Below are 55,952 nucleotides of genomic sequence, written 5' to 3'. Positions count from 1 at the left end.
GCTCCCGTGGCACCGCCCCAGCCGGTCACCCCGCCCCCGCCGGCACCCACGCCCACGATGCAGCCCCCGGTCACCCCGCCGGCCCCGCCCCTGTCCACCCCGGCGGCGCCTCCGGCCCCCGCCCCGGGCGCCGGAAAGATCAACCTCGACAAGGGCCGGGTCAGCCTCCAGAAGAACCAGACCGTGTCCCTGATGAAGGGCGGCCGCCCCCTGCTCTCCCAGGTCCAGATGGGCCTCGGCTGGGAGCCGGCGTACCGCGGCAAGGACATCGACCTGGACGCCTCGGTCATCGCGTACGGCCCGCAGCGCAACCACATCGACAGCTGCTACTTCGGCAAGCTCCAGATCGTGAACGGCGCGATCCGCCACTCCGGCGACAACCTCACCGGCGAGGGCGGCGGAGACGACGAGGTGATCACCGTGGACCTCGGCCGTCTCCCGCAGGAGGTCACCGGCCTGGTCTTCACCGTGAACTCCTTCTCCGGCCAGAAGTTCACCGAGGTCGCCAAGGCCTACTGCCGCCTCCTGGACGCCTCGACCGGCGAGGAGCTGGTCCGCTTCGACCTCACCAGCGCCGAACCGCAGACGGGCGTGATCATGGCCAAGCTCATCCGCCAGTTCTCCGGTGAGTGGGAGATGACGGCGATGGGCGACTTCGTGAAGTCCCGCACGGTGCGGGGCATGGTGAAGCCCGCGGCCCAGTCGCTGTAGCGGCCGGTCGATACGAACGCCGGGGCGCCCCGACCGTGAGGGCGGCCCGGCTTGCGGTTGTCTAGAACAGCGCGCTGTACGCGTTCAGCGCGGGCTGCCCGCCGAGATGGGCGTAGAGCACGGTGGCGTCCCGGCCGAGCTCGCCCCGCGAGACGAGGTCGATCATCCCGGCCATCGACTTCCCCTCATACACGGGGTCGGTGACCATCCCCTCGGTCCGGGCGGCGAGCCGCATCGCCGCGAGCGTCGCCTCGTCGGGAATTCCGTACGTGCCCGCGTGGTAGCGCTCGTCCAGCTCGACGTCGGCTTCCGTCAACTCCTTCTGTACGCCGATGAGTTGCCCGGTGTTCTGCGCGATACGCGCGATCTGCTCCCGGGTGCGGACGGGCTCGGCGGACGCGTCGATACCGATCACGCGCCGCGGGCGCCCGCCCGCCTCCTCCAGCGCACGGAATCCGGCGACCATGCCGGCCTGCGTCGACCCGGTGACCGAGCAGACGATCACGGTGTCGAAGAAGACGCCCGACTCCCGTTCCTGATCGGCGACTTCGTAGGCCCACGCGGCGAAGCCGAGGCCGCCGAGCGGATGGTCGGAGGCGCCGGCGGGGATGGCGTACGGTGTGCCGCCCGCCTCCTCCACCTCGCGCAGGGCCTGTTCCCAGCTCTCCTTGAAGCCGATCCCGAACCCCGCGCGCACGAGTCGTACGTCCGCGCCGGCGAGACGGCTGATGAGGATGTTGCCGACCTTGTCGTACACCGAGTCGGGCCACTCCACCCAGCTCTCCTGCACCAGCACGCACTTGAGCCCGGCGCGGGCGGCACAGGCGGCGACCTGACGCGTGTGGTTGGACTGCACCCCGCCGATGGAGACGAGCGTGTCGCAGCCCTGCGCGAGCGCGTCGGCGACCAGGTACTCCAGCTTGCGGGTCTTGTTGCCGCCGTAGGCGACCCCGGAGTTGCAGTCCTCGCGCTTGGCCCAGAGGGACGCGCCGCCGAGGTGTTCGGTGAGGCGCTCCAGCCGGTGCACCGGTGAGGGGCCGAAGAGCAGGGGGTAACGCTCGTACGAGGAGAGGGACATGGAGCCTCCTTGGCTCAGTCGGGGTCGGCCAGGTCCACGAGGGTGCGCCAGATCTCGGCCGTGACGCGGACCGCCTCGTCCACGTCCTTGTCCCCGCAGGCCGCGATCAGCCGTTCGTGCAGCCCCGGCGAACGGCAGGTGCCGCCCTCGCCGAAGCGGCGTCGCTCCAGCCGGCGGATGAGGGGGGTGTAGCGGGCGACGGTGGCCGCGGCGGCACGGTTGCCGCTGACCCGGACGAGGACGTCGTGCAGTTCGTCGTCGGCGCGCAGGGCGGTGTCGACATCGCCCGCGCGGACGGCGGCGGCGAACCGCTCGTTGGCGGCACGCATCTTCTCGATGTCCGCGGCGAACAGCCGGGGCACGGCGACCCGGGTGGCCAGCTCGTGCATGGCTCCGACAACGGCCGCCGCGTCCCGCACGTCGGCCGCGACGACCGGCGTCACCCGCGTATAGCTCTGCGGCTTGCTCTCCAACAGCCCCTCGTCCACGAGCCGCGAGAACGCCTCCCGCACCGGCGCCCGCGACAGCCCGAGCCGCTGGGCGAACTCGGCGTCCCGCACGACCGCACCGGGCTCGATCTCACCGGCGACGATGGCGTCCCGGATCGCCTCGTAGGCACGGTCGCGGAGCAGGGTGCGCGGTATGGCTTCCACAAACTGAAATGTTAGATGTCAATCACGAGGGCAGGCAAGGGTGTGCCCCGCACCGAAGTGCGGGGCACACCCTGCCTACGCGGCCCAGGGCCAGTCGGCGTCCCGAGCGCTCTCCAGAAGCGGCACCATCCGGAACGCCGCGTCCGAGAGGCCGCCGAAGGTGTGGCGGTTGCCCTTGCCCGACGGGCCGTGGCCCGCCCGGTACCCGGCGAGATTCCAGGTGTAGACCGGCACGTCGGCGGGGACCTGCTCGGTCGGGTCGCCGTGGTAGCTGTACGCGGCCTGCTCATCGGTGACGATCAGGACGCGGTCGTGCTTCTTGTAGTGGCGCCGTACCGCTTCGGTGGTGTTGGTACCGCCGAGGTCACCGAAGCGATCGAGCACCCTCAGCACGGACTCGCCCTTGCGGAACCGGATCCGCTTGCTGCTCGTACCGAACTCCACCAGATCCGCGTCCGCCGCCCGCAGAGCGAGCGCCGTGCCGAAGATCGCCGCGGCGTCCGCCCGGTTCAACTCCGAGCGGTCGGACAGCCGCGAGTAGAACATCGAACCCGAGCGGTCGACGAGCACCAGCGTGCGGCCCGGCAGCGCGGGCACGTTGGCCAGCGAGTGGCCGAGTGCCTGCTCCAGCGGGTACGACCAGCGCAGCGACGGCGCGTGCTGATACGCGGCGAGGTAGCGGAACGGGAACTGCCGCGAGCGCGCCACCTCCGCCGGGTCGCTGATCTTCGCGGCGACCTGGGCCGCCACCTCGTCGGAGACCCCGGCCTCGTCGAAGTTCCGCAGATTGCGGACCAGCGCCATGGCGCCCATGGACGGGATCACGGCTTCCCAGGCCGCCTTGTCCATCGGGCCCTGCAGCCAGCCGGCCAGCGCCTCCCAGGTGATGCCCGCGTCCGCGAGACGCCGCGCGCCGCCCGAACCGGTCACGACCTTGCGCCGCTTGGCGGGCCGCAGTGCCATCAGGTCACGGTGGGCCGCCAGCACCGGCAGCGACTTGGGCACCACTGCCGTGTCCGGGTGGTGCCGGCGGTCGAGGGCGTACTGGAACAGGTCGCCCTGCCACGGCTTCTGCGGGTCCGGCGCGGCGTGCACCAGGTTCAGGATGTCGCCGAAGCGGTAGCCCTTGGACGCCGTGTCGTACTTCAGGAGCGACTTGGCGCTGTAGAGGCGGCGTACGGCATCGGCGACGCCACGCTTCACGGGCTTCGGGATGGCTCGGCCGTACCGCGAAGTCCAGTACGCGAGCAGCTCGCCGGGCTCGTCGGGGCGGCGCAGCACGGAGTCGATGACCTGCCGGTTGGACGGGCCGTCCGTCGCACCGGCGTCGAGGCGCGCCTTCACGTACTCGGCGGCGCCCACGATCGAGGCCGTACGCAGGTTGCCCTCGCCGCGCAGCCAGTCGAGCAGGCCCGCGGTCCACTCCGGGTCCTCGACGGCGAGCCGGCGTACGAGCTCGGCGAACCGGTCGTCGCGCGCCTCACCGCTCTCGTAAAAGGTCTGCTGTGCGACGAAGTTGGCGATCGAGAGGAGAAAGAGCTCGGAGCGTGCGTCACGCTCCTGGCCCCGGCCGCCCTGGTGGGTACGCAGAACGCGGCCGGTCGACGTCACTCGAGAAGTGGGCTGTGCCCTGGTGTTCTTGGTGTTGAAACGCGCCATGGTGAATTCCCCCCGAATTCGTTGGTGTTCATTCGTGTTTCGGAGGGAGGCGCAGCAAATGGAATGTGCCCGAGGTCGAGGTCGGCTGCGGCGCTTATCACCAGGCGCGTCTGCCAGTTCCGCCACATCGACCCGAAGTCGATGACGGGATTCGAACCCGCACGGTTTCCCACCAGGTCCCGAAGTATCCGCGGCCTGCGCACCGGGCACACACCATCTGCTGCGCCTCCCGAGATCAAGTCGGCGGCGGCGTGGTTTCTTTGAGAGAGAAGTAGCCGCAGCCTGCGCACCGGGAGGTGCATGAAATTATGGTGTCCAGAGTTCAAGGCCGGCGGAACCGACGTAGGTGCTCTAACCCCTGAGCTACACCGGCGCGTTGTACCGGTGGCGGGACTCGAACCCGCGGCCGCCCCATTATCAGTGGAAGTAGGTCCTGCCTTCGCACCTGGACGTACATCACTTTAGGAGGCGTACCGCGGGCCGGGCCAATGAATTAATTCAGCCGCGCTTCTGGCGCTTCCAAGGACCGGTGATCGCCAGCAGAATGCCCGGGTCCTGGATGTTGGCGTACAGAGTGCGGCCGTCGGGCGAGAAGGTGACGCCGGCGAACTCGCTGTACTCCGGCTCCTCTTCGGTGCCGACGTTCAGGTCGTTGCGGGCGATGGGGTACGTACGGCCACTGTCGGTCGCGCCGAAGAGGTGCGAGATTCCCTCGCCGTCCTCGGCGAGGACGATGCCGCCGTACGGGGAGACGGTGATGTTGTCGGGGCCGTCGAAGGCGCCGTCGACGGACGGGGCGGGGTTCACGCCGAGGAGGACCTTCAGGGTCAGGGTGCGGCGCTTGGGGTCGTAGAACCAGACCTGGCCGTCGTGCGGCTGGCCGGGGCTCTCCTGACGGGCGTAGGAGGAGACGATGTACGCGCCGCCGTCACCCCACCACATGCCCTCCAGCTTGCGGCAGCGGGTGACCTGGCCGGTGGTGAACTGCTTGCGCACGGACGTCGTCCTGGCGTCGCGGTCGGGGACGTCGATCCAGTCGACGCCGTAGACCGTGCCGATCTTCGTGGCGCGGGAGAGGTCGTCGACGAACTTGCCGCCGGAGTCGAAGCACTTGAAGGCCTCGAACGTGCCCGCGTCGTCGGCGAGGGTGCGCAGCTTGCCGCGGCCGTGGCGGAAGCCCTCGGGCGGGGTCCAGCGGTACAGCAGGCCGTTGGGGTTGGACGCGTCCTCGGTCAGGTAGGCGTGGCCGCGCTTGGGGTCGATGACGACGGCCTCGTGGGCGTAGCGGCCCAGCGCCTTGATGGGCTTGGGGTTCTTGTTGGCGCGCCGGTCGCAGGGGTCGACCTCGAAGACGTAGCCGTGGTCCTTGGTCATGCCTCGGGAGCCGGCCTTGTCCTCGGTCTCCTCGCAGGTGAGCCAGGTGTCCCAAGGGGTGCTGCCGCCGGCGCAGTTGGTGGCGGTGCCGGCGATGCCGACCCACTCGGCGACCTGGCCACCGGGGCGCACCTCGACGACCGTGCAGCCGCCGGCCGCGGCCGGGTCGTAGACGAGGCCCTCGATGAGCGGGACCGGCGCGTCCGCGTCGGCGTACGGGCCGCCGATCTCGTGGTTGTTGACCAGCAGCGTGGTGCCGCGCGGGCCGTCGAAGGCGGCGGTGCCGTCGTGGTTGGAGGGGGTGGTCTCGCCCGACTCCAGCTTGGTCTTGCCGCTGTAGGTGAGGACGCGGTACTTGAAGCCGGCGGGCAGCGCGAGGATGCCGTCGGGGTCGGGGATCAGCGGCCCGTACCCGACCCGGCCGTGCGCGGCGTCCGTTCCCTCAGTCTCGCCCTCGACGTCGGTGGAGGCGAGCGCGTTCGGTGCGGTGGCGAGGGCGCCGACACTGCCCGCGAGCGCGACACCGGCACCGGTGATCGCGGAGTTTCTGGCGAAGTCCCTGCGGGTGAGCGACATGCGTACTCCTGTAACGGTGGGTATGCCGTGGAGGGTGGCGGACCTCGGTATTCGGCCGCCACGCTCCCGCTCACGTGTGAACGGCGGTTGAACTACGCCCCAAGGGGCGCGGGGAACTGCGCGACCAGCCACATTCCACCCGCGCTCGCCAACCGGGATCAACCACCCTGTTGCGACCGCGCCTTGAACGCCGCCTTCCGCGCCTCCTTGGCAACCCGCTTGTCCGGATGCAACCGCCCCATCGCCTCCAGCACATCCGCGGTCGCCGGATGCTCCACCCGCCAAGCCGCCGCGAAGAACCCCCCGTGCTGCTGCGCGAGCCCCTCCACCAGCCCCCGCAGCTCCTCGGAGTTCCCCTCGGCCGCGAGCTGCGCGGCAACCGTGTCGATGGTCAGCCAGAACACCATCGCCTCGGACGGCGCGGGCACGTCCGGTGCCCCGTGCTCGGTGAGCCAGACCCGCGCCAGCCCGCCCAGTTCCGCGTCGTCGAGCACCTCCCGCAGCGCGGGCTCGGCCTCCGCGCCGACGAGTGACAGTGCCTGCTGGCAGCGCAGCCTCCGCAGGGGGGCGCCTTCGTCGGACCCGCGCGCCGCGGCCAGCAACTCCCGTGCCGCGGCAAGGGGTTCACGGCGGGCCAGCCACTGTTCGGTCTCGGCCTGTGCGGCGGCCGGCGGGAAGACGGAGGTTCCGTCGAGCAGCGCGTCGGCGCCCTTGTCCGCGAGGTCGCCGACGGCCGGCGCCTCGATCCCGGCCTCCAGCAGCCGCGCCCGCAGCCCGTAGAGCCCGAGCGGGGTCAGCCCGACCATGCCGTAGCGGGAGACGTCCGTGTCGTCGACCGGTGCCGCGGGCTCCTCGTCGGCGTCGGCCATCAGCGCCTCGTCGACCGGCTGGAACTCGACGAGCCCGACCGGCGCCAGCATCCGGAACTGGTCGTCGAGGCGCATCATCGCGTCGGAGACCTGCTCCAGGACGTCGTTGGTGGGCTCCCCCATGTCACTGGGCACGATCATGGACGCGGCGAGCGCGGGCAGCGGCACCGGACCGCCGCCCGGGCCGTCCTCGCTGACCGTCAGCAGATACAGGTTGGCCAGCACTCCGTCGAGGAACTGCGCCTCCGCTTCCGGGTCCCAGTCGAGGGAGGAGAAGTCGATGCCGCCGCCCTCGTCGACCGCCTCGACCAGGTCGTCGAGGTCCGGGACGCTGGCGTCGGCGAGCACCGTCTCCAGCGCCCCGAGCCACACCGCGAGCACGTCGTGGGGCGAGCCGCCGGTGAGCAGTGCGAGGTCGTCGCCGGTCACGACCGTGCCCTCTTCCTCGTCGACGATCTCGACGAGCCCGGTGTCGACGGCGATCCGCCAGGCCTCGCCGGCGCAGGCGGCGGCGTCGTCGCCGGTCAGTCCGAGGGCCTCGGCGGCGGCGGGCAACTGCTCCTCGACGAGTCCGCCGCCGGCGTCGACGCGGGTCTCGGGTCCGGCCCAGCGGGCGAGCCGTGCCGCCCGGGACAGCAACGGCGTGGACAGCGCATCCCGCGCCAGCTCCGCTTCGGGGTGCAGCCGCACCGGCGGCAAGGGGGAGCTGTCTGACATGGACTGGTTCTCCTCGGGCGCGTTCTACCACTTAGACGCTCAGCCTAGACGGATTTCCACCCATGCCGCCCGGTTCATCTCCCGGTCAGGCCCCGTACATGGCTGAAACCTTGACAACTGGCGTGACCAGGCAGGAGATTGACGCGCGTAGAAAACAGGGGGACAACTGTTCACTCTTTCCTGGGCTGTTCACTCTTTTCTACGCGCGTCATACGGGCCTCATGCGCCACCCTTGCACCACCTCGCACCACTCTCGTCCCGGCGCCCACGTACATCCCCGGAGGGATCCCTTGCCGAGCAGGAGTTCCGCGCGCCTCGCCGCGCTCACCGTCGCCGCCGTCTGTTCCGCGGCGTCCACCATCGCCCTGACCTCTCCCGCGCACGCGGACGCCGTGCGCATTCATGACATTCAGGGCAGCACCCGAATATCCCCGTACGCCGGAAAGACGGTCACGGACGTGGCCGGAATCGTCACCGGCGTACGCACCTACGGCTCGTCCAAGGGCTTCTGGATCCAGGATCAGAGCGCGGACGACAATCCGGCCACGAGTGAGGGCGTCTTCGTCTTCACCAGCTCCGCCCCGAAGGTCGCCGTCGGCGACTCGGTCACGGTCTCGGGCACCATCGCCGAGTACGTCCCGGGCGGCGCGTCCTCCGGCAACCAGTCGCTGACGGAGATCACCCGCCCGACGATCACCGTCGTCTCCAGCGGCAACGCGCTCCCGGCCGCGACGAAGATCGACGCGAAGTCGGTGCCCGCGGCCTACGCCCCGGCCGGCGACACCGCCGCGAGCGGTTCGGTCAACAGCCTGCCGCTGCAGCCGTCGGCGTACGCCCTGGACCGCTACGAGTCCCTGGAGGGCATGAACGTCCAGGTCTCCGACACCCGCGTGGTCGGCGCCACCGACCCGTTCACCGAGCTGTGGGTGACGGTGAAGCCGTGGGAGAACCGCAACCGCCGCGGCGGCACGGTCTACGGCACGTACACCTCGCAGAACACCGGCCGACTGCAGATCCAGTCGCTCGGCAAGGTCGCCGACTTCCCGACCGCGAACGTGGGCGACACGCTCGCCGGGGCCACCTCCGGCCCGCTGGACTACAACCAGTTCGGGGGCTACACGCTCGTCGCCAATGAGATCGGCACGCTGAAGAGTGGCGGCCTGGAGCGGGAGACGACCCGCAGGCAGTCCCGGAGCGAGCTGGCGGTGGCGACGTACAACGTCGAGAACCTCGACCCGTCCGACTCCTCCTTCGAGGAGCACGCGGCTGCGATCGTGAACAACCTCCAGTCGCCCGACATCGTGTCCCTGGAGGAGATCCAGGACAACAACGGCGCGACCAACGACGGTACGGTGGCCGCCGATCAGACGATGCGGAAGCTGATCGACGCGATCGCCGCCGCGGGCGGGCCGACGTACGACTGGCGCTCCATCGACCCGACCAACAACACGGACGGCGGCGAGCCCGGCGGCAACATCCGCCAGGTGTTCCTGTTCAACCCGGAGCGGGTCTCCTTCACCGACCGTGCGGGCGGCGACGCGACGACCGCCGTCGGCGTCACCAAGGTGCACGGCAGGGCCCAGCTGACGGCCTCCCCCGGCCGTATCGACCCGGCCGACACGGCCTGGGCGAACAGCCGTAAGCCCCTGGTCGGCGAGTTCACCTTCCGTGGGAAGACGGTCTTCCTGATCGCCAACCACTTCAACTCCAAGGGTGGCGACCAGGGTCTGACCTCGCAGTACCAGCCGCCGGTCCGCAGCTCGGAGACCCAGCGGCACGCCCAGGCGACGGCGGTGAACGCCTTCGTCAAGGACATCCTGGCCAAGCAGCGGAACGCGGATGTGATCACGCTCGGCGACATCAACGACTTCGAGTTCTCCGACACCACGAAGATCCTCGAGTCCGACGGCGCCCTGTGGTCGGCGATCAAGTCGCTGCCGAAGAGTGAGCGTTACACCTACGACTACCAGGGCAACAGCCAGGTCCTGGACCAGATCCTGATCTCCCCGTCGATCCGCTACAGCTGCGACTTCGCGTACGACAGCGTGCACATCAACGCGGAGTTCAACGACCAGATCAGCGACCACGACCCGCAGGTGCTGCGGTTCCGCCCGTAACACCGTGTGCTCAGGGCTGGCTGAACACCCCGTTCAGCCAGCCCTTCCACATGTCCTCGTCCGTCTTGGCGTCGGCGCCCGGGGCGAAGTCGTGGACGGACATGCCGACCATGTAGCCCCAGTGGTTGCGGCCGAAGAAGCGGATCAGCGCGTCGTCCGTGCGCAGGCCGAGGAAGTACGGGTTGCGGAAGTCGACCACGGCATCGATGACTTGGCCCTCGGGACCCCGCACCCGCACGCGCTCGCCCTCCGCCGTGTCGTCGGCGAGCCCGAGCGCGCGGCCCACGGTGACGAACGCGTCGGAGGTCTTGGACGCCTCGGGCCCGTCGAAGGTGGCGAAGGCGGTCAGCGAGCGGCCCCGGAAGCGGGTGAGGTACTCGCGCAGGGTGTGCATGTAGAAGTCGGTGTGCCGGTTGGCGCCGTCGTACTGGTTGTCCCAGTCGTCGACGAAGATGCCGCTGTGCACATACCGCACCCAGGCGCGCCGGCCCTCGTCGCGCGGCTCGATGGTGTAGTCGAGCTGGTTGGCGGTCTGCTCGGAGATCCCGTCGACGTCCTCGACGCGGTTGGTGTAGCGGTGCGGCGGATCCCAGGCGGTGATCGTGGATCCGAAGGGGCCCTTGCCGCCCTCACGCGGCTCGGGCGCCTCCATCGGCCACAGCCAGCCCCCCGTTCCGGCGGTGACGGCCTCCCACACCTCCTCGGGCGTGGCGTCGACCTCAAACTCGCGGGCGATCTCGAATTCCTTGGACATGGTGCGCTCCTGGTCACTGACTTTCGTGGGTGGTCTCGGGCTTGACCGTGGGGTGGAAGGCCACGACGATCCGGTGGTCGCGTCCGCCCTCGGCGTCCGGGGCGTCGTACTTGCGGATCAGCCCGCTCACGCCGGCCGTGAGCTCCTCGATGAAGGCGGCCCGGTCGGCGGCCGACGCGAACCGCACCTCACCGTCCAGCGCGAAGGTGGCGAGGCGCTTACGGGCCTTCGCCGCGCCGGTGATCAGCGAACCGACGTCCCGGACGAGCCGGGCGCCGACCGCCAGCAGCCAGCGCGCGGACAGCTGGTCCCGGAAACGGTCCGGGTCGGGCTGCACGGAGGCGAGCGCGAGCGGCGAGATGACGTACGACGCCGCGGTGGCCTGCATCAGCCGCTCGGTGACATTGCCCTTGCGGCGCTCTCCGGCCAGTTCGACCAGGCCGTGCCGCTCCAGCGCCTTGAGGTGGTAGTTCACCTTCTGCCGGGGCAGCCCCACTTTGCCGGCCAGCATGGCGGCCGACGCGGGTCCGGCCGCCAGCTCGGCGAGCAGCCGGGCCCTGATGGGGTCCAGCGATACGGCTGCGGCCTCGGGGTCCTCGATCACGGTCACGTCCAGCATGGATCCACGGTCTCACCGAAAACTTTTTTTGTCCAGGAGGGTGAAGTGTTCGGTGGGGTCAGTCGGGGATGAGGCCGAGGGCGTGGTCGTATCGGCTGACCGTGCTGCCCTTCAGGCCCGGCCAACTCTGTACGCGCTCCCACTGGGCCGTGGCCGAGCCGATCCCGTCGCCCGGCGCGGCGAGCGCGTCGATATGCGCCTGGGCGCTCTCCCACTCGGCGTAGTTGAGGACCCTGGTGCCATCGGTGCTCACGTGGAAGTGGGCGGACATCCCGCCGGGATGCGGGTGGGCCTCGCTCTCCAACGCGTCGAAGACCGCGTCCACCCAGGCACGCTGCCGGTCGGGGTCGGGCCCCTCGAATTCGACGTCAACGATCACAATGCACCCGGGGATACGCGTGTCGCCGTCGCGGACGCCACTGCGGTAGCGCCGGTACCGGCCGAGGTGCAGCCGCTCGATGCCCGGCACCGCGGTGTCGATCTCGTCGTTGCGCTCCTGCCGATGCGTCTTCCGGAAAGCCTCGTAGGCCTGCTCGCTCGCCCACTGCGAGTAGTGCATCAGGGTTGTGCCGTCGTGGCCGGTGTAGATGTGGTACCCGAGCAGGTCAGGGGCGGGCCACGGACGGCTTTCCCAGGTGGCCGCGATCGCCTCGACGGTCTGCTTCTGCCGCTCGGGCGTTCCCACCCGCCACGTACTGAAGAAGGGCGCACCGACCTCCAGGCGCGTGAGGTCGGGGTGGGTGTCGGTACGGCGGGTCATGTCGGCCTCCTGATCGCTGGGCGATGCCTGTACCGACCACCCTCCGACCTCAACCAAGCTTCAGGTCAAGCCCGTTCCGCCCGCGCACTACCGTCTCCCCCATGAATACGCGAAGCGCATCCGCGGGCATGACCGGCCGACTGATGACCATGACCGCGCACCCGGGCAGGGGCGAGGAGCTCGCCGCCCTCCTGCTGAGGGTCGCGGAGGGACTGCACGGCTTCCCGGGCTGTGAGATCTATCTGATCAGCCGGGACTCGGCCGATCCGGACACGGTGCATGTCACCGAGGTCTGGCGGAGCGAGGCCGACGCGCAGGCGGCACTCGCCGCGCCGCCGACCGCCGGTGCCCCGGCCCCCGCGGACGTCCTCGCGCTGCTGTCGTCCCCGCCCCGCCGCACGGATCTCACCGTCCTCGGCGGAGTAGGACTTCCCGCGGCGGACGACCGGAGCTGACGCGACGCGGCTCAGTGGTGGCCGTTGTGGCGCCGCCGCAGCAGGCCCGCCGCGACCACCGCGCCCGCGGCGGCCCCGGCGACGACGACCGGCCGGGGGTGCCGCCGGCCGGCCTGGACGACGTTCGCGACGGGACGCGGGACGTTGTGCTCCACGGTGTGGCCGGCCTTGGTGGCGGTGCTGCGCAGCTGCACGGTCATCGCGCCGGCCTTGTCCTTGAGGTCGGCGGCGCGGGTCTTGAGGTGGGCCTTGTCGGCCAACTCCTCGACGGTACGGCCGAGTCGGCCCCTGGCGTGTTCGAGCTGCTGCCGCAGTTCCTCGGGCCCCTTGGCCCCGCCGCCCGTGACCTCCGGTGCTGTCCTGTCCGTCATCGGTGTGCCCTTCCCGGATGGTGCCCCTGCTTTTCGGAACACCCGGGTACCCGCACCTGCCCCCGCTACCCCTTTCCGCCACCGCCCGTCCCGCGCTCGCCGAGCCGGGCCAGCTGAGTCTGGAACCAGTCGAGGCGGGCCTGCAACAGGGCGGCCTCCGCGACGAGTTCGGGCACACCGAGGCCGGCCGCCGAGATCCCCGTACCGCCGCTCCCCGCGATCACCCGGAGCCCCTCCCCCGCCAGCCGCGCGAACCCGGCGAGCGACACGGACGTACGACCGCGCACGCAGCCCGCGCAGGAGGGGGCCAGCGCGTACCAGCCGGGCCTGCCCCAGCCGGCGTCTGCGAGGGCCGCCGCGACGGCACCGCACGCGCAGGGTCCGACGGTCGCGGTGCGCACCCGCTGCCGGGCGTACCGGAAGCCGCGCTCGAACCGGATGTAGGCGCCCAGGACGGAGACTTCGAGCAGCACGGCCGCGCGGTGCTCGGCCGTGGTGAGGAGCGCTTCGGCCGCCGTACGGTCGTGCACGCAGTGGAAACCGCAGTCGCAGCGGCGGTGCGGCGCGCGGTGCCGCAGTCCGTAGACGCACCGGGCCTCGTCGCGGACTCCGTACGGCAGCGCGCCGCCCAGCGACACACCGGTGAACCCGGCCCGACTGCCGTCCTGGGACAGCATCGGGTGGGCGATCTTGTATCCGGTCGGCGGCTCCGTCGGGCGTTCCTCCGGAAGCCGCAGCCTCATCGGGCGGCCGGCACCTCTTCGGGCGCGGACGCCTCGACTTCCGTGATCTCTTCGGGGAGTTCGAGTTCTTCCTCGTGGTTGAGCGGCCGCTCTTCCGCGACTCCGGTGGCGAGTGCCTTGCCGAGCTTCATGACGCCTCCCATGACCTGCCGTCGGTTGACCGTCTGGGCCATGGTGACCCATGAGGGGCCGGATTGGACATAGGGCCTTGGAACGATCGTGCGCCGGCCGTCCGCCTGATGTCGCAGCAACCCTTACTCACACCTCGTAGCAGAATTAAGTGGAGCTAAGCGATCGCCCTGCCGAGACTACTGCCATGACGACTTCCGGCTCCCCCTTCGGCCGTGCCCTCTGCGCCATGATCACGCCCTTCACCGAGGAGGGCGCGCTCGACCTCGACGGCGCGCAGCGGCTCGCCGGGCGGCTGGTGTCGGAGGGCTGCGACGGACTGGTGCTCTCCGGTACGACGGGCGAGTCACCGACCACCACGGACGCCGAGAAGTCGGCGCTCGTCGCGGCGGTCCGGGAGGCGGTGGGCGAGCGCGCGTCGATCGTGGCGGGCGTCGGCACCTTCGACACCCGCCACACGGTCGAACTCGCGCTGCAGGCCGAAAAGGCGGGCGCGGACGGCCTGTTGGTCGTCGCCCCGTACTACAGCAAGCCCCCGCAGGACGCCGTCGAGGCCCACTTCCGCGAGATCGCGGACGCCGCCGGACTGCCGGTCGTGCTGTACGACATCCCCGGCCGCACCGGCACCCGCATCGAGCCGGACACCGTGATCCGCCTCGCCGAGCACCCCCGAGTCGTGGCCGTCAAGGACTGCTCGTACGACTTCCTCGGCACCCAAAGGGTCCTCGCCCGCACCGACTTGGCGTACTACGCGGGCTGCGACGAACACAACCTCGCCCTGTACGCGGTGGGCGCGACGGGCTACATCAGCACGGTCGCGAACGTGGTCCCACGCCAACTCCGCTCCGTCCTCGACGCGTTCGACACCGGGGACACGGCGGAGGCGGCCCGCCTCCAGCAGCGGGCCACCCCACTCATCGAGTCGATGATGTCGGCCGGCCTGCCCGGCACGGTCACGACGAAGGCCCTGCTCAATGAACTGGGCCTACCCGCGGGCCCGGTCCGCGCCCCGCTGCGGCCCGCCGGCCGGGAGGCGGTCGACGGACTGCTGGGGGTGTACGAGGAGTTCATGGCCGCCGGCTGAAGTGAAAGGCTCAGCCCCAGCGGTAGTCGTCGCCGAACAGCAGGAAGTGCTCCAGTACGTCCTCCATCGGGTCGTCCACCTGGCCGACGTTGATCAGGCCGACCCGGGGGCCGTTGTGCGAGGCCGTATTGGTCTCGTCGGCGTGTGCGGCACCCGCCGGGAGCCAGCACACCATCACCGCGGTGACCGCCCCGGTCAGCAGCCGTGCCACGGTCCTCGCCCGCTCGTTCGTCATCGCTCAGTCCCTTGTTACGCGGTTCGGCAGTTGATCGGACGCTGCGTCCACCCGTTCATCTGCCTAGACCTTGATCAGGTCACGTGGAGTAACCCGATCGTGCGCTGCGGGGGCGTGGGGTGTACCCGTACGGGTGGGTTCTCGTCCGGGGCCCGGAGAACGCGATCCGGGACCGGTCCCGCGCCTGTGCCGATACCTTCCGTCAGGTGTCCGTAGCTGAGAAAAAGAGACCACCCGCACCGGTCATCGCAGCGGTTGTGCTCTGGGCCCTGCCAGCCGTCTTCTTTCTCCTGCTGAGTGTGGTCGGAGCCCTGGCAAAGGGCGACCCGGCCATACTCTTGTTTGTCCTTCTGGGGTTCCTACCTGGCATGACAGCCCTAGGCCTGTGGCAAGGCAACCGTGGCGCCAGGGTCGTGGCAATCGTGCAGGGATTCGTGGTCTATGGCGGGATCACGATGATCCTTTTGCTCTCGGTGCCTCGATCGTCCCGTGACTGGTTCACCCCGGACTTCCTGAAAGACCCCACCGAAGACTTTCTGGAACGTTGATGAGACGTCTGGCCGACCGCACCTACGGGTGCGTGTCCGTGATCGCGATGACCTTGTCGAGGTGGTCCAGGGTGGCCTGCAGGTCGTCGATCTTGGCCTGGATGCGCTCGCGCTCGGCTCGCAGCATGGCTCGTTGCTCGGCGTCGGTGTGCCCGGCGTCCCAGCACGGCATGAGTTCGGTGATCCTTCGGCTGGTGAGGCCGGCGGCGAACATCTGCTGGAAGAAGCGGACCCGGGCGATGGCGTCCTGCCGGTACAGGCGCTGGCCGGACGGGCTGCGCTCCGCGATGAGCAGCCCTTGCTGCTCGTAGTAGCGCACGGCGCGCACCGAGACGCCGGCGCCTCGTGCCACCTCGCCGATGCGGATCAACCGCTCGGCTGCGCCCACTGTGACAGTCATGGTGATTCCTCTCACCCCTGGCCCTGACGACCGGCACTTGCCTCTGACGTTAGCGTCAGGTTTTAGCGTACCGGCCATGGATATCAACAACTCCGTCGCCCTTGTCACCGGAGCCAACCGCGGCCTGGGCCGCGCCTTCGCCCAGCGCCTGCTCGAACGGGGCGCCCGCAAGGTCTACGCGACGGCCCGCCGACCGGAGACCGTGGACTTGCCCGGGGTCGAGGTGCTGCCCCTCGACATCACCGATCCCGCATCCGTGAGGGCCGCCGCCGAGGCCGCCCCGGACGTCTCGCTCCTCATCAACAACGCGGGAATCAGTACGGGGACCGACCTGGTGACGGGTTCGCTGGACGCGGTGCGGCACGAGCTGGAGACCAACATGTTCGGCCACCTGGGAATGATCCGGGAGTTCGCGCCGGCGCTCGCCAGGAACGGCGGGGGCGCGATCGTCAACGTCCTCTCCGCCATGTCGTGGTTCGGGGGCAAGGGCGCCAATGCCTACCACCTGACCAAGGCCGCCGCCTGGGCCATGACCAACGGCGTCCGCCTGGAGCTCGCCGAGCAGGGCACGCTCGTCACAGCGGTACATCTCGGCCTGGCCGACACCGACATGGCGGCGGGCTGGCCCGTGGACAAGATCGCTCCGTCGGACCTGGCCGACGCGGCGCTCGACGGTGTCGAGGCGGGCTCCGCCGAGGTCCTCGCCGACCAATGGAGTCGGGACGTCAAGTCCCGTCTCCCGCTGACGCCAGAAGAGTTCAACGCCGCGATGGACCGCGCCCTGGCGGCGCTGATGGCGGCCTGAGGGGCCCTCGGGGCCGCACGGACTTCGGTCGGCTGCTTCTCCATCAGCCCCACGGCCTCGCAGCTTCCCAAGCTGACTCACTGTCGAGCGCGCTCAGCGCGCCAAAGACGTCGAGGGGTTGGCTGCTGCACGCATGATGCGGAGTGGCGGGATCTGTGCTCACGAAAGAGCGCCCTCCCGGGCCGTCACGGGGCCGTGGAAGGGCGCTCAACGAGGACCAACGCCGACAACTACCGGCAGTTCAGCAGCAGGTCAGGACGCCGATCGTTCAGGCGGCCGCAAGTCACCGCCGCCCACCATCAGTTGTGGCTGTGCAGGATCTCGTTCAGACCGCCCCAGACCGCGTTGTTCGGGCGGGCCTCGACCGTGCCGGTGACCGAGTTGCGGCGGAAGAGGATGTTGGAGGCGCCGGAGAGTTCGCGGGCCTTGATGATCTGGCCGTCGGGCATGGTGACGCGGGTGCCGGCGGTGACGTAGAGGCCCGCCTCGACCACGCACTCGTCGCCGAGCGGGATGCCGACGCCCGCCTCGGCGCCGATCAGGCAGCGCTCGCCGATGGAGATGATCACGTTGCCGCCACCGGACAGGGTGCCCATCGTGGACGCGCCGCCGCCGATGTCCGAGCCGTCGCCGACGACGACGCCCGCGGAGATACGGCCCTCGACCATCGACGTGCCGAGCGTGCCCGCGTTGAAGTTGACGAAGCCCTCGTGCATGACCGTCGTGCCCTCGGCGAGGTGCGCGCCCAGGCGGACCCGGTCGGCGTCGGCGATGCGCACGCCCTTGGGTGCCACGTAGTCCGTCATGCGCGGGAACTTGTCGACGGACGTCACCTGGAGGTGCAGGCCCTCGGCGCGGGCGTTCAGGCGCGCCTTCTCGATGTCGTCGACGGCGACCGGGCCGAGCGAGGTCCAGGCGACGTTGGCGAGGAAGCCGAACATGCCGTCCAGGCTCTGGCCGTGCGGCTTGACCAGGCGGTGGGAGAGGAGGTGCAGGCGGAGGTAGACGTCGTGCGCGTCGGTCGGCTTCGCGCCGAGCGAGGCGATGACCGTGCGGACTGCTACCACCTCTACGCCACGGCGGGCGTCCGGGCCGATCGCCTTCGCGGCGCCCTCGCCGAGCAGTTCCACGGCCCGCTCGGTGGACAGCCGCTCGGTGCCGGACGGGCCCGGCTCGGCGGAAAGCTCCGGCGCGGGGAACCAGGTGTCGAGGACGGTGCCGTCTGCGGCGATCGTGGCGAGGCCGGCGGCAACGGCTCCGCCGGTGGTGGTGCTGGGTGCAGTCGTGTCGGTCATGAGGGCAACCTAACCGGCGGGGGGCGGGGTGGGCCAACCGGTGGGGGTGGCGTCTCAGGTTGCGGGCCCGTGGGGGGTTGCTGCGGGTACCGAGAGACGGAGGGAGCGGCTGAGGTTTGCGTTGCTGTCGGTCTCCGCGCCGACCTGGTCGCGACGTTGCCGTTGCCGACGTCTTGAGCGGACCGGGCCGGTCAGCTGAAGCGCTCACTCCGGTCAGGCGACGCCCGCCCTCGTCAAGGGGCTTGGCGCGGGCCAGAGGGAATGATCCGCGCCAGTGCCTCGCGGGCGTACTCCTCATCGTACGTCCCATCGGTGAGAAGTACCTGAAGGCAGATGCCGTCCACCAGCGCGACCAGGGCGTGTGCGGTGACCGGGTCCGTGCGCGGGGTGAGGCGGTCGGCCAGGTCCTGGGCCCATTCGGCGGCGACGGGACGGAGGGCGGGGCGGCGCAGGGCGGCGAGGTAGAGCTCGCACTCCAGCTCCACGCCGGTGCGGTCGCCCGCGAGCCATTCGCCTATCCCGGCGGCGAGTTCAGAGGCCAGGTCGGTGTCCGGGTTCTCCAGAGCGCCGCGTGAGGCGACCACCTTGGCGAAGCCCTCGTTGGCCTGGCGCAGGGCCGCGACCATCAGGTCGTCCAGGGTCTTGAAGTGGTACGTGGTGGAGCCCAGTGGCACGTCCGCCTCCGCCGCGACCGTGCGGTGGGTCAGCCCGGCGAGCCCCTTGCGTCCTACGACTCGGATCGCGGCGTCGATGATCCGCTGGCGGCGTTCGGGGTCGTAGCGCCTGGCCATCAGTGCGCTCCCCCGAGGTTCAGCACCACCACGCCGCCCACGATGAGCAGGATTCCGGCGACCTTGGTGAAGGTCAGCTTCTCGTCGAACAGCCAGAGCCCGAGGACGGCGATCGTCGCGGTGCCCACGCCGGCCCAGATCGCGTAGGCCGTGCCTATGCCGACGGTCTTGAGGGTCTGGGCGAGCAGGGTGAAGGAGACGACATAACCGAGGAACGTCAGAAGGGACGGCCAGAGCTTGCTGAAGCCGTCGCTGTACTTCATGGCGGTCGTCGCCGCCACCTCGGCCGCGATGGCGCCGACAAGCGTCAGATATCCCATGTGTACGAGCGTACATAACCGGCGGGGCGACCGTGACCCCGAATGTGGAAACCGCTCTCTCCGAAAGGGCTGCTCCCGACCCCTCGCGTCTACTACTGTTTCACCGTTCACATACCGGGTCTTCGCAGCCGCGGCCCGCCCTGTCGTTCATGGGCGCCGCTGAAGGACAGCGCATGCCAGACACCACGCCCCGCCCGCCGCGGAACCAACCCTGGGAGAACGGCTGGGTACCTGACACCTCCCGGATACCGGGAACGCGACGCCTCTGGCTGGCCGGCACCCTCGCGGTGGCCACCGTCGCCGCGTGTGTCACGGCGATCGTCATGACGGACAGGGGAGTTGACGAAGCGTCAGACACTTCGGAGACCCCCGTCAACGCGACCCTGCCCGGCCTGATCTCCTTCGGCTCGCCGTCACCGAGTACGACGGCTCCCCCCAAGGGCAAGGGCGGCCTGTCCTCCCCTGAGCCCACGACGAAGGCGCCGCCCCGGCACAGCTCCACGCCCACGCCCTCCGCCAAGCCGTCCAAGCCGACGGCACCGGAGGAGAGTTCACCGGCCCCTGTCTCCCGCTTGAAGTCGGTCCGCGCGGTCAACTACCCCGACCGCTACTGGCGCGCCACCGACGACCACGTGGCCCTCGACCCGATCACCTCCGCCTCGGCCGCCGAGGACGCCACCTTCAAGGTGGTCAACGGCCTTGCGAAGTCGTCCTGTTACTCCTTCGCCACCGCCGACGGCGGCTACCTGCGCCACCGCAATTTCGTCCTGCGCTCCGAACGCGACGACGGCTCCCCCCTCTTCGAACAGGACGCCACCTTCTGCCCCCGCCCCGCGTCCTTCTCCGGCGCGGTCATGCTGGAGTCCGTGAACTACCCCGGCCGCTTCCTCCGCCACCGGAACTTCGTGGTCCGACTGGAGTCGTACGACCACAACGACCTGTACCGCCGGGACTCGGCGTTCCGGGTGGTGGCGGGCCTCAACGACTGAGGCCCCCGGATTCGGCGAATTCCAGGGGCCTCACGACGAAAGGGTGGCTGCTCAGACGTTGAATCCCAGCGCCCGCAGCTGCTCGCGTCCGTCGTCCGTGATCTTGTCCGGGCCCCACGGTGGCATCCAGACCCAGTTGATGCGGAGTTCGTTGACGAGGCCGTCCGTGGCGGACTTGGCCTGGTCCTCGATGACGTCCGTCAGCGGACAGGCCGCGGAGGTCAGGGTCATGTCGATCGTCGCGATGTTCGCGTCGTCGATGTGAATGCCGTAGATCAGGCCGAGGTTGACGACGTCGATGCCCAACTCGGGGTCGACGACGTCGTACAGCGCCTCGCGGAGTTCTTCCTCCGAGGCCGGCTTCATCTCTACCGTGTCGCTCATGCCGTCTTCCTTTCAGCGGCGTCGGAGCCCAGCGCCTGGGCCGTCGCGTCCTTCCACGCCATCCAGCTCAGCAGCGCGCACTTCACCCGGGCCGGGTACTTGGAGACACCGGCGAACGCGACCGCGTCCTCCAGCACCTCCTCCATCGCGTCGTCGGGCTCGATCTTCCCCTTGGACTGCATCAGCTCCAGGAAGGTCTCCTGGATCTTCTGCGCGTCGGAGAGGTCCTTGCCGACGAGGAGTTCGTTCAGTACGGACGCGCTCGCCTGGCTGATGGAGCAGCCCTGGCCCTCGTACGAGACGTCTTTGATCGTCGTGCCGTCGTATTTCACTCGGAGCGTGATCTCGTCGCCGCACGTCGGGTTCACATGGTGCACCTCGGCGTCGCCATCCCTCAGACCACGCCCGTGCGGGTGCTTGTAGTGGTCCAGGATGACTTCCTGGTACATCGAATCCAGCTTCATGCGATCGCCAGTCCTGTCCCGTCAGCCGAAGAAGTTCCGTACGTGCTCCAGGCCGTCCACCAGAGCGTCGATCTCGGCCGGCGTGGAGTACAGATAGAACGACGCTCGCGTGGTCGCAGGAATTCCGTACCTCAGGCAGACCGGCCGTGCGCAGTGGTGGCCGACGCGGACCGCGATGCCCTGCTCGTCGAGGACCTGGCCCACGTCGTGCGGGTGGATGTCGCCGAGCGTGAAGGAGATCGCGGCGCCCCGGTCCTCGGCCGTCGTCGGGCCGATGATCCGCAGGTCAGGGACCTCCGCGAGGCGCTTGACCGCGTACTCGGTGAGCGCGTGCTCATGGGCGAGGATCTTGTCCATGCCGATCGCGGACAGGTAGTCGATCGCCGCACCCAGGCCGACCGCCTGCGCGATCGGAGGCGTGCCCGCCTCGAACTTGTGCGGGGCCGGAGCGTAGGTCGACGAGTGCATCGACACCGTCTCGATCATCTCGCCGCCGCCGAGGAACGGGGGGAGATCCTCGAGCAGTTCCTGGCGGCCCCACAGCACGCCTATGCCGGTCGGGCCGCACATCTTGTGGCCGGTGAAGGCGACGAAGTCGGCCTGGAGGGCCTGCACGTCCAGCGGCATGTGGGGCGCCGCCTGGGAGGCGTCGATGCAGACGAGAGCACCGACCTCCTGTGCGCGGCGGATGATCGTCTCGACCGGGTTGACCGTCCCGAGGATGTTCGACACCAGGACGAAGGAGACGATCTTCGTCTTCTCCGTGATGATCTCGTCGATGTTGGAGAGGTCGAGGCGGCCGTCGTCGGTAAGGCCGAACCACTTCAGCTTCGCGCCCGTGCGCTGCGCCAGCAGCTGCCACGGCACGATGTTGGAGTGGTGCTCCATCTCCGTGATGACGATCTCGGTCTCGTGGTCCACGCGGTAGGGCTCGTCGGCCCAGCCGAGCATGTTCGCCACGAGGTTGAGCGACTCGGAGGCGTTCTTGGTGAAGATCACCTCGTTGCGGCTCGGCGCGTTGATGAACGCGGCGACCTTGTCGCGCGCGCCCTCGTACAGCGCCGTGGCCTCCTCGGCGAGCACATGCACACCGCGGTGGACGTTGGCGTTGTAGCGCTCGTAGTACTCACCGAGGGCGTCCAGCACCTGGCGCGGCTTCTGCGAGGTCGCCGCGTTGTCCAGGTACACGAGCTTCTGACCGTCGTGGACCTGTCGGTCCAGGATGGGGAAGTCCTTGCGGATCGCCTCGGTGTCGAGGAGGCCCGGCAGCTGTGTCACTCGGATGCGCCACCCTTCGCGTAAGCCTCGTAGCCCTCGTTCTCCAGCTTGTCGGCGAGTTCGGCGCCGCCGGACTCCACGATGCGGCCGGCCGAGAAGACGTGGACGTAGTCGGGCTTGATGTAGCGCAGGATGCGCGTGTAGTGCGTGATCAGCAGGGTGCCGACCTCGCCGGTCTCACGGACGCGGTTGACGCCCTCGGAGACGACGCGCAGGGCGTCGACGTCCAGGCCGGAGTCGGTCTCGTCGAGGATCGCGACCTTCGGCTTGAGCAGCTCCAGCTGAAGGATCTCGTGGCGCTTCTTCTCACCGCCGGAGAAGCCCTCGTTGACGTTGCGCTCGGCGAAGGCCGGGTCCATGTTGAGACGCTCCATGGTCTCCTTGACCTCCTTCACCCACGTCCGCAGCTTGGGGGCCTCACCGCGGATGGCGGTGGCGGACGTGCGGAGGAAGTTGGAGACCGAGACGCCGGGGACCTCGACCGGGTACTGCATCGCCAGGAACAGGCCCGCGCGGGCGCGCTCGTCGACGGACATCTCCAGGACGTCCTCGCCGTCGAGAGTGACGGTGCCGCCGGTGATGGTGTACTTCGGGTGACCCGCGAGCGAGTAGGCGAGGGTCGACTTGCCGGAGCCGTTGGGGCCCATGATGGCGTGCGTCTCGCCCTGCTTCACGGTGAGGTCGACGCCCTTGAGGATCTCCTTCGTGGCGTTGTCGGCCTCGACGGTGACGTGCAGGTCTCGGATTTCAAGCGTTGCCATGGGTGCCTCAGGACTCCTGGGTGAGGGAGACGAGTACGTCGTCCCCTTCGATCTTTACGGGGTATACGGGGACGGGGCGCGTCGCGGGGAGGCCGGACGGCTTGCCGGTACGGAGGTCGAAGCTGGAGCCGTGCAGCCAGCACTCGATCTGGCAGTCCTCCACCTCGCCCTCGGAGAGGGAGACGTTCGCGTGGGAGCAGATGTCGTGGATCGCGAACACCTCGCCCTCGGTCTGCACGACCGAGACCGGCGTGCCGTCGAGTTCCACCCGCTTCGGGGTGTCCTCCTCCAGCTCGCTCAGCCCACAGGCGCGTACGAACGTCATCAGACGGTCGCCTCCAGCTCCTCGTCGATCTTCACGAGAAGGCGCTCTTCGATGTCGTCGACGCCGATCTGCTGGACCAGCTCGGCGAAGAAGCCGCGGACCACCAGGCGGCGGGCCTCGTCGGCCGGGATGCCGCGGGCCATCAGGTAGAAGAGCTGCTCGTCGTCGAAGCGGCCGGTCGCCGAGGCGTGGCCCGCGCCGACGATCTCGCCGGTCTCGATCTCGAGGTTCGGCACGGAGTCGACCCTGGCGCCGTCCGTCAGGACGAGGTTGCGGTTCATCTCGTACGTGTCCGTGCCCTCGGCCTTGGCCTCGATGAGCACGTCACCGATCCACACCGCGTGCGCGTCGTCGCCCTGGAGCGCGCCCTTGTAGGCGACGTTGGACTTGCAGTGCGGGGTGTTGTGGTCGACCAGGAGACGGTGCTCCTGGTGCTGGCCGGCGTCGGTGAAGTACAGGCCGAAGAGCTCGGCCTCACCACCGGTGCCGGCGTAGGCGACGCGCGGGTGCAGACGTACGAGATCGCCGCCGAAGGTGACCACGAACGACTTGAAGCCGGCGTCCCGGCCGATGAGCGCGTTGTGCTGGCCCACGTGGACGGCCTTGTCGTCCCAGTCCTGGACGGAGACGACGGTCAGCTTGGCGCCGTCGCCCAGGACGTAGTCGACGTTGGCGGCGAGCACGGCGTCACCGGTGTGGTCGATGACGACGACAGCCTCGGCGAAGGCGCCCAGCTCGATGACCTGGTGGCCATAGGCGACCCCGCCCTCGCCGTGCACGGCGATCCGAATGGGCTCGGTGAGCACCGTCTCCTTGGGGACGGTGACCACGCCGGCCTTCTCGAACGCCGAGTACGCCTGCGCGGCGACGCGGTCCACCGGAGTGCCGGCCTTGCCGATCCGGGCGTCGTCACGGCCGACGGTCTCGACGATGACGCCCTCGGGGGCGTCGATGTCGACCTTCACGCCGTCACCGGTGGCGACCGCGGTGCCGTCGTGCAGCCCGCGCAGGCGCTCCAGCGGGGTGAACCGCCACTCCTCCTCGCGGCCGTGCGGGACCGGGAAGTCCGCCACGTCGAAGGACGGGGGCGCGCTCATGCGCGTGGCGACGGTCGACTCGGCGGCCACCGCGATCTGGCCCGCGGTGGTGGACCCCACGGGGATGTTCTGAGCCTCAGCCATGGCTGTCGGTCTGCTCTCTTCCTACGTCAAGAAATCTGGCGACTGCTTCGGATGACGGGTCTTAACCGACCGCGCCTTCCATCTGCAGCTCGATCAGCCGGTTGAGCTCGAGGGCGTACTCCATGGGCAGCTCCTTCGCGATCGGCTCGACGAAGCCGCGCACGATCATCGCCATCGCCTCGAACTCGCTCAGACCGCGGCTCATCAGGTAGAAGAGCTGGTCCTCGGAGACCTTGGAGACGGTCGCCTCGTGGCCCATGGAGACGTCGTCCTCACGGACGTCGACGTACGGGTACGTGTCGGAGCGGGAGATGGTGTCGACGAGCAGCGCGTCGCACAGCACGTTCGACTTGGAGCCGTGGGCGCCCTCGCCGATCTCCACCAGACCACGGTAGGAGGTACGGCCGCCACCGCGGGCCACGGACTTCGACACGATGTTGGACGACGTGTTCGGCGCCATGTGGACCATCTTGGAGCCGGCGTCCTGGTGCTGGCCCTCGCCGGCGAAGGCGATGGACAGGGTCTCGCCCTTGGCGTGCTCGCCCATCAGGTAGACGGCCGGGTACTTCATCGTCACCTTGGAGCCGATGTTGCCGTCGATCCACTCCATGGTCGCGCCCTCGTAGGCGACGGCGCGCTTGGTGACCAGGTTGTAGACGTTGTTCGACCAGTTCTGGATGGTCGTGTAGCGGCAGCGGGCGTTCTTCTTGACGATGATCTCGACGACCGCGGAGTGCAGCGAGTCCGACTTGTAGATCGGGGCGGTGCAGCCCTCGACGTAGTGCACGTAGGCACCCTCGTCGACGATGATCAGGGTCCGCTCGAACTGGCCCATGTTCTCCGTGTTGATACGGAAGTAGGCCTGGAGCGGGATCTCGACCTGCACGCCCTTCGGCACGTAGATGAACGAGCCGCCGGACCACACTGCGCTGTTCAGCGACGCGAACTTGTTGTCACCGACCGGGATGACGGTGCCGAAGTACTCCTTGAAGAGCTCCGGGTGCTCCTTCAGCGCGGTGTCGGTGTCCAGGAAGATGACGCCCTGCTCCTCCAGGTCCTCGCGGATCTGGTGGTAGACGACCTCCGACTCGTACTGGGCGGCGACACCGGCCACGAGGCGCTGCTTCTCCGCCTCCGGGATGCCGAGCTTGTCGTACGTGTTCTTGATGTCCTCGGGCAGGTCCTCCCAGGACTCCGCCTGCTTCTCCGTGGAGCGCACGAAGTACTTGATGTTGTCGAAGTCGATGCCCGAGAGGTCGGAGCCCCAGTTCGGCATGGGCTTCTTGTCGAAGAGGCGCAGACCCTTGAGGCGGAGCTTGGTCATCCACTCCGGCTCGTTCTTCTTGGCGGAGATGTCCCGGACGACGTCCTCGTTGATGCCGCGCTTCGCAGAGGCGCCGGCGGCGTCGGAGTCGGCCCAGCCGTATTCGTACGTGCCCAGGCCCTCGAGCTCGGGGTGAGCAGTCTCCGTGGGCAGAGTCATGCGGGGTTCCTCCCGGCCGTGCTTGCAGATGCGTTATGGGTGTTCTTGGAAATCTTTGGGATGAATGTCGTACAGACGCCGTCACCGTGGGCGATGGTTGCAAGTCGCTGGACATGCGTGCCGAGCAGCTGCGAGAAGATCTCTGTCTCGACCTCGCACAGCTGCGGGAACTTCTCCGCGACATGGACCACCGGGCAGTGGTGCTGGCAGAGCTGCTCGCCGACCGGTGCGCTACGCGCCGTAGCAGCGTACCCGTCCGCGCTCAGGGCCTTGGCCAGGGCTTCGGTCCGCTCCTCGGGGGCCGCTGCCTCGATCGCCTTGCGGTACACGGCGGCCTGCTCAGCGATCCTCGCGCGGGCGAAGGCCACGACCGCCTCGTCACCGCCGAACCGCTCCTGGATGTAGCGCAGGGCGTCCGCGGCGAGCTTGTCGTACGACTGGTCGAAGGCGTCGCGTCCGCAGTCCGTCAGGGCGAACACCTTGGCGGGCCGGCCGCGCGTCCGCGCGCCGTACACCCGCTGCTCGCGTGCCTCGACGACGTCGTCCGCGACCAGCGCGTCCAGATGCCGCCGCACGGCGGCCGGGGTGAGGCCCAGCCGGCCTGCCAGCTCGGTGACGGTCGAGGGCCCGTGGTCCAGGATGGACCGCGCGACTCGGTTGCGGGTGGACCGCTCCCCGGTCGCGAGCTCCTCCTGGGGGGTACCCGTGCGGGTCTCCCGAGCCTCGCCGACGTTTTTCACAACGCCATTGTTGCGTAATTCCTCAGGACCGGGCAAGCGGCGTCCTACTCCGTGGACGGTGCCCTGCGTCACTTAGGTATACCTAATCTGACCTGGGGAAACGATCTTTGATCGATCAATTCGGTGGCACATCCGCAGCCCTTCCAGCACACTCCCCAACCATGCCCACACCCCCTCCGACCGGCCCACTTGTCACACGCGGGCCTCCGGCGGCCGACCGGCGGGGGGCGCATACGATGCGGCACGTACAGGGCTGACCCCATGTACCTACGAGGGCTGCGCCGCCCGGCGCCGCGCTGCTCTTTCAGCCCATCCGGCGTTTGAGGACGAGGCCCGTTCAGGGCCCGAAGCGGGGGTCTGGGGGCGCAGCCCTCAGCGGGGGCCCGGGGCAGTGCCCCGGGATGGGACGGGTAGGGGCGGCGGGGGCGAAACAGCCCGGCGCCCTGCGCAGTGCGCATCCGCAGACATCTAGCCCGCTGGCCAGGCTGGAGGCGCTCCACGCGCGCGTGCTGTTGCTCGGCGCCGGCTACGACGCGTGCACGAGCTTCCATCTGGCCGAGTACCGCATACCCGCACCGCTGGTTCAGGTGGGCCGCCCCGGACCGGCCGGCTGGGAGGTGGTGACCGAGGTGTCGATCACTTCGGAGCGGTTCGACGAGCTGGGGCACGACTTCGAACGGGACCGTCCCGTCGTACGCGGGACGCTGGGCGCCGCCGACGTACGGCTCTTCCCGGTGGCGGACGCCGTGGCCTACGCGGAGCGGTGGCTGGCCACGCACCGGCCCCGCGAGGAGGGGATCCTGAACCCGCCCGTCTGAGACGGCGAGCGCGTACCTAGACTCTGGCCCATGCGAAGTGAGCCCGTGGTCCAGGTCCAGGCCCTGGTGAAGCGGTACGGCACGAAGACCGCGGTGGACGGCCTCGACCTGGTGGCCGAAGCGGGTGTGACCGCCGTACTCGGACCCAATGGCGCGGGCAAGACGACGACCGTCGAGACCTGCGAGGGATACCGGAAACCGGACTCCGGCACGGTGCGCGTCCTGGGTCTCGACCCGGTGCGGCAGTCGGCCGCGCTGCGCCCCCGTATCGGCGTGATGCTGCAGTCCGGCGGTGTCTACTCCGGTGCGCGGGCCGACGAGATGCTGCGGCACGTGGCGAAGCTGCACGCCCATCCACTGGACGTGGACGGGCTGATCGAGCGGCTCGGGCTCGGCAGCTGCGGACGGACGACGTACCGCCGGCTGTCCGGCGGCCAGCAGCAGCGCCTGGCGCTGGCGATGGCCGTCGTGGGCCGCCCTGAACTGGTGTTCCTGGACGAGCCGACGGCGGGGCTCGACCCGCAGGCCCGCCGCGCGACCTGGGACCTGGTGCGCGACCTGCGCACGGACGGCGTCTCGGTCATCCTCACCACCCACTACATGGACGAGGCCGAGCAGCTCGCCGACGACGTCGCGATCGTGGACGCGGGCCGGGTCATCGCCCAGGGCACGCCCGAGGAGCTGTGCCGCGGCGGCGCCGAGAACACACTGCGGTTCACCGGCCGCCCCGGTCTGGACGTGGGCTCCCTGCTCAAGGCCCTGCCCGTCGACTGCACCGCCGCCGAGCTGACCCCGGGCTCCTACCGGGTCGCCGGCAAGGTGAACCCCCAACTGCTCGCGACGGTCACGTCCTGGTGCGCCCAGCACGGCGTGATGCCGGACCGGATCTCGGTGGAGCGGCACACGCTCGAGGACGTGTTCCTGGAGATGACCGGCAAGGAGCTGCGTTCATGACGACGACCGTGGGCGCGTACGCGCCGAAGCCCGGTGCCGCGCCTCTCCCCCGCATGATCGCGGCGCAGGCGGTGCTGGAGACCAAGATGCTGCTGCGCAACGGCGAGCAGCTGCTGCTGACGGTCGTCATCCCGACGCTGCTGCTGGTCCTGTTCAGCACGGTGGACATCGTCGACACCGGCGCGGGCGAGGCCGTCGACTTCCTCGCGCCCGGAGTCCTCGCGCTGGCCGTGATGTCGACGGCGTTCACGGGGCAGGCGATCGCGACGGGCTTCGAGCGGCGGTACGGCGTCCTCAAGCGCCTCGCCTCCTCCCCGCTCCCCCGCTGGGGCCTGATGACGGCGAAAACGGCGTCGGTGCTGGTCACCGAGGTCCTGCAGATCGCCCTGCTGACGGTGATCGCTTTCTCCCTCGGCTGGTCCCCGCACGGCAACCCCCTCGCCGTACTCCTCCTCCTGCTCCTCGGCACGGCCGCGTTCTCGGGGCTGGGCCTGCTGATGGCGGGCACGCTGAAGGCGGAGGCGACGCTGGCCGCGGCGAATCTGGTGTTCCTGCTGCTGCTCATGGGAGGCGGGGTCATCGTCCCGCTGGACAAGTTCCCGTCCGGCGCCCAGGACGTGCTCGGGCTGCTGCCCATCTCCGCGCTGTCGGACGGACTGCGGGACGTGCTCCAGCACGGGGCCGGGATGCCGTGGGGTGACCTGGGGATTCTGGCGGTGTGGGCGGTTGTGGGGCTGGCGGCGGCGGGGCGGTTCTTCCGCTGGGAGTAAGCCGGCGGCAACGGAGCGTGAATGAGGGGCGTACCCGTGGGGAAGACCTCCTCGTGTTCGAATCGGCGGACTCCCTGGCACCGCGGGCACTTCAGCCGCTCCTGCACGACGTGGTCATGTGCGTGGCAGCGCCCGCGTTCGCGGCCTCGGCGCGGGACGGACAGCTCCGCGGCGACCGTGCCGAGGGTTTCTACGATCATGACCGCCGACTGCTGCACACGCTGTGCCTGTTCCTGGACGACCGCGAGCCGGAGCCGATAGGCGTCCAGCCGCTCGGCCCGCACCAGGTCAGGTTCACCGCGGTGCACCGCTACCACCGTGACCGCACGGACGACCCGACGCTGATCATCGAACGCGTCCGCACCGCCGGCGAGGGCGAGACCCTCACCCTGCGCAATGTCGGCACGGTCGAGCGGACGCTGCGCATCGAACTGGCCGCCGCGACCGACCTGGCCGGCATAGCCGACGTGAAGCGGGGCCAGCACCGGCCGCCCCTGGCGTGCACGGGCCACCCGCCGGAGGGCGAGCAGGCGTTACCGGCCGCCCTCACCTGGACCGGCCCGACCGGGCACGCCCGGCTCACGGTCACCTCGGGACCGGTGCCCGAGGTCTCCGGCGGCCCCGAGGGAGGCACCCTCACCTGGCCGCACCTGGTCCTGCCCCCGCACGAGTCCTGGCAGGTGCGGCTCGCCGTCACCGGCCGCGCGGTACCGGAGCCGTCCGGTCACCCGGTGGCGCCGCACGCCCCGGCGCCCTGGAGCCGGCCGACGGTCGTGAGCGACGACGTGCGGCTGCGCGACCTCGTACGACAAGGGCTGTGGGACCTCGACGCCCTGCGGCTGGCGGACCCGCTGGGCGCGGCCGGGGACGGGGCGGAGGATCAGTTCATCGCCGCCGGCTGCCCCTGGTACCTCACGCTGTTCGGCCGGGACAGCATCTGGTCCGCGCGGATGCTGCTCCCGCTGGGGACGGACCTGGCCCGCGGCACGCTCTGGGCGCTGGCACGGCGACAGGGCCGGGTGAGCGACGTGTTCCGGGAGGAGGCCCCTGGCCGCATCCTGCACGAGCTGCGCCCCGCGGCCGCACGGCACGGTCACGGACTGCTGCTGCCCTCGCACTACTACGGCTCCGTCGACGCCACCCCGCTGTTCGTGACCCTGCTCGTCGAGGCGTGGCACTGGGGGCTGCCCGACACCGAGGTGGACGCCCTGCTGCCGTACGCCGAGCGTGCGATGGCCTGGGTGGTGGAGACCAGCAGCCGGGACGAGGACGGTCTGCTGCGCTACTACCCGCGGGCCGGCGGGCTGCGGCACCAGGCCTGGAAGGACAGCGAGGACGCGGTGCGCGACGCCGAGGGACGGCGCGTCGAACCGCCGCTCGCCCTGTGCGAAGTGCAGGGGTACGCGTACGAGGCCGCCTGCGGTCTGGCCACGCTGCTCGCCGCACGCGACCGCGCGGACGACGCCCAGAAGCTGCGTAACTGGGCGGAGGGCCTCCGTAAGCGCTTCGCCGACCTGTTCTGGATCCCGGCGCGCACGGGACCTGCCCCCCGCTATGTCGCCATCGCGGTGGGCCAGGGACCTACCGCCGTGAGCGGACCGACGTCCAACATGGGGCAGTTGCTCTCGACGGGCATCCTGGACGAGGCCGGCTGCCGCGACGTCGCCGCCTGGCTGGCCTCACCCGGACTGGCCTCCGGCTGGGGACTGCGCAGCCGCAGCAAGGACGTGCCCGGGTTCAACCCCCTCAGCTACCACGGGGGTTCGGTCTGGACGCACGACACCGCGATCGCCGTACGAGGGCTGTGTGCGACGGGGCATCACCATGAGGCACTGATCCTGGCCGAGGGCCTGCTGGACGCGGCCACCCGCTTCGGCTACCGGATGCCCGAGCTGTACGGCGGGGACGCCCGCACTCCCGACTCACCGGCCCCACTGGCCTATCCGGCGGCGTGCCGGCCGCAGGGCTGGTCGGCGGCGTCCGGGGTGGCGGTGCTGTCCGCCCTGCTCGATCTGCGGCCGGACATCACGCGCCGCTCGCTCGTCGCCCGCCCCGCGGCCCCCTTGGCCCTGCGGGTGGAGGGCCTGGTCCTCGCGGGTCAGCGGCTGTCGGTGGCGGTGACCGCGTCCGGGGAGTGCACGGTCCCCGAACTGCCCGAGGGCTGGCGGCACGAACGCCGCTGAGGGCCTCCCGTCAGCAGACGGTCGTACTCGTCGAGCATCTGCTGGACGTACACGTTCTCCAGGTCGAAGTTCTCCCAGACGTGCCGCCGGGCCCGAAGTCCCGCCTCCCTGGCCTCAGCCGGGTCGGTGAGCAGCCGCCACACCTCGTCCGCGAACCGCTGCGCCAGGGCCTCCTCGGTCTCCCCCTCCTGGGGCGCCACGAGGGCGCTGCCGCCTTCGCCCAGGCCTCCGACACCGGTGGCGACCACGGGCCGGGCGGCGCACATGGCCTCCAGCGGTGCGAGGCCCATGGGTTCGTCGAAGCGGGACGGGTAGATGACGACGGTGGACTCCTCGTAGAGCGTGCGCATGTCGTCGATGCCGGCTGGCCTGAACTCGACGTCGCTGCCCTCGACCAGGTCGTGGTGCTTCATCAACTCGCGCAGGGACTCCTTGAATCCCCAGGCCTCGTCGTGGAAGTCGACCGTGTCGAAGGGATCGGTGAGGACGAGCCTGGGGCGCAGCACGTCCGCCGACTTCTTTCCGCGCGCGATGAGGCGGGCCAGCATCTCGACCGCCACCGCGGCGCCCTTGTTGGGGATGAGCCGGGCCGGCAGCAGGATCACGGGCCGTGCGCCGTTCGGCTCCAGCGGGGCGACGCCGAGGTAGGTGCGCGTGTCGATGCCCAGGTAGGTGCGGGTCACGGGCTCGTCCAGCACCTCGGTGCACTCGTGCACCAGGAAGTCCGACACCGCGTGATGGGCGTCCCACACCGCGCACTCGCGCGCGAGCTTCTTGTCCTCGGGGCCGCGCCAGAGGCTGTGGTACGTGTGCGGCAGGACCAGTCCGAGTTCCTCGCGCAGGGCCGCCAGGGCGAGCGCGGGGACGTTGGAGAAGTGGTGCAGGTTGTGGCCGTGCACCAGCCTGACCGGTCCATCATCCCCGGTGAGATGAGCGGCGAACCAGTCGCGCAGCTCTGCGACGGACCGGTCGTCGTCCGTGCGCGCCACCGACAGATCCAACAGAGGGTGGCGCAGCACCTCCACTCCGGGGCACGGGGGCTGCGCATCGGCCGTTCCGGTGAAGACCGTGACGCGGTGGTCGCGGCGGGCCAACGCCCGTGAGTACTCCCAGAGATGGGTCTCCACACCGCCGACGCTGGGCGGAAAGGACCAGTGGACCAGCGCGATGTGCTGGCCGCCGCCCCTCTCCGGGGCCCCAGCCGATGCCTCACACTCGGATTGCTGCCGGTCCACTGCGCCTCCGCAGGTCGTTGTCTGTACCGGAAACGTTCGGTCAACGACCTATTGCCAAGGCAGGACACTGATAGACGCCGACTGGTTCCGCGGATTGTCTGGATGCCGGTGCATCCGACGGAGAGAATGGAGCGTACTGCGGGGCCATCGTTCGGGGGAGCGCCATGGGGTTACGGGACGATATCCGAAGCTCGATGAGTCGACGTCACCTCAAGACCGCGCTCAGTTCCGTGACCGGGGCCGGCGCGGTCTTCTTGTCGGTCATGGCACAGGACACGCAGGGTGCGAGCCTGGTGTGGCTGGCGTCGGGCGCCGGTCTGCTGGGCGGAGTGTCGGCGGTTTCCGGTTACTTCGTCCACCGGACCCGTTCCGCGCCCTCGCCCGCGCGCGCCGCGGACGAGGATCCGCTGTACGTACCTCCGTCCAACCTCCCGAGTTCTTCGCGGTACTTCACCGGACGTAAGGACGAACTCTGGGCGATCTCGGCGGCGTTGAAGCCGCAGGAGCGCAACGGTGGCATACGCGTCGCCGTGGTCCATGGCCTCGGCGGTATCGGCAAGACCCAGCTTGCCGCCACTTTCGCGGAGAACCGGCTGGAGAGCGGCCCGTCCCTGGTGTGGTGGCTGGCCTCGTCGAGTTACGAGCGGCTCAGGAGCGAGCTGCTGGAACTGGCCGCCTGTCTGGGCATCCCGGAACACGCGTCGCAGGCCGTGGTGCTGAACCGGCTCTGGGGCCGGCTGCGGGACACCCGGGGCTGGTTGCTGGTGTACGACGACGTGCAGGACGACAGCCTGGGCCCGCTGCACGACGACCCCGAGGACCCGCGGCCGTCCCTGCTGCCCCGGGCCGGACAGGGCGAGGTCCTGATCACCACGCAGCGGCGTGAGGGCTGGGACGAGTTGCGGGCGAGGACGACGGTGATCGAGCTGCACGACCTCGGTGCCGACGACGGACTGGCCTTCCTGCGTGCCCGCACCGGCGCCACCCACCACGACGACGAGGCACTGCGTGAGCTGGGCACCCGGTTGCACTGGCTGCCTCTGTCCCTGGAACAGGCGGGCGCCTACATCGCGCAGGCCGAGATCTCGGTACGGGAGTATCTGCACCGGCTGCCCGAGGACCCCGCCGGCCGGGCCGCCGCCACGTTCCGGCTGGCCATCGAGCGGGTGACGGCGGTCGAGGAGGTGGCCGAGGACCTGATGCGGCTGTGCTGCTTCCTCGCGTCCGAGGACGTCCGGCAGGACATGCTGATGAGCAATCCGGACATGATCCCGTCGCCGCTGCGCGAGGTCATCCAGGACCGGGCGGCGCTCAACCGCGTCGCGCGGCGGCTGTCGAACTACTCCCTGCTGCGCCGCAGCGGGGACAAGGAGAGCGGCACCGTCGCGTACGGCATGCATCCGCAGGTCCAGAGGTTCGTACGGCAGCGCATGGACGAGGAGGCCCGGCTCGTCTGGTCGCAGGCCGCGGTCCGGCTGCTGGAGACCGCGTTCCCCGAGATGCCGCAGCAACTGAGGCAGCGCACCGTCTGCGAGGAACTGATGCCGCACGTCGAGGCGGTCATGGACGAGCTGGTGTGGGCGGCCTCCGAGGACGGCGACGGGGTGTACGGGGCCGCTCTCGACCCGTATGCCCTGGCCCGCCTGCTGCACCGGGTCGGCGAGTACCAGGAGCATCGCTGCGACTGGGCGGGCGCGCTCGACCTCTTCGAGCGGGAGGCGACGCTGCGTGAGCTCTACGGCCGGGACGCCGACGACCTGGGCCGTACCACCGCCCTGCTCGCCGTCGCCCGCCAGCGCTATCTGCTGGCCGACCTCGACGCCGCGGAGGAGGGCTGCCGCAGGGCCTTGGAGGAGTGCCGGGGTCACCGGGACGATCCGGCGTTCCTGCCGTTGCAGGCTCAGTGCCTGCGCCAGCTCGGCGGCATCCTGCGCGAGCAGATCAGCTTCGACGCGGCGCTGGGCGCGGTGACCCGGGCGATCGTGATCTACGAAGGCCCGGGGGCCGACTGGGAGGGCCTCGACCGCGCCGTCGCCGAGCAGGAGGCCGGCATGATCCACCGGAACGCCGGTCAACTGACCCAGGCGCTCGAACGGTACGCGCGTGCCGAGGACCGGATTCCGCAGAACGGCAGCGAGGAGCCCCGCGAGCACACGGTCTTCCGCGCGATGCTGCGCCGCGACGTGGGCATCGTCGCCCAGGACCGCGGCGACCTCGACACCGCGGAACTACAGCTGGACGAGGCGCTGACGGTGTTTCGCACCCTGCGTGGGCCCGACGACTTCGAGACCTCCCAGGTCGCCAAGTTCCTGGCCGATGTGCGCCGGCGCCAGGGCGAGGAACTGCGCGAGCGTGCGCGTGCGTCCCGCCGTCCCCTGCGGCGCAGCCGCCTCAACCGGCAGGCGCGCGCCAAGCTGGACTCGGCTCAGGCACTGCTGACCCCGGTGGTCGAACTGCACCGCAAGCGCCGCGACACCGAGCGGCACAAGTACGCGGCCTGCCTCAACAAGCTGGGCTCCCTGCAGCACGCCCAGGGCCGGACCGCCGAGGCGCTCCAGACCCTCCAGGAGGCCGAGAAGATCTACGCCGACAAGTACGGCGCCGACCACCACTACCGCGCCAAGACCCTCTCGCGGCTCGGCGCCGTCCTCATCACCACCGGCACCACACTGGCCCTGAGCACCGACGACCAGGTCGACGCCGAACGTGCCCTGCGCCTCGCCGAGGGCATCTTCCGCACCCGGCTCGGCGAGAACCACCCGTCCCTCGTCGCCGTCTACGAACGTCTGGCCCTGTGCACCGCCGACGAGAACCAGGCGGCCGAGCACCGCGCCCGGGCCCGTCGCATCAAGGCCGCGCTGGACGGTGAGAGCCCGCCGTCCCCGTCGCAGACACCGGAGCCCCTGCCCGCCCCGTCCTGACCGCGCCCCCACGTGAATTCGTGCACAAGCGGCCCCCTACGATGGGTCCCGTGCCAAACGTGACCCGCGCCGACGCCGTAGCCGCCGTGCGCAACCCGCTCGCCTTCATCGCCGCACGCTGGACCCCGCATCCCCGGACGGTTCAGCGGGCGGCCCTCGCCGCGCTCGTCATGTCGGTGGTCATCGTGGTGACCGGCGGCGCGGTGCGGCTGACCGGCTCGGGCCTCGGCTGTCCGACCTGGCCCAAGTGCACCGCCGACTCGCTGACCACCACCAGCGAGATGGGCCTGCACGGCGTCATCGAGTTCGGCAACCGCATGCTGACGTATGCGCTGTGCGCGGCCGTCGGCTGGGCGATCATCGCCGTGCGTTCCGAGAAGCCGTACCGGCGCAGCCTGACCCGGCTGGGCTGGGCGCAGTTCTGGGTCGTGATGGGCAACGCGGTGCTCGGCGGCATCGTGGTGCTGGTCGGCCTCAACCCGTACACGGTCGCCGCCCACTTCCTGCTGTCCTCGGCCCTGATCGCGATCGCCACCGTGATGTGGCAGCGCACGCGGGAGGGCGACGGGGTGCCGCGTCCGCTGGTCGGCAAGGTGGTGCAGCAGCTGGTGTGGGTCCTGGTGGGCGTCACCGTGCTGCTGATCGCCGTCGGCACGGTGGTCACCGGCACGGGTCCGCACGCGGGCGACTCCAGCGACGTGCCGCGCATGGCTCTGCCGATGGGCATGGGCTGGGAGGACGTCAGCAAGCTGCACGCCGTCCTGGCCTGGATCGTGGTGACGCTGACCTTCGCCCTGTGGTTCGTGCTCAAGGCGGTCGACGCCCCCAAGGGCCCGCTGGCCCGCACCCGCGAGCTGTTCCTGATCCTGCTCGCCCAGGGCGCCATCGGCTACGTCCAGTACTTCACGGACCTCCCCGAGATCCTGGTCGGCGCCCACATGTTCGGCTCGTGCCTGGTGTGGATCGGGACGCTGAGGGTGCTGCTGGCGCTGCGGGAACGCCCCGAGGACGTCGTGGATGTGCCGGGCCCGGCGGCCGAGGCGGCCCTGACCAGGGCCTGACGCTCACCTCGTCCGTCCGCTCACTCCAGCCCGTACACCCGCCGCGCGTTCCCGGCCGCGATCAGCCCGGCCACCCGCTGCGCGTCGGCCAGCGACCACGCCCCCTCGGCCACCCAGCCGCCGAGCACCCGCCCGAGCGCCTCACGGAACAGCCGCGCCCCCACGACATGCAGCTCCGGCAGCCCCTGGGCCCCGCTGGAGAAGAGGATCTTGCCGAAGGGGGCCAGTTCGAGGATCTCGGCGAGGACGGTGGCCGCGCGGGCGCCGGTGCGGACCAGGGCGGCGCCCGAGTCGGCGTAGACGTGCGGGAAGACGCCGGCGAGGTGGGCGGCGTGCCGGTGGTAGGGGTAGCTGTGCAGCAGGACGAGGTCCGTGCCCAGGCCCGCGGTGGCCCGTACGAAGTCGGTGAGCAGGACGGGGTCGGTGCGGTCGATGCGTAAGCCCGGTTCGCCGAGCCCGGCATGCAGTTGAAGGGGCAGCCCCGACGCCACCGCGATCCACAGCAGGTGCCGCAGCAGCACCGGGTCGCTCAACTCCCCGCCGACCCGCCGCCCCGCCAGCCAGCGCCCCGCCGCGCCGCGCACCTCCCCCGGCCCCGGCGGTTCGGGCGCCAGCGCCAGCCCGTGCCGCACGCCCGCCACGGACGTGAAGGCGACGGCGCTCCCGGCTGCCCCGTGCACCGATTCGGCGAGGTTGGCGAGGAACGACTCCACCGTGCCGGATGTGTCGGCGACCTGTTCGGCGAGCAGCTCCAGCCGTACGATCTCGCGCGCCTCGGCGGATGCGGCGGACGCCAGCTCGCCCGGGCCGGTGAGGTCGCCGGGCAGCCCGGCGTCGATCAGATACGTCGTGATGCCGCTGCCGCGCAGCAGCCTGCGGCCCGATTCCAGTACGCCGAGTTCACGGCGCCGGGCGAGATAGCGGGCGGGCGGACAGTGCGGCTCCAGGCCGAGCAGCGGGGGGCACCAACGCCGTACGGCGAACCCGGTCTGGGTGTCGAAGAGGGTGGTGCCGGGCGCGGGCGGGCCCTCGGTGCGGGCCAGCTGCGCCTCGAAGGTGCCAAGGCCCAGCTCTGTCCGCAGGACGCCATGGCAGTACTGGTCCACAAGGGACGGCGTCTCGATCATCCGGGCTCCCCGTTGCTGGACCGTGTCCTTCTACGGTCCTAACGGGTGAGCCCGCGTTCAGGTGTTGCTCGCACACACCCCGAGCGAACGACCGACTGATGTCAGCCTCGGGACCCGCCGATCTGAATGCCCGCCATCCGCTTCCACTCGTACGTCCCCGTCGTCACCTTCGCCGCGAACTCCCCGTCGAAGTCCTCGTGGACCGTGATCCCGGACTTCTCCACCGCCTTCTGGGCGATCTCGTACGAGGGGGCCACCAGGTCGCCCCAGCCGCCGTCCGCGCCGACGAGGACGATGCGGGCGCCGCGCTCGCCGATGTAGGCGACCTGCCCCTCGGCGCCGCCGTGAGCCTTGGAGAAGGTGCTGATCTGCTGGGCGAGCCGGGCCACCTTGCGCTCGGCCTTCGCGTCAACCTGCTGCGTGTCTGCCATGGCCAGGATGCTACTCACGGGTAGATCAGCTGGCGAGACCAGGGGCGTGTGATGCGCACGTCAGCGCAGGAACGGGTCCACCGCGACGGCGACGAAGAGGATCGACACATAGGTGATCGACCAGTGGAACAGCCGCATCTCCTTGAGCTTCGCGCCCGTCACCTCGGCCTTGGCACGGCTTTGCAGACCGTGCGCCTCATAGAGCCAGAAGCCGCCGGCCAGCAGCGCGACCAGCGTGTAGAACCAGCCCGTGTAGCCGAGCGGGGTCAGCAGCAGGGACACCGCGACCATCACCCAGCTGTAGAGGACGATCTGCTTGGCGACCACCTTGTTGCTGGCGACGACCGGCAGCATCGGCACGCCCACGCGCGCGTAGTCCTCTTTCACCTTCATGGACAGCGGCCAGTAGTGCGGCGGCGTCCAGAAGAACATGACGAGGAAGAGGATGATCGGCGCCCACGACATGGAGTTCGTGACGGCCGACCAGCCGATGAGGACCGGCAGGCAGCCGGCGATGCCGCCCCACACGATGTTCTGCGAGGTACGGCGCTTGAGGATCATCGTGTAGACGACGACGTAGAAGAGGAGCGCGCCCAGCGACAGCCAGGCGGACAGCCAGTTGACGGCCAGGCCGAAGAGCAGGGTCGAGACGATGGCCAGGGTGATGCCGAAGGCCAGGCACTCGCGCGGGCTGACCATGCCGGTGACGAGGGGGCGCTGCGAGGTGCGGTCCATGAGCGCGTCGATGTCACGGTCGATGTACATGTTCAGCGCGTTGGCGCCGCCCGCGGAGAGATAGCCGCCGACGCACGTGAGCAGGACCAGCTTCATGTCCGGAACGCCCTGCTCGGCGAGGAACATCACCGGAACGGTGGTGATCAGCAGCAGCTCGATGATCCGCGGCTTGGTCAACGCCACGAACGCCTTGACCCGGGCCCCTACCGGCCGCCGGCTCGGGCTCTGGCTCGCCCCGATAACCCCCGCAGGACGGGATTCAACGGCCGTCACGCACACCCCTGACAGAGACATCCCAGCAAGCCTCAACCGTGTGAAGTCCCGGTAAAGGCTCGCGCGTACCACGCCACTGTAGACGTTGCCCAGACCCGGACATTCGCGGGGGTGGGGTCGTGTTGAGCGGCGCCTGTGGACGAGCCCCCGGGCACTCGATTGAGCACTCTTACGAGCGGCTCCGTATTCAGATGCCGAACACGAAACGGACCGGTCGGGAGGCGGATCCGGGGCTGCCCCGGCAGTCTGGAATGACTCGAAAAAACGCGCGTACCGGCGGGGGTAGGCTCGACAACGGCCGGGGCGTGCAGAGCACCGGCAATCGACGTGCATGACATGCACCGGCATGGCGACATGCGTGACGTTCCGACATGCGTGACATGTGGAGAGGAGCCCTGACCCAGGGTGAGCACCAAGCCGACCACCACAGACCTCGAGTGGACCGAGCTGGACCAGCGGGCCGTCGACACCGCCCGCGTCCTGGCCGCCGATGCCGTACAGAAGGTCGGCAACGGCCATCCCGGTACGGCGATGAGCCTGGCGCCCGCCGCCTACACCCTCTTCCAGAAGGTGATGCGGCACGACCCGGCGGACGCCGACTGGACCGGACGCGACCGTTTCGTGCTGTCCGCCGGGCACTCGTCCCTGACCCTCTACACCCAGCTGTACCTGGCCGGCTTCGGCCTGGAGCTGGACGATCTGAAGGCCTTCAGGACGTGGGGTTCAAAGACCCCGGGCCACCCGGAGTACGGCCACACCACCGGCGTGGAGACCACCACCGGCCCGCTCGGCCAGGGTGTCGCCAACGCGGTGGGCATGGCGATGGCCGCCCGCTACGAGCGCGGTCTGTTCGACCCGGAGGCCGCCCCCGGCACCTCCCCGTTCGACCACTTCGTCTACGCCATCGCCGGTGACGGCTGCCTCCAGGAGGGCATCTCCGCCGAGGCCTCCTCCATGGCCGGTCACCAGCAGCTCGGCAACCTGATCCTGCTGTGGGACGACAACCACATCTCGATCGAGGGCGACACCGAGACCGCTGTCTCCGAGGACACCGTCAAGCGGTACGAGGCGTACGGCTGGCATGTGCAGCGCGTCGCCCCGAAGCCGGACGGCGACCTCGACCCGCACGCCGTCTACAACGCCATCGAGGCCGCGAAACAGGTGACGGACAAGCCGTCCTTCATCGCGATGCGCTCGATCATCGCCTGGCCCGCCCCGAACGCGCAGAACACCGAGGCCGCGCACGGCTCGGCGCTCGGCGACGACGAGGTGGCCGCCACCAAGCGCGTCCTCGGCTTCGACCCCGAGCAGTCCTTCGAGGTCTCGGACGAGGTCCTGGGCCACACCCGCGCACTGGGCGAGCGCGGCCGGCAGGCCAAGGCGGAGTGGGAGAAGTCCTTCCAGGAGTGGCGCAACAACAATCCGGAGCGCGCCGCCGAGTTCGACCGCGTCAGCAAGGGCGAACTGCCGACCGGCTGGGAGGAGAAGATCCCGGTCTTCGAGGCGGGCAAGGGCGTCGCCACGCGCGCCGCGTCCGGCAAGATCCTCCAGGCGCTCGGCGCGGTCATCCCCGAACTGTGGGGCGGCTCGGCCGACCTGGCCGGCTCCAACAACACGACGATCGACAAGACGTCGTCGTTCCTCCCGGCGGACAACCCGCTCCCGGAGGCCGACCCGTACGGCCGGACCATCCACTTCGGCATCCGCGAGCACTCCATGGCCGCGGAGATGAACGGCATCGCGCTGCACGGCAACACCCGTATCTACGGCGGCACGTTCCTCGTCTTCTCCGACTACATGCGCAACGCCGTCCGTCTGTCGGCGCTGATGCACCTGCCGGTGACGTACGTCTGGACGCACGACTCCATCGGTCTCGGCGAGGACGGCCCGACGCACCAGCCGGTCGAGCACCTCGCCTCGCTGCGCGCCATCCCCGGCCTGAACGTCGTGCGGCCGGCCGACGCCAACGAGACCGCCATCGCCTGGCGCGAGATCCTCAAGCGCTACACCAAGGTCTTCGGCAAGGGCGCCCCGCACGGTCTGGCGCTGACCCGTCAGGGCGTGCCGACGTACGAGCACAACGAGGATGCCGCGCGCGGTGGTTACGTGATGTTCGAGGCGTCCACGGGCACGCCGGAGGTCATCCTGATCGCGACGGGCTCCGAGGTGCACGTCGCCGTCGGGGCGCGCGAGCAGCTGGAGGCCGACGGGGTGCCGACTCGGGTCGTGTCCATGCCGTCGGTGGAGTGGTTCGAGGAGCAGGACCAGGGGTACCGGGACAGCGTCCTGCCGCCTTCCGTGAAGGCACGCGTGGCGGTCGAGGCCGGTATCGGTCTCACCTGGCACAAGTACGTGGGGGACGCCGGTCGCATCGTTTCCCTGGAGCACTTCGGTGCTTCGGCCGACGGCAAGGTCCTCTTCCGCGAGTTCGGGTTCACTGCCGAGAACGTGGCCGCCGTCGCGCGGGAATCGATCGCCGCAGCCCAGCGCTGACGCTCACATACGACACGTAGGAGATGCATTTTCCATGACAGACGCACTGAAGCGCCTCTCCGATGAAGGCGTCGCGATCTGGCTGGACGACCTGTCGCGCAAGCGGATCACGTCCGGCAACCTCGCCGAACTGATCGACGAGCAGCACGTCGTGGGCGTCACCACCAACCCGACCATCTTCCAGAAGGCGATCAGCAGCGGCGACGGCTACGAGCAGCAGCTCGAGGACCTCGCCGCCCGCAAGGTCACCGTCGAAGAGGCCGTCCGCATGATCACCACGGCGGACGTCCGCGACGCCACCGACATCCTGCGCCCGGTGTACGACGCCACCGGCGGCCAGGACGGCCGGGTCTCCATCGAGGTCGACCCGCGACTGGCGCACAACACCAAGGCGACGATCGCCGAGGCCAAGCAGCTGGCCTGGCTGGTGGACCGCCCGAACACGCTGATCAAGATCCCGGCGACCAAGGCGGGCCTGCCGGCGATCACCGAGGTGATCGGCAACGGCATCAGCGTCAACGTCACGCTGATCTTCTCGCTGGAGCGCTACCGCGAGGTCATGGACGCCTACCAGGCGGGCCTGGAGAAGGCCAAGGCCAAGGGCCTGGACCTCTCCCTGATCCACTCGGTGGCCTCCTTCTTCGTGTCCCGCGTGGACACCGAGATCGACAAGCGGCTCGACGCCCTCGGCACCGACGAGGCCAAGGCGCTGCGCGGCAAGTCCGCCGTCGCCAACGCGCGTCTCGCCTACCAGGCGTACGAGGAGGTCTTCTCCACGGACCGCTGGAGCGCGCTGGAGAACGCGGGCGCCAACAAGCAGCGTCCGCTGTGGGCCTCGACCGGCGTGAAGGACCCGGCGTACAAGCCGACCCTGTACGTCGACGACCTGGTCGCCCCGAACACGGTGAACACCATGCCGGAGGCCACGCTTCAGGCCACCGAGGAGCACGGCGACATCACCGGCAACACCATCGCCGGGACCTACGAGCAGGCCCGCGCCGACCTCGACGCGGTCGAGGCGCTCGGGATCTCGTACGACGACGTGGTCCAGGTGCTGGAGGACGAGGGCGTCGACAAGTTCGAGGCGTCCTGGAACGACCTGCTCAAGTCGACCGAGGCGGTCCTCGATCGCCTCGCCCCCTCGGAGGGCTGACACCTTGACCCCTCTCTCCGGTTCCGGAGCGAATCCGCTTCGTGACCCCGCCGACCGACGGCTCCCGCGTATCGCGGGGCCGTCGGGCCTGGTCATCTTTGGCGTCACGGGCGATTTGTCCCGGAAGAAGCTGATGCCCGCGGTGTACGACCTCGCCAACCGGGGGCTGCTTCCGCCGGGCTTCTCCCTGGTCGGCTTCGCGCGCCGCGAGTGGAAGAACGAGGACTTCGCGCAGGAGGTCCACGACGCCGTCAAGGAGCACGCCCGTACGCCGTTCCGTGAGGAGGTCTGGCAGCAGCTCATCCAGGGGATGCGCTTCGTCCAGGGCACCTTCGACGACGACGAGGCGTTCGAGCGGCTGCGCGCCACCATCGAGGAGCTGGACAAGGCCCAGGGCACGGGCGGCAACTTCGCCTTCTATCTGTCGGTGCCGCCGCGTTCCTTCCCGGTGGTCATCCAGCAGCTGAAGAAGCACGGCCTGGCCGACCAGACGAGCGGTTCCTGGCGGCGTGCGGTCATCGAGAAGCCGTTCGGCCACGACCTGAAGTCGGCCGAGGAACTCAACTCGACCGTCGAGGAGGTCTTCGCCCCGGACCAGGTCTTCCGGATCGACCACTACCTGGGCAAGGAGACCGTCCAGAACATCCTGGCGCTGCGCTTCGCCAACACGATGTTCGAGCCGATCTGGAACCGGTCCTTCGTCGACCACGTCCAGATCACGATGGCCGAGGACATCGGCATCGGGGGGCGAGCCGGTTACTACGACGGCATCGGCGCCGCCCGTGACGTCATCCAGAACCACCTCCTCCAGCTGATGGCGCTAACCGCAATGGAGGAGCCCGCCTCCTTCGACGCGGACGCGCTGGCCGCCGAGAAGACCAAGGTGCTCGGCGCGGTGCGGCTGCCGAAGGACCTGGGCCGGGACACCGTCCGCGGACAGTACGCGGCGGGCTGGCAGGGCGGCGAGAAGGCGGTCGGGTACCTCCAGGAGGAGGGCATCGACCCGCACTCCAAGACCGACACCTACGCCGCGATCAAGCTGGAGATCGACAACCGCCGCTGGGCGGGCGTCCCCTTCTATCTGCGCACCGGCAAGCGGCTCGGCCGCCGCGTCACCGAGATCGCGGTCGTCTTCCAGCGCGCGCCCCACTCCCCCTTCGACCACACGGCGACGGAGGAGCTGGGCAAGAACGCGATCGTCATCCGTGTCCAGCCCGACGAGGGCGTCACCGTCCGCTTCGGCTCCAAGGTGCCCGGCACCTCGATGGAGATCCGGGACGTCTCCATGGACTTCGCGTACGGCGAGTCCTTCACGGAGTCGAGCCCGGAGGCGTACGAGCGGCTGATCCTGGACGTCCTGCTCGGCGACTCCAACCTCTTCCCGCGCACCGAGGAGGTCGAGCTGTCCTGGGAGATCCTCGACCCGATCGAGGAGTACTGGGACCGCAACGGCAGGCCCGCGCAGTACCCGGCCGGAACGTGGGGCCCCGTCGAGGCGGACGACATGCTCGAACGAGACGGACGGAGCTGGCGCCGGCCATGAAGATAGACCTCACGGACACCACGGCCAGCAAGATCAACAAGGCGCTCGTCCAGGGCCGCCGCGCCATCGGCACACCCGCCGTCGGCATGGTCCTCACCCTGGTCATCGTCACCGACGAGGAGAACGCCTACGACGCCCTGAAGGCCGCCAACGACGCGTCGCACGAGCACCCTTCGCGCACGCTGGTCGTCATCAAGCGCGTCTCCCGCTCCCCGCGCGACCGTACGGCCTCCCGCCTGGACGCCGAAGTGCGGGTGGGCGCGGACGCCGGCACCGGCGAGACGGTGGTGCTGCGGCTCTACGGCGAAGTGGTGGGCCACGCCCAGTCCGTCGTCCTGCCGCTGCTGCTGCCGGACGCCCCGGTGGTGGTGTGGTGGCCGGTCAACGCACCGCTCGACCCGGCCCACGACCCGCTGGGCGCCCTGGCGCAGCGCCGGGTCACCGACACCTACGCCGCCGAGCAGCCCGTACGGGAACTCAGCGCCCGCGCCGACACCTACGCCCCCGGCGACACGGACCTGTCGTGGACCCGCATCACGCCCTGGCGCTCGATGCTGGCCGCGGCCCTGGACCAGGTCGTCTGCGAGGTGAAGGCCGTCGAGGTGGAGGGCGAGGAGTTCAACCCGAGCTGTGAGCTGCTGGCCATGTGGCTCGCGGACCGGCTGGACGTCCCCGTGAAGCGGTCGCTGTCGTCGGGCCCCGGTCTGACGGCGGTCCGTATGGACACCAACTGCGGCCCGATCGTGCTCGACCGGGCGGACGGCTCCCTGGCGACCCTGTCCATCGAGGGCCAGCCGGACCGTGCGGTGGCACTGAAGCGGCGGGAGACGGCCGAGCTGATCGCTGAGGAGCTGCGGCGGCTCGACCCGGACGACACGTATGCGTCAGCGCTCAGGTTCGGGGTGGAGCGGCTGAACGCGGCGCCCACGTCGGCGGTTCGGGGAGCCGAGGCCGCGGTGGCCAAGGCGGAGCAGGCCGTCGCCCTGGCCGAGGCCGCCGTGGCCAAGGCCGAGGAACCGCCGGCCGAGGAGTCCCCGGCCAAAGGAGAAGCTCCGGCCAAAGGAGAAGCGGTCCGCACTCCCGTCGAGTCGGCTGCCAAGGCTCCCGCGAAAGACGCGGCGGCGGAGGCACCGGTGAAGAAGGCGGCAGCGAAGTGAGCACCCCGCAACTGGTCGTGCACCGCGACAAGGAACTGATGGCGCAGGCCGCCGCGGCCCGGCTGATCACGAAGATCGTGGACGCCCAGGCCTCGCGCGGCTCCGCGTCGGTGGTGCTCACCGGTGGCCGCAACGGCAACGGCCTGCTGGCCGCGCTGTCCGCCGCCCCGGCCCGGGACGCCGTCGACTGGGGCCGGCTCGACCTGTGGTGGGGCGACGAGCGGTTCCTGCCCGAGGGCGACCCCGAGCGCAATGTCACGCAGGCCCGCGAGGCCCTGCTGGACGCGGTTCCGCTCGACCCGAAGCGGGTGCACGCGATGCCCGCCTCGGACGGACCGCACGGCGCCGACGCGGAGGCGGCGGCCGCCGCCTACGCCGAGGAACTGGCCCGTGCCGCGGGCCCGGAGAACCACGGCGCCGTGCCCACGTTCGACGTCCTGATGCTGGGCGTCGGCCCGGACACCCACGTGGCCTCCCTCTTCCCGGAACTGCCCGCCGTACGGGAGACCGAGCGCACGGTGGTCGGCGTCCACGGCGCCCCCAAGCCCCCGCCCACCCGGGTCACCCTCACGCTCCCCGCGATCCGAGCGGCCCGCGAGGTGTGGCTGCTGGCGGCCGGCGAGGACAAGGCGAACGCCGCGGCGATCGCCCTGTCCGGCGCGGGCGAGGTCCAGGCCCCGGCGGCGGGTGCCTACGGCAGGCAGCGCACCCTGTGGCTACTGGACGCCGCGGCGGCGTCCCAGCTGCCGCGGTCGCTGTATCCGCCGGCTTCGCCGTAACGGCCGTACCTCTCAAAGAAGTCGACGCCGGGCCCCGCCATCGTGGCGGGGCCCGGCGTCGTCGTACAGAGGGTGCTGTCCTGTCGGATCAGAACTCGAAGTCCCGCCACTCCTCCGGTGTTTCGCCGATCTGCTTCAGGAGACCGGTGAAGGCCGCCGCGTCGAAGAGCACCCCGTTGTAGTCCGTCGGAATGCGCACGTCGTTGACGACGGCGGTAGGCGTGCCCGGACCCTCGGGCTCCTTCTTGCCGCCCGCGCGCTCGTAGGCCTTCTCGGAGGCGGTCACGAAGGCGCGGTACTTCATGCTCTTGACGGCGGAATCGAAGGCCGGACCGCGCAGTCCGTCGACCTGGCCGGCCAGTTCGAGCAGATAGGCGTCGGTGAAGCCGTCGACGGCCTCCTCGGGCTGGTTGGCGTAGAGCACCTCGTGATACTCGGCGAACTTGCCTGCCTCCAAGGCGGCCCGCAATGCGTTGACCGCCTTCTTCGAGCCGCTGCCACCGACCCGGTCGTCGAGGAACGAGGCCAGGGTGTACTCGGTGGCCGCGTCCCGCGCCAGCGTGGCCTTCCGCAACTCCGGGCCGCCACCGGTGGTTTCGAACTCCTCGCAGACCGGGCAGCGCGGATCCTCGTACAGATGGACCGTCACGACGGCCGAAGGGTCCCCGACCACGACGGTCGTGCCGTCGGCGGCCAGCTTCTCCGGCACCTCGTCCAGGCTGCCGTAGGGCGCCTGTCGACCGCACGCCGTGAGCGACATCCCCAGCACGATCACGGTCGCCGCCACGGCGGTGGCCGCACGTCTCTTCCCCACCCTTTGCCTCCCCTGAGTCAGCGAGAGACTAGGGCACTCGAACGGGAATCGCACAAAGTTACTTGACCGACCCCGCCATCACCCCCTGCACGAAGTGCCGCTGGAACGCGAAGAACACCACGACCGGCACGATCAGCGACACAAAGGCGCCCGGTGCCAGTACGTCGATGTTGCTGCCGAACTGCCGTATCTGGGACTGGAGTTCCACCGTGAGCGGCTGGGAGGCGCTGTCGGCGAAGAGCAGGGCCACCAGCATGTCGTTCCAGACCCAGAGGAACTGAAAGATGGCAAGGCTGGCGACGGCCGGGCGGCCCACCGGCAGGACGAGGCGGATGAAGATGCGCCACTCGCTGCCGCCGTCCATCCGTGCCGCCTCCAGCATCTCCTTCGGTATCTCGGCGAAGTAGTTGCGCAGCAGGAACACGGCGAACGGCAGCCCGTAGGCCACGTGGAAGAGCACCACGCCCGGGATCGTGCCGAACAGGCCCAGCTGGCCGAAGAGTTTGGCCACCGGCAGCAGGCCGATCTGCACCGGCACCACCAACAGCGCGACCACCAGCAGGAAGAGCGGCTCGCGGCCGGGGAAGTCCAGCCAGGCGAAGGCGTATCCGGCGAGTGCCGCGACGACGACGACCAGGGTCGTGGTCGGGACCGAGATCAGTACCGTGTTCCAGAACGCCTGTGTGATCCCGGCGTTCTCCAGCAGCGCGGAGTAGTTGTCGAAGGACAACTGGCCTGGGCTGGTGAACACCGTCCACCAGCCGCCCGTCGCCGTGTCCTCGGCGGACCGCAGCGACGACAGGAAGAGCCCGGCCAGCGGGGTGAGCCAGATCAGGCCCAGCACCACGAGGAAGGCCTGGACCAGGCTGTTGCCCAGGCCTCGTCGGACGGCGTTCATCGCTGACTCCTTCGGAAACGGCGGACGTTGAAGACCATCGCGGGGATCACCAGGAGGAGAAGCAGGACGCCGAGCGCGCTGCCGAGTCCCTGGTCGTTGCCTCCGCCGAAGGACACCAGCCACATCTGCGTCGCCAGGACGGTCGCGTCCTCCTGCACGGGTCCGGGCGCGATGATGTAGACGAGGTCGAAGACCTTCATCACGTTGATCACCAGGGTCACGAACACCACGGTCAGCACCGGTGCGAGCAGCGGCACGGTGATCTTCCGGAAGATCTGCCACTCGTTCGCGCCGTCCATCCGGGCCGCTTCCAGCGAGTCCCGGGGCAGCGTCGACAGTCCCGCGCCGATCAGCACCATCGCGAAGCCGGTCCAGATCCACAGGTACGCCCCGATGATCGCGGGCGTCACGAGCGCGGGCCCCAGCCAGGAGACGCCGTCGTAGGGCGGGGCGAAGTTCGAGGCGGGCAGTTTCACGGTGTACGAGCCCTCGCGCAGCCCCTCGAAGCGGAAGGAGCCGTCGGACGCGGTGGTCGTCGTACCGACCGTCTTCCCGTCGCGCACCGCCTCGACCGTCATCTCCGGCAGCCCGCTCTCCCGCCGGTCGACGCGCCCCTGTTCCCCTCCCCCGCCGGGCGTGAAGTCCAGATACACGACTCCGCGCAGCTCACCGGTGCCGGCCTTGCGTTCGGCCGCCGCGTACGCGGGCTCAGCGTCGTCCGGCACATCGCCGGGCAGCACGCCGACCAGGCCGAGCGCCACCGTGTCTCCGGGCGAGGCGTCCGCGGTCGTCCGGTACGCCCCGTCCGCCTCCTTGGTCATCCCCTGGTCGTCGCGCGCCCGGGCCGTCGGATACGACGAAGTGCCCTGGAAGGCGTCGTGGACGCCGACGACCGCGGCGTTCAGCACGCCCTTGTCGGGGTCCTCGTCGTAGGCGAGCCGGAAGATGATGCCGGCGGCGAGGAAGGACACCGCCATCGGCATGAACAGCAGCAGTTTGAACGCCGTCGCCCAGCGGACCTTCTCCACCAGGACGGCCAGGATCAGCCCCAGCCCGGTCAGCAGCGTCGGCGCCACGACGACCCAGATCGCGGTGTTGCGTACGGCCTTGAGGGTCGCCGGGGCGCGGAACATCTCGGTGTAGTTGTCGCCGCCGACGAACTGTGTGCCGGACGCGTCGAAGAAGCTGCGGCCGACGGAGAACAGCACCGGGTAGACGACGAGGGCGCCGAGCAGGAGCAGGGCGGGGAAGACGAACAGCAGGGCGACGATCCGCCCCCGCCGCCGCGAGCGCCGGCCACGTCCGGCACCGGCGGCGACCGGGGGGCTCGCCTCTTTCACGAGGGTTGCGGTCATGGCGGTCAGTTCCCGTACGCCTTGGCCGCCGCCTTCTCCAGCTCGGCCGCGGTCGCCTTCGGGTCCGAGGGGTCGCGCAGGAAGTCCTGGAGGATCTTCCACTCGCCGGCGCCCTTGGTGCCGCCGAACGCCGCCGGCGCCTGGTCGGACATGTCGAAGCGGACCGAATCGCCCGCGCCGACCAGGGACTTGGCGGTCGCCCGGGTGACAGCGTCGCCGTAGGAGGCGGGGTCGAGCCCCTTGTTCGGGGACAGGAAGCCGCCCGCCTCGGCCCACACCGCCGCCGCTTCGGGGGTCGCGAGGTACTCCAGGAGCTTCATGCCGGCCTCGGCGTTCTTGCCGTCCTTGAGGACGACGGCCGCGTCGCCGCCGCTGACGACGGGCGCGGTGCCTCCTTCGACCGCGGGGAACGGGAAGAAGTTCGCGTCCTCGCCGATGCTCTTGCCGAACTGGTCCTTGGCCACCCCGGCGACGAAGTCGCCCTCGTAGACCATCCCTGCCTCGGGCTTCGGCCCGAACACCTTCTCCACCGAGCCCGGGAAGTCGGTGTTGAGGGCCCCCTTCTGCCCGCCCGCGACCAGCTGCTTGTCCTTGAACAGCGTGCCGAGCGTGGTGAGCGCCTCGACCACACTGGCGTCCGTCCACTTCAGTTCGTGGGCGGCCAGGGCGTCGTACTTCTCGGGTCCGGCCTGGGAGAGGTAGACGTTCTCAAACCAGTCGGTGAGCGTCCAGCCGTCCTGTCCGGCGACCGAGAACGCGGCAAGACCGGAGTCGGAGACGGTCTGCCCGGCCTTCAGCATCTCGTCGTACGACTTCGGCGGCTCGACGCCGGCCTGCGTGAGGGCGTCGGGGCTGTACCAGACGGTCGACTTGTGGGCGGCCTTGAAGTACAGGCCGTAGAGCGTGCCGTCGACGCTGCCGTACGTCTTCCAGACTTCGGCGTAGTTGGCGCCGACGGACTGCTGGGCGGGCTTGGACAGCGGCTTGAGCCAGCCCTCCTTCGCGAACTGCTGGAGCACGCCGACCTGCGGGACCATCACGACATCGGGGGCGTTGCCGCCCTCGATCTTGCTGCCGACGACGGTGGAGACGTTGTCCCCGGTGGACACGAACTGGGTCTTCGCGCCGGTCTTCGCACCGAAGGCGTCGAGCACCTTCTGGAAGTTCTCCTGCTCACTGCCGGACCAGACACCGGCCACGGTGACCGTCTGGCCACCGAGCGCCTTGTCGCCTCCGCCCGCCGTGACCGGGCCGCCGCCACAGGCGGTGGCGCCGAGCGCCAGTACGAGGCCGATGCAGCCGGTGAGCAGGGTGGTACGTCGTCGCATCATCGTTGATGTCCCTTCAGAGGATGGGGAATTGACGGGAGGTCACTGATCCACCAGGCGGTGGTCGAGCCGGGCAGCACCCCGGCCGCCGGGCAGGGCCCGCTGGACAGCAGCGGGGTGCCGGAGACCGGCGCGGGCACGGGCGCCGTGGTGAAGTTGACGGCGCAGACCAGGTCGTCGCCGCGGACGAAGGCGAGGACGCCCGGCGGGGTGTCCAGCCAGCGCAACGTTCCCTCGCCCAACTGGGGCAGGGAGGCGCGCAGTTGGAGGCCTTCGCGGTACAGGTGCCAGAAGGAGCGGGTGTCGGCGAGGGCCCGGTCGGTGGCGTGCTCGGCGAACCACTCCGGCTGCGGCAGCCACGGCTTGGCGCCCTCCACCCCGGAGGTGAAGCCGAACGGCGACGCCTGACCCGACCAGGGCAGCGGCACCCGGCAGCCGTCACGGATGCGGGCCCGGCTGCCGGTCCGGCGGAAGATCGGGTCGGTGAGCACGTCGTCGGGCAGGTCGACGACCTCGGGCAGGCCCAGCTCCTCCCCCTGGTAGATGTACGCGGCTCCGGGCAGCGCCAGCATCAGCAGCGCGGCGGCGCGTGCGCGGGCGGCACCGAGTCCGCTGCCTTCGGTGGCCGGTTCGCCGTAGCGGGTGACGGTGCGGACCTGGTCGTGGTTGTTGAGGACCCAGGTGACCGTCGAACCCGTGCCGGCTATGTCCTGCATCGCCTCGGAGATGACCTTGCGGAAGGCGCCGTCCTCCCACGGGGCGCTGAGCAGGTCGAAGAAGAAGGCCTGGTGGAGCTCGTCGGAGCGGACGTACTCGGCGTGCTCACGGGCCGTCGGGACGGACACCTCGCCGACCAGCAGCCGCTCGCGGCCGTCGCGGGCGGCGTATTCCTCGCACACGCCCCGCCAGTGCCGCCACACGTCGTGCACCTCGGGCTGGTTCCAGGCGAGCGGGTTGACCGAGTCGCGGGTGCGGGCGTCGGCCTCCGGGTCGTCCGAGTCGGGCAGCTCCGGGTGCTTGAAGAGACCGGCGGCGACGTCGATACGGAAACCGTCGATGCCCCGGTCCAGCCAGAAACGGAGGATCCGGTCGAACTCCGCGCCGATCTCGCGGTTGCGCCAGTTCCAGTCGGGCTGTTCGGGCGCGAACATGTGCAAGTACCACTGGCCGGGCCGTCCGTCCGCCTCGGTGACGCGGGTCCAGGCCGGGCCGCCGAACATGGAGTGCCAGTTGTTGGGCGGCTCGGCGCCGTCGGGTCCGCGGCCGTCGGCGAAGTGGAAGCGGGCGCGGGCCGCGCTGCCGGGTCCGGCGGCGAGTGCCTCACGGAACCACGGATGCTCGCTGGAGCAGTGGTTGGGGACGATGTCGAGCAGCACCCTGATGCCGAGTCGCCGGGCCGCCGCCATCAGCAGGTCGAACTCGGCGAGGTCACCGAAGAGCGGGTCGACATCGCAGTAGTCGGCCACGTCGTAGCCGTGGTCGTGCTGGGGCGAGGGATAGAAGGGGCTCAGCCAGATCCCGTCGACGCCGAGCTTCTTCAGATACGGCAGTCCGGCCCGGACGCCCGCGAGATCGCCGATGCCGTCACCGGTGCTGTCCAGGAAGCTGCGGACGTACACCTGGTAGATCACCGCGTCACGCCACCAGTGGTACTTACTCAACATGCATGCATGTTAGGTAGGCGTATCGCGGGGGTGTCAATGAAAGAAACAAAGGATACTGGCGAGTTGACTCACCAAATACGGACGCATTGGGGCATCCAGGCGTCAGATGAGACGACGCCGTTACCTAACAAGTAACTAGCGACTGGAGATGGCTGCCAGCTCGCGAGCCATCCGCCGCACCGCCGCCTCGGGCGTCTCACGCCCGGTCATCGCGTCCTGCACGGCCGCCTGCACCGCCAGGCTGACCTGGTCGTAGCGCGGGCTCTTGGGGCGCGGAGCGGCGGTGAGCACGCTCTCGCGCAGGATCGGCAGATAGGGAAAGCGCCGGACGAGCGCGGGATCGTCGTAGAGATCGGCACGCACCGGCGGCAGCGCGCCGCGCGTGAGGACCTGGCGCTGGACGGGCTCGCTGGTGAGGTACGCGAGCAGGCGCGCGGCCGTGTCGGGGTGCCGCGCATGGGTGTTGACGGCCAGGTTGGAGCCGCCGAGCACGCTGGCGCCCGGCCCGTCGGGACCGGGCAGGGACACGGCCCCGACCTTCCCGGCCAGCGGGGATCCCGCGGCGGAGGCGGCGGCGTAGGCGTACGGCCAGTTGCGCAGGAACAGCAGACGGCCGTCGAGGAAGGCCTGCTTGGACTCCTCCTCCTTGTAGGTCAGCGCCCGCCGCGGAATCCAGCCCTCGCGCACCCCGCGAGCGAGGAACCCGATGCCCTCGCGGGCCGCGTTCGAGTTCACGGTGACGCGTTCGCCCTCGTCGCCCAGGATCGTGCCCCCGGCCGAGTACACGGCCTCGGCCGCGTTGACGGTCAGGCCCTCGTACGGCAGGAACTGGCCGGCGTAGCCGTCGAGTCCGTACTTCGGGGCGACGGTCTTCGCGACCCGTTCCAGCTCAGCCCACGTGCGTGGCGGCGGCAGGCCCTCCCTCGCGAGGACGTCCTTGCGGTAGAGCAGCAGCCCGGCGTTGGTGACGTACGGGACGGCGTACAGCCGCCGGTCGTAGGTCGCCGTGTCGACCACCGGGGGCAGGAAGGAGCCGAGCGGGAAGCGGTCGTGTTCCAGCGGGCGGACCCAGCCGGCCGCCGCGAACTCGGAGGTCCAGGCGACGTCGATGTTGAGGACGTCGAAGCGGCCCCGGTCGCCGCCGCGCAGGTCGGTGATCATCTGCGCGCGGGTCTCGTCGGCCGAGTCCGGCAGCTCGACGAGCGTCACCTTCTCATCGGGATGGGTGCGATTCCATCCCGCCAGCAGAGGGCCGAGGTATCCGGTGAGGTCCCCGGCGGTGGCGAGGGTCAAGGGCCCTCGGTCGCCTGCGGCCGACTCGTCGGCCCGTGCACCCGAGGCCACATATCCCGTCAAGATCACGACGAGGACGAGAAGGCCCCTACCGGCGGCGTGTATCCACCGCATAGGTTCCTCCCTGTGCACCGGCGCCGGGCCCCTTCGCCCGGAGTCAGAGGCCATGTATACCTGTTAGGTATGGGCGATACTAGGGTCTGCAGCACATTACAAGGACGCGAGGAGGAGAGGGACGAGTGCGCCTGCCGCTCCTGGCACTCCTCGCGCGCGGTCCGGCCCACGGCTACGAGCTCAAGCAGGACCTTGAGCAACTGCTGGGCTCCGCGTACCCTCAGCCGAACATCGGCCAGATCTACGTCACCCTCGGCCGCCTCGAGAAGACGGGACTGATCGAGGGCGAAGAGGTCGAGCAGTCGAGCCGGCCGAACAAGAAGATCTACCACCTCACCGACGCCGGGCGCGAGGCGCTGCACGCCTGGTACGAGGAGACGGCGGACGAGCCCCGGGTGCGGGACGAGTTCTTCATGAAGCTCGTGCTCGCCCCGCAGACCGGTCTGGCCGACCAGATCGCGCTGATCAACAAACAGCGGCGCCAGTATCTGAACACCATGCGCAGCCTGTCGAAGCTGGCCGCCACCGAGGACCGGGACAACCGTGTCGCCCACCTGTTGATCGAGGGCGCGATGCTGCATCTGCAGGCCGACCTCGACTGGTTGGAGCGCTGCCAGGAGGAACTGGAGGAGTCGGAGTGAGCGAGAGCCCCACTCCTCTGCTGCGCGCCGAGGGCCTGGTCAAGACGCACCACGGCGAGGGTGCCCCGGCACATGCCGTGCGCGGGGTCGATCTGTGCGTGACACGGGGCGAGTTCGTGGCCGTCACCGGCCCGTCCGGCGCCGGCAAGTCGACGCTGCTGCATCTGCTCGGGGGGCTGCAACGGCCGGACGGCGGCAGCATCTGGCTGGACGGCGAGTGCGCGGACTCCTACACCGAGGCGCGCTGGGCCGTGGAGCGCCGCCGGCGCATCGGGATCGTCTTCCAGTTCTTCAATCTGGTCTCCAACCTCTCCGTCGCGGACAACGTCGAGCTGCCCGCCCTCCTCGCCGGGGTGCCGCCGAAGCGTGCGCGCGCCGAGCGGGAGGCGCTGCTGGACGAGCTGGGTCTGGCCGGCAAGGAGCGCAGCATGCCGGGCGAGCTGTCCGGCGGTGAGCAGCAGCGGGTCGCGCTGGCCCGCGCCCTGGTCAACCACCCGCCGCTGCTGCTGGCCGACGAACCCGCGGGCAGCCTGGACAGCCGGGGCACCCGCGAGGTCATGCGGCTGCTCTCCCGATTCCACCAGCGCGGCCAGACGATCGTGCTGGTCACCCACGACGCCCGGCTGGCCAGCGCCGCGGACCGGGTCATCAGCTTCTTCGACGGACGGATCGCGGACGACGCGGAACTGACCGGCACACCGTCGCGCCGGGTCGGCACGTCCGGGGTGCTGGAGCTGAAGGACTGACCGCGGTGTACGACGAAGCGGTGTACGACGAACTGGCGCCGGCGCCGGCCCGCCCAGGCACACGCGAGCCGGGAGAGGCGGCCCTGCGGATTGCCCGGCGTGGCCATGGCCGCCCTGGCGCACGCGAGCCGAGCCGGCCGACCCTGCGGATACGCCGGCTCAACCACAGCCGTCCCGGCGTACCCGGGTGGGGGCAATCGGCCCCGCGGAGCCCTCGGCACAGCCGCAGCCGCCCCGCCACACCCGGTCCGAGAGGCTGAGGCCCATGCGAGCAACCCTGCGCTGGGTCCACTCCGATCTGCGCACACACCGCGGCGAGGCACTGTTCATCGTGCTCGCCACCGCCGGAGTCGTCGTCTCCCTGCTCCTTGCGACGGCACTCTTCGGCTATGCGACCAACCCCTGGCAGCGCGTGTTCGCACAGTCGCGGGACGCGCACGTGTGGATCCACACCGGCCCCTCCGCCGACGCACGCGAACTCGCGGCTCTGGACGGCGTCGAGTCCGTCGCCGGCCCCTACCCGACCGAGTCGGCCACCATCGCCTCCCGTGGCGTGCGCGCCTCCGTCGAACTGCGCGGCACGACCGCCCGGCCCGCCATCGGGCGCCCGCTCCTCACCTCCGGCCGCTGGCTGGACGGCGCACACCCCGACGGCGTGGTGCTGGAGAGCCACCTGGCCCGCGCACTGCTCGCCGAGCCCGGAGACGTCCTCGCCCTGCCCGGCACCGCACGCACCCTGACCGTCGCCGGGGTCGCCGGCAGCGGCGACCCCGGCGACGGTCAGGGTGCGTGCGGTGC

Annotated in this window: 54 protein-coding genes and 1 pseudogene (1 of these 55 running past the window's edge); 21 read left to right on the top strand and 34 right to left on the bottom strand. The window is 70.1% G+C overall.

What is annotated here, in order from left to right; genetic code table 11:
- Positions 1-711, top strand: the 3' portion of a protein-coding gene (locus ACTWQO_RS40600) for a TerD family protein (protein WP_443242395.1). Its footprint begins 507 nt before the window's first position; the window shows 711 of its 1,218 coding nt (coding positions 508-1,218); the start codon falls outside the window, past its left edge; the stop codon is at positions 709-711.
- 61 nt (positions 712-772) lie between these two features.
- On the opposite strand, the gene ACTWQO_RS40595 is transcribed toward ACTWQO_RS40600, so the two are convergent.
- The 5 genes from ACTWQO_RS40595 to ACTWQO_RS40575 form a co-directional block, all read right to left on the bottom strand.
- Positions 773-1,789 (bottom strand): 1-aminocyclopropane-1-carboxylate deaminase, encoded by a 1,017-nt coding sequence (locus tag ACTWQO_RS40595; RefSeq protein WP_443242390.1) that lies wholly within the window; start codon positions 1,787-1,789, stop codon positions 773-775.
- A gap of 14 nt (positions 1,790-1,803) precedes the next feature.
- Complete coding sequence (locus ACTWQO_RS40590) at positions 1,804-2,433, bottom strand: GntR family transcriptional regulator (protein ID WP_443242394.1); 630 nt, start codon at positions 2,431-2,433, stop codon at positions 1,804-1,806.
- A gap of 84 nt (positions 2,434-2,517) precedes the next feature.
- Entirely contained in the window at positions 2,518-4,101 is a 1,584-nt protein-coding gene (locus tag ACTWQO_RS40585; protein WP_443242389.1) for a TROVE domain-containing protein, read from the bottom strand.
- A gap of 498 nt (positions 4,102-4,599) precedes the next feature.
- A complete protein-coding gene (locus ACTWQO_RS40580; RefSeq protein WP_443242388.1) occupies positions 4,600-6,051 on the bottom strand; it encodes an alkaline phosphatase PhoX in 1,452 nt (483 codons plus the stop codon).
- 158 nt (positions 6,052-6,209) lie between these two features.
- Entirely contained in the window at positions 6,210-7,637 is a 1,428-nt protein-coding gene (locus ACTWQO_RS40575; protein WP_443242387.1) for a hypothetical protein, read from the bottom strand.
- A 290-nt stretch (positions 7,638-7,927) separates the two neighbouring features.
- Between ACTWQO_RS40575 and ACTWQO_RS40570 the strand changes: the two genes are divergently transcribed.
- Positions 7,928-9,754 (top strand): endonuclease/exonuclease/phosphatase family protein, encoded by a 1,827-nt coding sequence (locus ACTWQO_RS40570; protein ID WP_443242386.1) that lies wholly within the window; start codon positions 7,928-7,930, stop codon positions 9,752-9,754.
- A gap of 10 nt (positions 9,755-9,764) precedes the next feature.
- Here ACTWQO_RS40570 and ACTWQO_RS40565 read toward each other — a convergent pair whose 3' ends face one another.
- Genes ACTWQO_RS40565 through ACTWQO_RS40555 form a run of 3 tightly spaced genes read right to left on the bottom strand, consistent with a single transcriptional unit; the run spans position 9,765 to position 11,887 of the window.
- A complete protein-coding gene (locus ACTWQO_RS40565) occupies positions 9,765-10,508 on the bottom strand; it encodes an SRPBCC family protein (RefSeq protein ID WP_443242385.1) in 744 nt (247 codons plus the stop codon).
- A 13-nt stretch (positions 10,509-10,521) separates the two neighbouring features.
- Positions 10,522-11,127 (bottom strand): ArsR/SmtB family transcription factor, encoded by a 606-nt coding sequence (locus ACTWQO_RS40560; RefSeq protein WP_443242384.1) that lies wholly within the window; start codon positions 11,125-11,127, stop codon positions 10,522-10,524.
- Positions 11,128-11,185: 58 nt separating this feature from the next.
- Positions 11,186-11,887 (bottom strand): antibiotic biosynthesis monooxygenase, encoded by a 702-nt coding sequence (locus ACTWQO_RS40555; protein ID WP_443242383.1) that lies wholly within the window; start codon positions 11,885-11,887, stop codon positions 11,186-11,188.
- Positions 11,888-11,988: 101 nt separating this feature from the next.
- Here ACTWQO_RS40555 and ACTWQO_RS40550 point away from each other — a divergent pair, with 101 nt between their 5' ends.
- A complete protein-coding gene (locus ACTWQO_RS40550; protein ID WP_443242382.1) occupies positions 11,989-12,342 on the top strand; it encodes a putative quinol monooxygenase in 354 nt (117 codons plus the stop codon).
- 11 nt (positions 12,343-12,353) lie between these two features.
- Here ACTWQO_RS40550 and ACTWQO_RS40545 read toward each other — a convergent pair whose 3' ends face one another.
- The 3 genes from ACTWQO_RS40545 to ACTWQO_RS40535 all read right to left on the bottom strand — a co-directional run bounded on the left by ACTWQO_RS40545 (position 12,354) and on the right by ACTWQO_RS40535 (position 13,629).
- On the bottom strand, positions 12,354-12,713 hold the full coding sequence (locus tag ACTWQO_RS40545; RefSeq protein WP_443242381.1) for a DUF3618 domain-containing protein: 360 nt from the start codon (positions 12,711-12,713) through the stop codon (positions 12,354-12,356).
- Positions 12,714-12,778: 65 nt separating this feature from the next.
- On the bottom strand, positions 12,779-13,456 hold the full coding sequence (locus tag ACTWQO_RS40540; protein ID WP_443242380.1) for a hypothetical protein: 678 nt from the start codon (positions 13,454-13,456) through the stop codon (positions 12,779-12,781).
- On the bottom strand, positions 13,453-13,629 hold the full coding sequence (locus ACTWQO_RS40535; RefSeq protein WP_443242379.1) for a hypothetical protein: 177 nt from the start codon (positions 13,627-13,629) through the stop codon (positions 13,453-13,455). The genes ACTWQO_RS40540 and ACTWQO_RS40535 overlap by 4 nt, the downstream gene beginning before the upstream one ends.
- Before the next feature lie 143 nt (positions 13,630-13,772).
- Here ACTWQO_RS40535 and dapA point away from each other — a divergent pair, with 143 nt between their 5' ends.
- The gene (dapA, locus tag ACTWQO_RS40530; RefSeq protein WP_443242378.1) at positions 13,773-14,669 is read left to right on the top strand and encodes a 4-hydroxy-tetrahydrodipicolinate synthase; all 897 of its coding nucleotides are present in this window, start codon (positions 13,773-13,775) and stop codon (positions 14,667-14,669) included.
- A 10-nt stretch (positions 14,670-14,679) separates the two neighbouring features.
- On the opposite strand, the gene ACTWQO_RS40525 is transcribed toward dapA, so the two are convergent.
- Positions 14,680-14,904 (bottom strand): hypothetical protein, encoded by a 225-nt coding sequence (locus ACTWQO_RS40525; protein WP_443242377.1) that lies wholly within the window; start codon positions 14,902-14,904, stop codon positions 14,680-14,682.
- Positions 14,905-15,110: 206 nt separating this feature from the next.
- On the opposite strand from ACTWQO_RS40525, the gene ACTWQO_RS40520 reads away from it, so the two are divergent.
- Positions 15,111-15,452, top strand: a complete 342-nt coding sequence (locus ACTWQO_RS40520) for a hypothetical protein (RefSeq protein WP_443242376.1) — start codon at positions 15,111-15,113, stop codon at positions 15,450-15,452.
- Between the two features lie 22 nt (positions 15,453-15,474).
- Here ACTWQO_RS40520 and ACTWQO_RS40515 read toward each other — a convergent pair whose 3' ends face one another.
- A complete protein-coding gene (locus tag ACTWQO_RS40515; protein WP_443242375.1) occupies positions 15,475-15,852 on the bottom strand; it encodes a MerR family transcriptional regulator in 378 nt (125 codons plus the stop codon).
- A 76-nt stretch (positions 15,853-15,928) separates the two neighbouring features.
- Between ACTWQO_RS40515 and ACTWQO_RS40510 the strand changes: the two genes are divergently transcribed.
- On the top strand, positions 15,929-16,657 hold the full coding sequence (locus tag ACTWQO_RS40510) for an SDR family oxidoreductase (RefSeq protein ID WP_443242374.1): 729 nt from the start codon (positions 15,929-15,931) through the stop codon (positions 16,655-16,657).
- Between the two features lie 299 nt (positions 16,658-16,956).
- Here the strand turns inward: ACTWQO_RS40510 and dapD are convergent, their stop codons facing one another.
- The 3 genes from dapD to ACTWQO_RS40495 form a co-directional block, all read right to left on the bottom strand.
- Positions 16,957-17,952, bottom strand: a complete 996-nt coding sequence (dapD, locus tag ACTWQO_RS40505) for a 2,3,4,5-tetrahydropyridine-2,6-dicarboxylate N-succinyltransferase (RefSeq protein WP_443242373.1) — start codon at positions 17,950-17,952, stop codon at positions 16,957-16,959.
- Positions 17,953-18,185: 233 nt separating this feature from the next.
- Positions 18,186-18,743: a TetR/AcrR family transcriptional regulator gene (locus tag ACTWQO_RS40500; protein ID WP_443242372.1), complete on the bottom strand. Its 558-nt coding sequence runs from the start codon at positions 18,741-18,743 to the stop codon at positions 18,186-18,188.
- Positions 18,743-19,063, bottom strand: coding sequence for a DMT family transporter (locus ACTWQO_RS40495; protein ID WP_443242371.1), 321 nt, complete (start codon positions 19,061-19,063; stop codon positions 18,743-18,745). The genes ACTWQO_RS40500 and ACTWQO_RS40495 overlap by 1 nt, the downstream gene beginning before the upstream one ends.
- 173 nt (positions 19,064-19,236) lie before the next feature.
- Here ACTWQO_RS40495 and ACTWQO_RS40490 point away from each other — a divergent pair, with 173 nt between their 5' ends.
- Positions 19,237-20,052 carry an AbfB domain-containing protein gene (locus ACTWQO_RS40490; protein WP_443242370.1) on the top strand — a complete coding sequence of 272 codons (816 nt, stop codon included), beginning with the start codon at positions 19,237-19,239 and terminating at the stop codon, positions 20,050-20,052.
- 51 nt (positions 20,053-20,103) lie between these two features.
- Here the strand turns inward: ACTWQO_RS40490 and ACTWQO_RS40485 are convergent, their stop codons facing one another.
- The 8 genes from ACTWQO_RS40485 to ACTWQO_RS40450 all read right to left on the bottom strand — a co-directional run bounded on the left by ACTWQO_RS40485 (position 20,104) and on the right by ACTWQO_RS40450 (position 26,668).
- The gene (locus tag ACTWQO_RS40485; RefSeq protein WP_383772287.1) at positions 20,104-20,436 is read right to left on the bottom strand and encodes a metal-sulfur cluster assembly factor; all 333 of its coding nucleotides are present in this window, start codon (positions 20,434-20,436) and stop codon (positions 20,104-20,106) included.
- On the bottom strand, positions 20,433-20,900 hold the full coding sequence (gene sufU, locus ACTWQO_RS40480; RefSeq protein WP_443242369.1) for a Fe-S cluster assembly sulfur transfer protein SufU: 468 nt from the start codon (positions 20,898-20,900) through the stop codon (positions 20,433-20,435). Before sufU ends, ACTWQO_RS40485 begins: the two co-directional genes overlap by 4 nt.
- A gap of 21 nt (positions 20,901-20,921) precedes the next feature.
- Positions 20,922-22,178: a cysteine desulfurase gene (locus tag ACTWQO_RS40475; RefSeq protein WP_443242368.1), complete on the bottom strand. Its 1,257-nt coding sequence runs from the start codon at positions 22,176-22,178 to the stop codon at positions 20,922-20,924.
- Entirely contained in the window at positions 22,175-22,939 is a 765-nt protein-coding gene (gene sufC, locus ACTWQO_RS40470) for a Fe-S cluster assembly ATPase SufC (protein WP_443242367.1), read from the bottom strand. Before sufC ends, ACTWQO_RS40475 begins: the two co-directional genes overlap by 4 nt.
- 7 nt (positions 22,940-22,946) lie before the next feature.
- Positions 22,947-23,264, bottom strand: a complete 318-nt coding sequence (locus ACTWQO_RS40465; protein ID WP_048585098.1) for a non-heme iron oxygenase ferredoxin subunit — start codon at positions 23,262-23,264, stop codon at positions 22,947-22,949.
- Positions 23,264-24,445, bottom strand: coding sequence for a Fe-S cluster assembly protein SufD (sufD, locus tag ACTWQO_RS40460; protein ID WP_443242366.1), 1,182 nt, complete (start codon positions 24,443-24,445; stop codon positions 23,264-23,266). The genes ACTWQO_RS40465 and sufD overlap by 1 nt, the downstream gene beginning before the upstream one ends.
- A 61-nt stretch (positions 24,446-24,506) precedes the next feature.
- Entirely contained in the window at positions 24,507-25,928 is a 1,422-nt protein-coding gene (gene sufB / locus ACTWQO_RS40455) for a Fe-S cluster assembly protein SufB (RefSeq protein ID WP_443242365.1), read from the bottom strand.
- The gene (locus ACTWQO_RS40450) at positions 25,925-26,668 is read right to left on the bottom strand and encodes a helix-turn-helix transcriptional regulator (protein WP_443242364.1); all 744 of its coding nucleotides are present in this window, start codon (positions 26,666-26,668) and stop codon (positions 25,925-25,927) included. The genes sufB and ACTWQO_RS40450 overlap by 4 nt, the downstream gene beginning before the upstream one ends.
- Positions 26,669-26,829: 161 nt before the next feature.
- Here ACTWQO_RS40450 and ACTWQO_RS40445 point away from each other — a divergent pair.
- The 4 genes and pseudogenes from ACTWQO_RS40445 (at position 26,830) to ACTWQO_RS40430 (ending at position 31,393) form a co-directional block, all read left to right on the top strand.
- A pseudogene (locus ACTWQO_RS40445) lies at positions 26,830-27,486 on the top strand (AAC(3) family N-acetyltransferase).
- Between the two features lie 30 nt (positions 27,487-27,516).
- Positions 27,517-28,440 carry an ABC transporter ATP-binding protein gene (locus ACTWQO_RS40440; RefSeq protein WP_443242363.1) on the top strand — a complete coding sequence of 308 codons (924 nt, stop codon included), beginning with the start codon at positions 27,517-27,519 and terminating at the stop codon, positions 28,438-28,440.
- On the top strand, positions 28,437-29,210 hold the full coding sequence (locus ACTWQO_RS40435; RefSeq protein ID WP_443242362.1) for an ABC transporter permease: 774 nt from the start codon (positions 28,437-28,439) through the stop codon (positions 29,208-29,210). The genes ACTWQO_RS40440 and ACTWQO_RS40435 overlap by 4 nt, the downstream gene beginning before the upstream one ends.
- Positions 29,211-29,263: 53 nt before the next feature.
- The gene (locus tag ACTWQO_RS40430) at positions 29,264-31,393 is read left to right on the top strand and encodes a glycogen debranching N-terminal domain-containing protein (RefSeq protein WP_443242361.1); all 2,130 of its coding nucleotides are present in this window, start codon (positions 29,264-29,266) and stop codon (positions 31,391-31,393) included.
- Here the strand turns inward: ACTWQO_RS40430 and ACTWQO_RS40425 are convergent.
- Positions 31,309-32,520 (bottom strand): glycosyltransferase family 4 protein, encoded by a 1,212-nt coding sequence (locus ACTWQO_RS40425; protein ID WP_443242360.1) that lies wholly within the window; start codon positions 32,518-32,520, stop codon positions 31,309-31,311. The two genes, ACTWQO_RS40430 and ACTWQO_RS40425, sit on opposite strands and share 85 nt — an antisense overlap.
- Positions 32,521-32,822: 302 nt before the next feature.
- Between ACTWQO_RS40425 and ACTWQO_RS40420 the strand changes: the two genes are divergently transcribed.
- The gene (locus tag ACTWQO_RS40420) at positions 32,823-35,549 is read left to right on the top strand and encodes a tetratricopeptide repeat protein (RefSeq protein WP_443242359.1); all 2,727 of its coding nucleotides are present in this window, start codon (positions 32,823-32,825) and stop codon (positions 35,547-35,549) included.
- Between the two features lie 41 nt (positions 35,550-35,590).
- Positions 35,591-36,610 carry a COX15/CtaA family protein gene (locus ACTWQO_RS40415; protein ID WP_443242358.1) on the top strand — a complete coding sequence of 340 codons (1,020 nt, stop codon included), beginning with the start codon at positions 35,591-35,593 and terminating at the stop codon, positions 36,608-36,610.
- A 20-nt stretch (positions 36,611-36,630) separates the two neighbouring features.
- Here the strand turns inward: ACTWQO_RS40415 and ACTWQO_RS40410 are convergent, their stop codons facing one another.
- The 3 genes from ACTWQO_RS40410 to ACTWQO_RS40400 form a co-directional block, all read right to left on the bottom strand.
- Entirely contained in the window at positions 36,631-37,737 is a 1,107-nt protein-coding gene (locus ACTWQO_RS40410) for an amidohydrolase family protein (RefSeq protein ID WP_443242357.1), read from the bottom strand.
- Positions 37,738-37,838: 101 nt separating this feature from the next.
- Entirely contained in the window at positions 37,839-38,168 is a 330-nt protein-coding gene (locus ACTWQO_RS40405; RefSeq protein WP_443242356.1) for a hypothetical protein, read from the bottom strand.
- Between the two features lie 60 nt (positions 38,169-38,228).
- On the bottom strand, positions 38,229-39,182 hold the full coding sequence (locus ACTWQO_RS40400) for a heme o synthase (RefSeq protein ID WP_443242393.1): 954 nt from the start codon (positions 39,180-39,182) through the stop codon (positions 38,229-38,231).
- 399 nt (positions 39,183-39,581) lie between these two features.
- On the opposite strand from ACTWQO_RS40400, the gene tkt reads away from it, so the two are divergent.
- Genes tkt through pgl form a run of 5 tightly spaced genes read left to right on the top strand, consistent with a single transcriptional unit; the run spans position 39,582 to position 46,301 of the window.
- Positions 39,582-41,669 carry a transketolase gene (gene tkt / locus ACTWQO_RS40395; RefSeq protein ID WP_443242355.1) on the top strand — a complete coding sequence of 696 codons (2,088 nt, stop codon included), beginning with the start codon at positions 39,582-39,584 and terminating at the stop codon, positions 41,667-41,669.
- 34 nt (positions 41,670-41,703) lie between these two features.
- Entirely contained in the window at positions 41,704-42,822 is a 1,119-nt protein-coding gene (gene tal, locus ACTWQO_RS40390; protein ID WP_443242354.1) for a transaldolase, read from the top strand.
- A gap of 4 nt (positions 42,823-42,826) precedes the next feature.
- Positions 42,827-44,365: a glucose-6-phosphate dehydrogenase gene (zwf, locus tag ACTWQO_RS40385; RefSeq protein ID WP_443242353.1), complete on the top strand. Its 1,539-nt coding sequence runs from the start codon at positions 42,827-42,829 to the stop codon at positions 44,363-44,365.
- Positions 44,362-45,522 (top strand): glucose-6-phosphate dehydrogenase assembly protein OpcA, encoded by a 1,161-nt coding sequence (gene opcA, locus ACTWQO_RS40380; RefSeq protein ID WP_443242352.1) that lies wholly within the window; start codon positions 44,362-44,364, stop codon positions 45,520-45,522. Before zwf ends, opcA begins: the two co-directional genes overlap by 4 nt.
- Positions 45,519-46,301 carry a 6-phosphogluconolactonase gene (gene pgl / locus ACTWQO_RS40375; RefSeq protein WP_301978953.1) on the top strand — a complete coding sequence of 261 codons (783 nt, stop codon included), beginning with the start codon at positions 45,519-45,521 and terminating at the stop codon, positions 46,299-46,301. Before opcA ends, pgl begins: the two co-directional genes overlap by 4 nt.
- A gap of 88 nt (positions 46,302-46,389) precedes the next feature.
- On the opposite strand, the gene ACTWQO_RS40370 is transcribed toward pgl, so the two are convergent.
- From ACTWQO_RS40370 to ACTWQO_RS40345, 6 genes are all read right to left on the bottom strand, one after another.
- Positions 46,390-47,061, bottom strand: coding sequence for a DsbA family protein (locus tag ACTWQO_RS40370; RefSeq protein ID WP_443242392.1), 672 nt, complete (start codon positions 47,059-47,061; stop codon positions 46,390-46,392).
- Positions 47,062-47,173: 112 nt separating this feature from the next.
- Positions 47,174-48,013: a carbohydrate ABC transporter permease gene (locus ACTWQO_RS40365; RefSeq protein WP_443242351.1), complete on the bottom strand. Its 840-nt coding sequence runs from the start codon at positions 48,011-48,013 to the stop codon at positions 47,174-47,176.
- Positions 48,010-49,368 carry an ABC transporter permease subunit gene (locus ACTWQO_RS40360; RefSeq protein ID WP_443242350.1) on the bottom strand — a complete coding sequence of 453 codons (1,359 nt, stop codon included), beginning with the start codon at positions 49,366-49,368 and terminating at the stop codon, positions 48,010-48,012. Before ACTWQO_RS40360 ends, ACTWQO_RS40365 begins: the two co-directional genes overlap by 4 nt.
- A gap of 5 nt (positions 49,369-49,373) precedes the next feature.
- On the bottom strand, positions 49,374-50,699 hold the full coding sequence (locus ACTWQO_RS40355; protein WP_443242349.1) for an ABC transporter substrate-binding protein: 1,326 nt from the start codon (positions 50,697-50,699) through the stop codon (positions 49,374-49,376).
- Positions 50,696-52,360: a glycoside hydrolase family 13 protein gene (locus ACTWQO_RS40350; protein WP_443242348.1), complete on the bottom strand. Its 1,665-nt coding sequence runs from the start codon at positions 52,358-52,360 to the stop codon at positions 50,696-50,698. The genes ACTWQO_RS40355 and ACTWQO_RS40350 overlap by 4 nt, the downstream gene beginning before the upstream one ends.
- Positions 52,361-52,495: 135 nt before the next feature.
- Positions 52,496-53,767 (bottom strand): ABC transporter substrate-binding protein, encoded by a 1,272-nt coding sequence (locus ACTWQO_RS40345; protein WP_443242347.1) that lies wholly within the window; start codon positions 53,765-53,767, stop codon positions 52,496-52,498.
- Positions 53,768-53,892: 125 nt separating this feature from the next.
- Between ACTWQO_RS40345 and ACTWQO_RS40340 the strand changes: the two genes are divergently transcribed.
- From ACTWQO_RS40340 to ACTWQO_RS40330, 3 genes are all read left to right on the top strand, one after another.
- Complete coding sequence (locus tag ACTWQO_RS40340) at positions 53,893-54,408, top strand: PadR family transcriptional regulator (protein WP_210575785.1); 516 nt, start codon at positions 53,893-53,895, stop codon at positions 54,406-54,408.
- Complete coding sequence (locus tag ACTWQO_RS40335) at positions 54,405-55,154, top strand: ABC transporter ATP-binding protein (protein ID WP_443242346.1); 750 nt, start codon at positions 54,405-54,407, stop codon at positions 55,152-55,154. Before ACTWQO_RS40340 ends, ACTWQO_RS40335 begins: the two co-directional genes overlap by 4 nt.
- Before the next feature lie 265 nt (positions 55,155-55,419).
- Positions 55,420-55,952 (top strand): ABC transporter permease (locus tag ACTWQO_RS40330; RefSeq protein WP_443242345.1); only part of this gene is annotated, 533 nt, incomplete at its 3' end.

Source organism: Streptomyces sp. 4N124 (assembly GCF_052245395.1).
Classification (GTDB): domain Bacteria; phylum Actinomycetota; class Actinomycetes; order Streptomycetales; family Streptomycetaceae; genus Streptomyces.
The sequence above is the reverse complement of the archived record's forward strand: the minus strand, read 5'-3'. Positions and strand labels throughout refer to the sequence as shown.

Coding starts and splice junctions, on each gene's coding strand:
- ACTWQO_RS40365 (WP_443242351.1), bottom strand. CDS start 48,013: ATGAACGCCGTCCGACGAGGCCTGGGCAACAGCCTGGTCCAGGCCTTC.
- ACTWQO_RS40410 (WP_443242357.1), bottom strand. CDS start 37,737: ATGATCGAGACGCCGTCCCTTGTGGACCAGTACTGCCATGGCGTCCTG.
- ACTWQO_RS40435 (WP_443242362.1), top strand. CDS start 28,437: ATGACGACGACCGTGGGCGCGTACGCGCCGAAGCCCGGTGCCGCGCCT.
- ACTWQO_RS40360 (WP_443242350.1), bottom strand. CDS start 49,368: ATGACCGCAACCCTCGTGAAAGAGGCGAGCCCCCCGGTCGCCGCCGGT.
- sufD (WP_443242366.1), bottom strand. CDS start 24,445: ATGGCTGAGGCTCAGAACATCCCCGTGGGGTCCACCACCGCGGGCCAG.
- dapD (WP_443242373.1), bottom strand. CDS start 17,952: ATGACCGACACGACTGCACCCAGCACCACCACCGGCGGAGCCGTTGCC.
- ACTWQO_RS40545 (WP_443242381.1), bottom strand. CDS start 12,713: ATGACGGACAGGACAGCACCGGAGGTCACGGGCGGCGGGGCCAAGGGG.
- ACTWQO_RS40415 (WP_443242358.1), top strand. CDS start 35,591: ATGGGTCCCGTGCCAAACGTGACCCGCGCCGACGCCGTAGCCGCCGTG.
- ACTWQO_RS40495 (WP_443242371.1), bottom strand. CDS start 19,063: ATGGGATATCTGACGCTTGTCGGCGCCATCGCGGCCGAGGTGGCGGCG.
- tal (WP_443242354.1), top strand. CDS start 41,704: ATGACAGACGCACTGAAGCGCCTCTCCGATGAAGGCGTCGCGATCTGG.
- ACTWQO_RS40540 (WP_443242380.1), bottom strand. CDS start 13,456: ATGAGGCTGCGGCTTCCGGAGGAACGCCCGACGGAGCCGCCGACCGGA.
- ACTWQO_RS40350 (WP_443242348.1), bottom strand. CDS start 52,360: ATGTTGAGTAAGTACCACTGGTGGCGTGACGCGGTGATCTACCAGGTG.
- dapA (WP_443242378.1), top strand. CDS start 13,773: ATGACGACTTCCGGCTCCCCCTTCGGCCGTGCCCTCTGCGCCATGATC.
- ACTWQO_RS40500 (WP_443242372.1), bottom strand. CDS start 18,743: ATGGCCAGGCGCTACGACCCCGAACGCCGCCAGCGGATCATCGACGCC.
- ACTWQO_RS40345 (WP_443242347.1), bottom strand. CDS start 53,767: ATGCGGTGGATACACGCCGCCGGTAGGGGCCTTCTCGTCCTCGTCGTG.
- ACTWQO_RS40560 (WP_443242384.1), bottom strand. CDS start 11,127: ATGCTGGACGTGACCGTGATCGAGGACCCCGAGGCCGCAGCCGTATCG.
- ACTWQO_RS40575 (WP_443242387.1), bottom strand. CDS start 7,637: ATGTCAGACAGCTCCCCCTTGCCGCCGGTGCGGCTGCACCCCGAAGCG.
- sufC (WP_443242367.1), bottom strand. CDS start 22,939: ATGGCAACGCTTGAAATCCGAGACCTGCACGTCACCGTCGAGGCCGAC.
- ACTWQO_RS40585 (WP_443242389.1), bottom strand. CDS start 4,101: ATGGCGCGTTTCAACACCAAGAACACCAGGGCACAGCCCACTTCTCGA.
- sufB (WP_443242365.1), bottom strand. CDS start 25,928: ATGACTCTGCCCACGGAGACTGCTCACCCCGAGCTCGAGGGCCTGGGC.
- sufU (WP_443242369.1), bottom strand. CDS start 20,900: ATGAAGCTGGATTCGATGTACCAGGAAGTCATCCTGGACCACTACAAG.
- opcA (WP_443242352.1), top strand. CDS start 44,362: ATGAAGATAGACCTCACGGACACCACGGCCAGCAAGATCAACAAGGCG.
- ACTWQO_RS40525 (WP_443242377.1), bottom strand. CDS start 14,904: ATGACGAACGAGCGGGCGAGGACCGTGGCACGGCTGCTGACCGGGGCG.
- ACTWQO_RS40510 (WP_443242374.1), top strand. CDS start 15,929: ATGGATATCAACAACTCCGTCGCCCTTGTCACCGGAGCCAACCGCGGC.
- ACTWQO_RS40440 (WP_443242363.1), top strand. CDS start 27,517: ATGCGAAGTGAGCCCGTGGTCCAGGTCCAGGCCCTGGTGAAGCGGTAC.
- ACTWQO_RS40535 (WP_443242379.1), bottom strand. CDS start 13,629: ATGGCCCAGACGGTCAACCGACGGCAGGTCATGGGAGGCGTCATGAAG.
- ACTWQO_RS40515 (WP_443242375.1), bottom strand. CDS start 15,852: ATGACTGTCACAGTGGGCGCAGCCGAGCGGTTGATCCGCATCGGCGAG.
- ACTWQO_RS40490 (WP_443242370.1), top strand. CDS start 19,237: ATGCCAGACACCACGCCCCGCCCGCCGCGGAACCAACCCTGGGAGAAC.
- ACTWQO_RS40565 (WP_443242385.1), bottom strand. CDS start 10,508: ATGTCCAAGGAATTCGAGATCGCCCGCGAGTTTGAGGTCGACGCCACG.
- ACTWQO_RS40580 (WP_443242388.1), bottom strand. CDS start 6,051: ATGTCGCTCACCCGCAGGGACTTCGCCAGAAACTCCGCGATCACCGGT.
- ACTWQO_RS40555 (WP_443242383.1), bottom strand. CDS start 11,887: ATGACCCGCCGTACCGACACCCACCCCGACCTCACGCGCCTGGAGGTC.
- ACTWQO_RS40355 (WP_443242349.1), bottom strand. CDS start 50,699: ATGATGCGACGACGTACCACCCTGCTCACCGGCTGCATCGGCCTCGTA.
- ACTWQO_RS40465 (WP_048585098.1), bottom strand. CDS start 23,264: ATGACGTTCGTACGCGCCTGTGGGCTGAGCGAGCTGGAGGAGGACACC.
- ACTWQO_RS40550 (WP_443242382.1), top strand. CDS start 11,989: ATGAATACGCGAAGCGCATCCGCGGGCATGACCGGCCGACTGATGACC.
- ACTWQO_RS40405 (WP_443242356.1), bottom strand. CDS start 38,168: ATGGCAGACACGCAGCAGGTTGACGCGAAGGCCGAGCGCAAGGTGGCC.
- ACTWQO_RS40485 (WP_383772287.1), bottom strand. CDS start 20,436: ATGAGCGACACGGTAGAGATGAAGCCGGCCTCGGAGGAAGAACTCCGC.
- ACTWQO_RS40595 (WP_443242390.1), bottom strand. CDS start 1,789: ATGTCCCTCTCCTCGTACGAGCGTTACCCCCTGCTCTTCGGCCCCTCA.
- ACTWQO_RS40370 (WP_443242392.1), bottom strand. CDS start 47,061: ATGTCGCTCACGGCGTGCGGTCGACAGGCGCCCTACGGCAGCCTGGAC.
- ACTWQO_RS40420 (WP_443242359.1), top strand. CDS start 32,823: ATGAGTCGACGTCACCTCAAGACCGCGCTCAGTTCCGTGACCGGGGCC.